The following is a 55,532-nucleotide window of genomic DNA, read 5'->3' on the forward strand; positions in this document are numbered from 1 at the left end:
TTTTGGGCTCTTCCAAAAAGTGAGCCGCTGTAAAAGCGGAACCCTAGGTGGCCGTTACCTAAACAACGGATATGTACTCAGACCCATCGCCATCGGGGGCAAGTCGAATCGTCGCACCGCCCCTCCCACACTCAAACCGCGTGAAGCAGACTTATTGAGCCGCAGATTTCGCCCAGCTTGCTGCGCGACAGCGCTACGTCGAAGAGGTCGTGGGGCCTCCCACATTGGATCTCAGTCGGTCTTCAGTTCACGCCACATGTGGATCTTGTCGAAATACTCGACGCCCACCCGCACCGCCAGCGGCTCAAGGCCGTACTGGATGAACCCGCAGCGTTGGTACAACGCAAACGCGGCATCATTGCCGGCGGTGACGGTCAGTTGGATCACTTTGAGGCGCGGGTGCTGGCGCGCTTCATCGAGTGCCGCTTCTACCAGGCGTCGGCCCAAGCCCTTGCGCTGATAAGCCTCGGTCACGTACATGCCAAACAAGGTCACTTTGTGTCGCGCCTTTTCCCGAGGTTCGAACGCCAGGCCGACAATCCCCGCCAGCTCATCTCCTTCGAAACCTCCCAGCAGCCGATCCAACGGGTTGTCGAGGCGCTTCTCCCACCAGCTCAGCGGCATCAGCGCACGCTCGGCCACGCTGGAGGTAAAGGCCTGTGGATAAACGCCATAGGCCTGCAGCATCAAGGCCCGGTACACCTGGGCATCAGCCGCCCCGAGTGCACGAATGTTCATGCGCTGCGCCGCTGCTCAACCATCAGCCGGACGGCCAGGGCGGCGAGGACAAAGCCCATGAAATAGCGCTGCACCGACAGCCATGTGGGGTTGTGCATAAACCACGCGGCGATGGAGGCGGCAAACAGCGAGATCAGCATGTTCACCAGGAAACTCACGCTGATCTGGGTGAAGCCCAGCATCAGGCTCTGGGTAAACACCGAACCGTGTTCCGGGGTGATGAACTGCGGGAACACCGAGAGATAGAACACCGCGATCTTTGGGTTCAGCGCGCTGGTGAGAAAGCCCATGGTCACCAGTCTGCGCGTGGAGTCCGGCGGCAATTGCTGGGCCTCGAACGGCGAGCGTGCGCCCGGCTTGACCGCTTGCCAGGCCAGCCACAGCAGGTAGAGCGCGCCAGCCCATTTCAGCACTTCATAGGCCATCGGCACCGCGAGGAACACCGCCGTCAAACCGACCGCCGCCGCGAACAGGTGCACAAAGAACCCCGCCACCACACCGAGCAACGACACCATGCCCGCCTTGCGGCCCTGGCAGATCGAACGGGAGATCAGGTAGATCATGTTCGGCCCGGGGCTGAGCACCATCAGCAGGCACGCGGCGGCGAAAATCAGCAAGTCGTTGAGTGGGATCACGGGTCAGTCCTTGAGCCTGTGCATCAGGCAATAGTGGTCAGCGATGAGCGATAGAACGGCAGGATCAGGTCACGGGTCAACGGCGCCAGGACCAGGCCGCCATCACCGGCAGGGTCGATCCAGCGGACTTCTTCGATTTCGGCGGCAGGGGCGACGGGCACGTCAATCTGCACTTGGAACAACTCGGCTTGCACGGTGAACCCAGGCTCGTTGGCCGCAGGGGCGGAGAAGTTGCCAAGATAGACGGCCGCGTCGGGATCAATACGCAGGTTCAGCTCCTCAAACAGTTCCCGGGCCAGGGCCTCGGCAGGTTGCTCGCCGGCATCGATCTTGCCACCGGGCTGCATGAAGGCCTGGGTGCCGCGCTTGCGTACCAGTAGGGTCTGGCCGTCACTGCCGATAAGCAGAGCGGCGGCGATGCGGATGGTGGTGGACATGACGGGAAAGCCTTGAAGTCAAAAGAATGATGGGGAATGGAACACGGCTCACGCCTCCTCCGGTTCCTTGATAAATACGCTGTACTTGGCCCCTTCCATCGCCTCGAACGCAATCAGCTTGTCCACCAGCGGCAGGTTCAGCACCTTGCCGGCGTTGAGCAGCAGCATGCCGTTATCGGCATTGAGATTGCGCGCCAGGATCATGCCGGCGGCCAGCTCACGAGTGCTCAAGACCTTGACGGTCGGATCGCCCAAGGTCACGTCGCTGAGAAACGCCGCGCAGGCCTGGACGAAGTCCTCGATCAGCTCCGGGTCATAGAGGCGCCCGGCATATTTGCGGATATATAACAGTGCTTCATCACTGTTCAGGTGCCGTTCGAGGATCAGGCCTTTCTGCAACTCGATGAAGTCCACCGCCAGTTTCAGGAGGCGAGCGCCGAACGGAATCGCCTCGCCCTTGAGGTGGTCGGGAAAACCGCTGCCATCCCAGCGCTCCTGATGATGACGAATCAGCCGCGCCGCATCCTTCATCGGTTCGAGCGTCATCAACAGCGATTCGCTCTGGGCGGGGTAGCCACGGTAACGCTCGCGATCGGTGCTGTGCAGCTTGTCGGCCGGCTCAACCAGCATGCTGTCGCTCCAGCTCAGCTTGCCGATGTTGTACAGCGCCGCCGCCATGGCCAAGTCGCGGGTGCTGGCTTCGTCCATGGACTGGGCGGCGCAGTAGACCCGGATCAGATCGATCAACGGGCGGTTGGTCTGTTTGTCCTTGGGTAAACGCAGGTTGGCAAGCAGCGAAAACACTTCAGTGCCCGTCACGTAGCTGCGCTTGAGTTCGTCGTAGGCCAGGTCGAGCATGTCGGCGGTCTGTTGCAGCTCACTGGTGCGCGCCACCACGCGTTTTTCCAGGGTGGAGTTCAATAGCTTGAGCTGCTCGTTCTGCTGATGCGTCAGGCGCTCCAGGCGCTGATGCTCCAGGGCCTGTTGCAGGATCAGCTTGAGTTCCTCGTCATTCCAGGGCTTGCCAATATAGCGGTGGATCTGCCCTTGGTTGATCGCCTTGATGATCGTCGGCAGGTCGGCGTAACCGGTGAGCAGGATGCGGCTGGTGGCGGGGTACAGGCGATGGACCTCGGCGAGCAATTGCGCGCCGTCCATGCCGGGCATGCGTGCATCGCTCATCACCAGGTCGATGGCTTGGGCGGCCATGATCTCCAGAGCCTCGGCACCGCTGCCGGCGAGCACCACATCGAACGGCTGGCCGCGCAACAGGCGGCGCAGGCTGTTGAGGATGACTCTTCATCGTCGACAAGCAAGATTGTGGGTTTCGTAGCCAGTTGTTCATCCATGCGTGCTGCGCCTTCCAATTGAACTGAGTTGAGCTAAATTGAACCCTTGTGCCAAGCCGTCTTCCCTCGCTTAACGCGCGGGGTTGATTTGACGCCAACTGGCCGCCGATTTCAAGGGAGCTCGACTATGCTGTCACAAGAGGTCAGTGCCCCGCTCTGCCGTGCAACCAGGGAAGGAATCGTTATGCCGTCGAACTTTTTTTCAGGTGAGGAGCGCGCCATGAACCCAAGCTCAGGACGGGCCAATCGTCGCATCCTGATCGTCGATGATACGGCCTCGATCCATGAAGACTTTCGCAAGATTCTCTGCCCGGCCGTACACGACGAAAAGTCCCTGGACAGCCTCGAAGAAACCCTGTTCGGCGCCACAGCCGCCCCGCCGCGCCAGTTATTTGTGCTCGACTCTGCCTACCAGGGGCAGGACGCCCTGGAGCTGGTGAACCAGGCCCTGGCCGCCAACGCGCCTTACGCCATGGCGTTCATTGACATGCGCATGCCGCCCGGCTGGGATGGCCTGCACACCATCGAACAGCTGTGGAACGTCGATCCCAACTTGCAGATTGCCCTGTGTACGGCCTACTCCGACTATTCTTTCGAAGCCATCGAGGCACGGCTGAAATACAACGACCAGTTGCTGATCCTGAAAAAACCCTTCGACCACTTGGAGATCCGCCAGATGGCCAGCGCGCTGACCTGGAAATGGCAGCTCGCCCAGGACGTCGCGCTCAAGATGCTTGGCTTGGAGCGCACCATCGAAGAACGGGTGCAGGAATTGCTCAAGGTCTCGCACCTGCTTCAGTACGACGCACTCACGCAGTTGCCCAACAGCACGCTGCTGGGCGACCGCCTGACCCAGGCCATCGCTCTGGGCCGTCGGCATGACACGCAATTGGCGGTGATGTTTATCGGACTGGACCGATTCAAACGTATCAACAACGCCCTGGGCTATCCGGTAGGCGACGAAGTGCTCCAGCAGGTCAGCCAAAGCCTGGTGGCGGCAGTGCGCGAGTCCGACTCGGTGTTTCGCTATGGCACCGACGAGTTTGTGATCCTGCTCAACGATGTCCAGCATCCTCAGCAAACCCAGCACATTGCCCAGAAACTACTTAAAACTATCAGCGCCACCCGCCATGTGGCGGGGCATGACCTGAGCGTCACCGCCTGCCTGGGCATCAGTATTTATCCGAATGACAGCGGCAATGCCGTAGAGCTGATCAAGCACGCCGAAACCGCCATGCACACCAGCAAGGAACGCGACCCGGATAATTTCAGTTTCTATACCGAAGACATGAACCTGCGCGCCCAGCACCAGCAAAACCTGGAAAGCGCGATCCGACACGCGCTGGAACGCGATGAGTTTGTGTTGCATTACCAGCCAAAACTGGACCTGGCTTCCGGGAAAATTGTCGGTGCGGAGGCGTTGATACGCTGGTTTCAGCCGCGCTCGGGGTGGGTCAGCCCGGTTGATTTCATTGCAGTGGCTGAAGACAGCGGCTTGATCATTCCGCTGACCCAATGGGTACTGCGCCAGGCGTGCGAGCAAACGCAGATTTGGCGGATGATGGGCCTCCCCCCCTTGCGCGTTTCCGTGAATATCTCGGCCATCGACTTTCGCCAGCGCGATTTCGTTGACAACCTGGCGGCGGTTCTCAAGGAAACAGGCCTGCCATCGGCGCAACTGGAGCTGGAAATCACCGAGAGCGTCCTGATGCAGAACGTCGACGAAACCGTGGATATCCTGCAGCGAATCAAGGCCATGGGCGTGCGCCTGGCACTGGATGATTTCGGCACGGGTTATTCCAGCCTGAGCTACCTGCGCCGCTTTCCCATTGATGTGCTGAAAATCGACCAATCCTTTGTCAGCGGTTTGAACGCCAACAGCCATGACGCGCAGTTGATCACTGCGATCATCGGCATGGGCAAGAGCCTGGAACTCAATATCATCGCCGAAGGGGTGGAAACCGCCGAACAACTGGACTTCCTGAAAACGCTGGAGTGCGAGGAAGGCCAGGGTTTTCTGTTCAGCAAAGCCGTGCCGGCGAAAGATTTCGCCCAGTTGCTGCAGGTCGGCTGTGCGATGCCGATAACCCGACAATAGTCCAACGCTTGCAAGGAGTGCTCGCTTGAATGAAGTCTCAACCTATGGTTTGGGCCTGGCCGTCATGGTGGGGCTCAGCATGCCTCTGCCGGCCGCCCCCCTGGACGAAGCGCTCAAGCCTTTGCCGCCAGTGCCTGCGCTGGACGCGGCCAAAGTCGAACTGGGCCGCCAGTTGTTCAATGAGCCACGCCTGTCGGTGAATAACACACTCTCCTGCGCCAGTTGCCATCACTTGGAAACCGGGGGGGCTGACAACAGGCCTTTCTCCGTGGGCTTCGACGGCAAACCGGTAGAGATCAACACCCCCTCGGTATTCAACGCCGGCCTGAACTTCAAGCAGTTCTGGAATGGCCGCGTGGACACGCTGGAGGCGCAGGTCGAGCAAGTGGTCATCAGCCCGGTGGAAATGGGCAGCGACTGGAAAACCGTGGTGCAGAACCTGGCCGCCCTGCCCGTCTACCAGAACGCCTTCAAACAGACCTACCCCGACGGCGTCACCGCCGCCAACGTGCAAAACGCCCTGGCCACCTATGAACGCACGCTGCTCACCGCCAACTCGCGCTTCGACCAATACCTGCTGGGCAATACCGAGATCCTTACGATCCAGGAAAAATACGGCTACCAGCGTTTCAAGGATTACGGCTGCATCGCCTGCCACCAGGGCGTGAATATCGGCGGCAATATGTTCCAGAAATTCGGGGTGATGGGTGACTACTTCAAGGCGCGTGGCAACCCGGTCGAATCAGACCTGGGGCGCTACCTGCTGACCAAGGACGAAGAAGACCGCCATGTGTTCAAGGTGCCCAGCCTGCGCAATGTGGCCGTCACCGCGCCGTACTTTCACGACGCCTCGGCCAAGACCCTGGCCGAGGCGGTGGATGTGATGTTCAAGTACCAGTTGGGGCGCAACCCGTCCCAGGACGACAAAGACCTGATCATCCAGTTTCTCAAGACCTTGACCGGCGAATGGGCGGGCAAGCCTCTATGACCCTTACCCGCCGCCGCACCAGCCAACTCTTGCTCGGCCTGATCGCCCTGCTGCTGGCCTCGACACTGGTGTTTCTGTACCTCAAGTCCTCCCGCGACCAAACGGCCACCTATACCCAATCCAGGGACTTGATCCGCCAGCTCAAGCAGCTCAATGCCCAATGGGACAGCGAAGTGCTAAAGGCGCGGATCGCGCTCACCCACAACTACGATCCGCTGGTCACACCGCTCGCGGACATGACCCGACTGTGGGCCACACTGGACAGCAGTGAGACTTACCACAGCCCCGAAGACCTGCACCGCTGGCAGGCCAGCACAGAAGCCTATCAGGCAGCCATCCAGGAAAAAGCCCGGTTGGTCGACCAGTTCAAATCCCACAATGCCGTGCTGCGCAACTCACTGGCGTTTTTGCCGACCGCCGAAGATGACATCCAGGCGCAGTTCAATCGCATTGACGACGCAGGCCGCCTGCAACTGCAAGATGTCGCCACCGACACCTACGATCTTCTGCTCAGCAGCCTTGAATTCGCCCAGGTCACCAGCGACGAGCGCGCCGCCGACATCCTGGTGGGCCTGGGCAAGCTGGCGATCAACAAAGATCGCCTGCCGATTGAGTTCCAGGCCCCGGTAGAGATCCTCAGCAACCACATCTCACTGATCCTGCGCGAACAGCCGGTGGTCAACAGCCTGCTCGAACGCATTGCTGCAGTCCCCGTGTCCGACCGCCTGGACGAGCTGACCAACCATCTCAATCAGGACCAGCAAGCCGCTGACCGAATCGACCATCAATACCACCTCTACCTGCTGATCTTCTCGACGTTGTTGGTGGTATTGCTGCTCTATCTGACGGTGCGCCTGCTGCGCAGCTTCGCCGAGATCAGCCGGGTCAACCGCGCCTTGCAGGCAGCCAATGAAACGCTGGAGCAACGGGTGGAACGGCGCACCCAGCAGCTCAAGGATGCCCAAAGCGAGCTGCTGGACAGCGCCCGCCAGGCCGGCATGGCGGAGATCGCCACCAACGTGCTGCACAACGTCGGCAATGTGCTCAACAGCGTGAATATCTCCGCCGACCTGGTCACCCGCAAACTGCGCAGCAGCAAGGCATTGGGACTGGGCAAGGCCATGCAGTTGATCAACGAGCACCCGGATGACCTGGGTACCTTCCTGACACAGGATGAAAAGGGCAAGCTGCTGCCGGGCTACCTCAACCAACTGGTGGAGGCCATTGCCATCGAACAGCAAGGCATGACCGATGAACTGGCGCAACTGAGCAAAAGCGTTGACCACATCAAGGACATCGTCTCTACCCAACAATCCTATGCCGGTGTGTCCACCTTGCTGGAGCCGGTGCACATCAGCATCCTGATGGAAGACGCCCTGCGCATGAACGCCGGCGCGCTGAGCCGCCACCACGTCACAGTGGTCAAGGAATATGAGCAGGTGCCGGAAATCATGGCCGACAAACATCGGTTGCTGCTGATCATGGTCAACCTGATCAGCAACGCCAAGTACGCCATGTCCAACCTCACCGACCGGCCACGGCAGATGACCCTGGCGGTGCAACAATTGGACGACGCCACCTTGCAGATCAGCGTGAAGGACGAAGGCGAAGGCATCCCCGCCGAGAACATGACCCGGATCTTCACCCACGGTTTCACCACCCGCAAGGAAGGCCACGGCTTCGGCCTGCACAGCTGCGCCCTGGCCGCTGTGGAAATGCACGGCCAGCTCAGCGCCCGCAGCGACGGGCCGGGGCTGGGCGCAGTGTTCACCCTGACGATTCCTCTCACCCTTGCCGGAAGTCCTCCATGAACCAACCCCCTAACCGGCGCATTTTGCTGATCGACGATACCCCGTCGATCCACGACGATTTCCGCAAGATCCTGATGCCCACCGGTGAATCAAACCAGGCGCTGGATGATATGGAGTCGGCACTGTTCGGCGACACCAGCAAACCCACGGTACAACCCTTTGAGCTGCACTCGGCCTATGGCGGAGAGGAAGGCCTGCGGTTGCTCACCACCGCCATGGCAGAAACGCGGCCCTATGCCCTGGCGTTCGTGGACATGCGCATGCCCCAAGGGTGGGACGGGGCCAAGACCATCGAAGAGTTGTGGAAAGTCGACCCTGGCCTGCAAGTGGTGGTGTGCACCGCGTATTCGGATTATTCCTGGGATGACCTGCTGTATCGCCTGCACGGCTATGATCGTTTGCTGATCCTGAAAAAACCGTTCGACAACATCGAAGTCCAACAGATGGCCAATACCCTGGCCAACAAATGGGACATGGCCCGCCGCGCCTCACTGCAAACCGCCCACTTGGAGCAATTGGTGGAACAGCGCACCCAGGCGCTGCAAGTGGAAATCGACGAGCGCAAGCAACTGGAAAGCCAATTGGTACAGTCGGAAAAGCTCGCATCCCTGGGGCAGTTGGCCGCGGGCGTGGCCCATGAGATCAATAACCCGGTGGGTTTCATTTCGTCCAACCTCAGCACCCTCGACGGCTACTTCAACCAGTTGCAACAGATGCTGGAGGCTTACCGACAGGCCGAAGACAACCTCGCGCAGGGTGAACAGCTCCGAGCACTGCGCAACGAGCTGGAGCTGGATTTCCTCAAGGAAGATATTCCCTTGTTGATCAGGGAGTCCAAGGAAGGCATCGGGCGCGTGGTGCAAATCGTCAAGGACCTGAAGAATTTCTCGCGGGTCGACAATGACCAGACCTGGCAATTTGCAAACCTGCAGCAGGGCATCGACTCCACGCTGAACATCGTCGCCAGCGAGCTCAAGTACAAAGCGGATGTGATAAAGCACTATGCGCCATTGCCGGAAATCGAATGCCTGGCATCACAACTCAACCAGGTGGTGATGAACCTGGTAATCAACGCCGCGCAAGCCATGGGGCCGGAGCGCGGCACCATTACCATCAGCAATGGGGTGGAAGGCGAGAATGTGTGGCTGGAGGTGGCGGACGACGGCTGCGGGATTGCCCCGGAGGCCATGCAGAAAATCTTCGATCCGTTTTTCACCACCAAACCGGTCGGCGAAGGCACAGGGCTGGGGCTGTCACTCTCCTACGGCATCGTCAAGAAACACCATGGCGATATCTCGGTGAGCAGCGAGCTGGGCCAAGGCACGCGATTTCGCGTGGTGCTGCCGATTCGGCAGACGGCGGCGTAGGGTACGCCGCCGCATCATGCTCATTCCTCGGATTTTTTCGGACTCGACCCAAACGCCGCAAAGCGCTTGTTGAACCCGGCAATCCGGCCTTCCACCTGGGTCTTGCGCTGCTGGCCGGTGTAGATCGGGTGGGATGCGCTGGACACGTCCAACGGGATGTACGGGTAGGTGTTGCCGTCGCTGTGTTGATGGGTGCGATCGCTGTCGGCGGTGGAGCCGATCAGGAAGAACACGTCGGCAGCGGTGTCGTGGAACAGCACAGTGCGGTAGTCGGGATGGATACCAGCTTTCATGGGGCCTCCGGGGGCGTTTGGGTGTACCTGATGCGTTATACAGTAACATAACAAAACACCCAAACGAGAACCTTTTTCAACAAGGGCTGAAAGCGCGCTACCGCACGCCTGTCCAACTCATCGACCCCGTGAACCTGTTATTTCTGACAGTAGACAGACACCTTCCCCTCCCTCGAAACTCCTGGCAAGCAACACGGTTGCAGGCCGTTGGCGTGCTGATCGTGAAGATAAATCCTCTTTGTCCAAGGAACGGTCATCATGTCCACACGTCGCGAGTTCCTTACCTATGCCTCGCTGACCGCCCTGCTCACGTCCCTGGGCAAGGGTGCCCTGGCGGCCGATAGCGGCGACCAGGCCCGCGCTTTTTCCTTCGACGAGTTGATCGAACAGGCACAAGCCGATGCCTTGAAACCCTACCGCTATCCCAACACGAACGCGGACGCGCTGTTGGCGAAACTCGACTACGCCGCCCACGGGCAGATCCGCTTCAAACCCGAGTTAGCTCTATTTGCCAAGGGGCCGGGGCAATTTCCCGTGACCTTCTTTCATCTGGGCTCATTCTTTCGTACCCCGGTAAGGGTGTATGCCGTGGACAAGGGCGTCGCCCGCGAGATCGTTTACGACCCCGCGAACTTCGACATGCCTGGCGACAGCCCGGCCCATGCCTTGCCCACTAACAGTGGATTCGCCGGTTTTCGCATCCAGGAAAGCCGTTTGGGCAACCAGGCCAAACTCCCGTGGCAACAGAACGACTGGGTGGCCTTTCTTGGCGCGTCGTACTTCCGCGCTATCGGCGAGTTGTACCAATACGGTCTATCGGCACGTGCGATTGCCCTGGACGTGGCTCAGGCCGGCAAGGCCGAGGAATTTCCCGCTTTCACCCACATCTGGTTCGAAGCGCCGAAAAACCTGCATGCCACGTCCATGACCCTCTATGCACGGCTCGACGGCCCCAGTATCTGCGGGGCCTACCGTTTCGTGATCAACCGCGCGCAGGGTGTGGTCATGGACGTCGACTGCACGTTCTTCCTGCGCAAAAACGTCGGTCGGCTGGGCATTGCACCGCTGACCTCGATGTTCTGGTTCAGTGAAACCGCCAAGCGAACCGCTGCCGACTGGCGCCCCGAAGTCCACGACAGCGACGGTCTGGCACTCTGGACCGGCAACGGCGAACGCATCTGGCGCCCCCTGAACAACCCGCCGCGCACTGTAGTTTCGGCGTTCAGCGACCATCAACCGAAGGGTTTCGGCCTGCTACAGCGTGACCGCAATTTTGACCACTACCTGGACGGCGTAAATTATCAGCGCCGCCCCAGCCTATGGGTCGAACCGCTGGGCGACTGGGGCGAAGGCAGCGTACAACTGATGGAAAATGGCACCGATGACGAGATCCACGACAATATCGTCGCCATGTGGGTACCTTCGGCCCCCGCCGAAGCGGGCAATCGCTATACGTTGCGCTATCGCCTGCACTGGCTGGCCCAGGAGCCTTACGCTGCGCCATTGGCAAAGTGCGTGGCCACGCGCCTGGGCAAAGGCGGCCAGCCAGGCCAGCCGCGTCCCGTGGGAGTGCGTAAATTTGTCGTCGAATTTCAAGGCACACCCTTGGAAAAACTTGCACCGGGCGTCAAGCCCGAGGCGGTGATCAGTTGTTCCAGAGGCGAGCTGGGTCTGGTCTTCACGGAAGCCGTGCCAGATGGCGTCGCCGGTCATTGGCGAGCACAGTTCGACTTGACCGTCGACGGCAAGGACCCGGTGGAGTTGCGCCTGTTCCTGCGCCTGGACGGTCAACCGCTGTCGGAAACCTGGCTGTATCAATACCACCCCTTCCACTCGGACTCGACGGCAATCGGTGTCGCTTCAACCGCTGACAACAGCGATCGGCCATGAAGTTTTTTCAGCGATTGACGCTGCTTTGCATGATGCTCTGTGTCAGCACGGCGGCCCCGCAGGCCAATGCCCAGGAGCGGGTAGAAACCTTGCTGCAACAGATGACGCTCGAAGAAAAAGTCGGCCAACTCAACATGCTCGGTATCCAGGACACACCGACCGGCCCTGTCATCGACCAAGGCACACTGTCGCATCTGCCCGAGGCACGGTCGGCTCGATCCTTGGCGCCTACGGTTTCGAGCAGACCGCGCGCTGCAGCAGCACCTCGTCACCCAATCGCGCCTGCAGATACCGCTGTTATTTGCATTCGATGTGATTCATGGCTTTCGAACCGTGTTTCCCGTGCCGCTGGCGGAAGCCTCGGCCTGGGACCCCGACCTGGCGCAGCGCACCGCTCGCGCAGCGGCCATTGAAGCGACGGCCAACGGCGTGCACTGGACCTTCGCGCCCATGGTCGACATCGCCCGCGACCCGCGCTGGGGCCGTGTGGTGGAAAGTAGCGGCGAAGATCCGTTTCTGGGCGCGGCGCTGGCCAGCGCCAAGGTACAGGGGTTCCACGGTGCAGGGCCGCACGACACCTCGTTCATGCTGACGACCGCGAAACACTTCGTCACCTACGGCGCGGCCGAAGGTGGGCGGGACTATAACGTCGCCGACGTGTCGGAACGCACCTTGCAGGAAGTGCACTTACCGCCTTTCCGAGCGGCAGTCGCTGCGGGCGTCGATGCAGTCATGCCCTCGTTCAACGAAATAGCCGGGACGCCCCTGCACAGCAACACGGCATTGTTGACCGGCGTGCTGCGCAATCAATGGCGATTTGCCGGCCTGATTGTCAGTGACTTCAACGCAATCTGGGAGTTGAGTCAGCACGGTATCGCGGACGCCCCCAACGACACGGCGCGGCTGGCCTTCAACGCCGGCGTGGACGTCGACATGGCAAGCCAGATGTACCGTCGATACCTGCCGACGCTGGTGCGCAATGGCCAGATTCCCATGGCAGCCCTGGACGCAGCGGTGCGCCGCGTGCTCCAGACCAAAGAGCGCCTGGGCCTGTTCGATGACCCTTTGCGCTACAGCAATGAGGCACGGCAGCAAGCCAATACCCTGACGCCGCAGCACCGTGCCCTGGCCCGGGAAGCTGCGCAGAAATCCATTGTGCTGCTGAAAAACAACGACGCGCTGCTGCCCCTGCCCAAGCACCTGCGCAACGTGCTGGTGGTCGGTAGCCTGGCCACGGATGCCGAAGCCACTATCGGCCCCTGGGCCACGGCGGCTCATCCTGAAGATTCGGTCACCGTCTTGCAGGGCATCCGCCAGGCCGTCTCCCCCGACACGAAGGTGGTTTACCTGGCCGGCGCATCGCCCATCAGCAACGCGCTTGATGACCTCGCAGAAGTCCAGCAGGCCGCCCAACAAGCCGAGGTGGTGATCGCGGTGCTTGGCGAGCGCGCAGATCAGAGCGGCGAAGCCCGCAGTCGCACGGACCTGGGCCTGCCGGGTGCCCAGGACATGTTGCTGCGTGCCCTGCTGGACACCGGCAAGCCCGTGGTCATCGTGCTGATGAATGGTCGCCCGCTCGTGTTCTCACGGACCGTGCGCCAGGCGCCGGTGCTTCTGGAAACCTGGTTCCTGGGCAGTGAAATGGGCAACGCCGTGGCCGATGTCCTGTTCGGTGACATCAACCCCAGCGGCAAACTGCCGGTCACCTTCCCCCGTAACGTTGGGCAGATCCCGCTCTACTACGCACACAAAAACACCGGCCGCCCGTCCACTGGTGCGGGCGGTTATGAGTCCGGCTATATCGATGAGCTATGGACGCCGCTGTATCCCTTCGGTTTCGGCCTGAGCTATACCTCGTTCAGCTATAGCACGCCTCGGATCACGGCCGAGCGGCTGGCATCCACCGAGTCCGTGACCGTGCAAGTGAGCGTCACCAATACCGGCCAGCGCGCCGGCGATGAAATCGTCCAGCTGTACCTGCGTGACGATGTCGCCAGCGTGACCCGTCCGGTCCGCCAACTGCGCGGCTTTCGCAAAATTCACTTGGCGCCCGGAGAGACGCGCAGCGTGAATTTCAACCTTGGCCCACAGGACTTCGCGCTGTTCAATCAACAGTTTTCTTCGGTAATAGAGGCCGGCACCTTCACCGTCTTCGTCGGCGGCGACTCAACCACCACGCTTCAGACTCGATTCGAGGTCACGGACAGCCGCGAACTCTCTGCCTCGGGCCAATCCGAGCGCCCTACACGCGATCGCTGAATACAACTATGGGTTGTCCGGGCTTTCTTTAGCGGCGCAGAATGCCCCATCGACCTCAGAGTCCGAACCAAGGAAACCGTATGAGCCTGTCCTTGCTAAGCCGCTACGCCTTTTTTGCTGTGTGCGTCATTTTTACCCTCGCCAGCCTCCCCTTTATCGAACATGAATGGCTATGGCCCGTCACCCTGGTCACCGGCGTGCTGAGCCTGATCGGCATTTTCGACCTGCTGCAAAGCCCCCACGCGGTGCGCCGCAACTACCCGATCCTGGGCAATATCCGTTATTTGGTGGAAGCCATTCGCCCGGAAATCCGCCAGTACCTGCTCGAATCCGACAGCGACGCCCTGCCCTTCTCGCGCTCGCAACGCTCGCTGGTGTACTCCCGCGCCAAGAACGAAACCGCCGACAAACCCTTCGGCACCTTGATCGACGTATACCAGTCGGGCTTCGAATTCATCGGCCACTCCATGCGCCCGGCGCCGCTGAGTGATCCCAGCGCGTTTCGTGTGATGGTCGGCGGCCCGCAATGCACACAGCCGTACTCGGCGTCGGTGTTCAATATCTCGGCGATGAGTTTTGGCTCGCTGAGCGCCAACGCCATTCGGGCGCTCAACCACGGCGCCAAGCTGGGCAACTTTGCCCACGACACCGGCGAAGGCAGCATCAGCCCCTATCACCGTGAAAACGGCGGCGACCTGACCTGGGAACTGGGCAGTGGCTACTTTGGCTGTCGCACCAGCGATGGCCGTTTCGACCCGGAACGCTTCGCCGTGCAGGCGCAGAACCCGCAAGTGCGCATGATCGAAATCAAGATGAGCCAGGGCGCCAAACCCGGCCATGGCGGGATCCTGCCCAAGCACAAAGTGACCAAGGAAATCGCCGAAACCCGTGGCATCCTGATGGGCGAAGACTGCGTCTCACCGTCGCGCCACAGCGCGTTTTCCACTCCGATCGAACTGATGCAGTTCATCGCCCAGCTGCGCGAACTGTCCGGCGGCAAACCGGTGGGTTTCAAGTTCTGCCTGGGCCATCCGTGGGAATTCATGGGCATCGCCAAGGCCATGTTGGAGACCGGCATCCTGCCCGACTTTATCGTGGTCGACGGCAAGGAAGGCGCACCGGCGCCGCCCCGGTGGAGTTCACCGACCATATTGGCGTGCCGCTGCGTGAGGGCCTGCTGTTTGTGCACAACACCCTGGTGGGCCTGAACCTGCGCGACAAGATCAAGCTCGGCGCCAGCGGCAAGATCGTCAGCGCCTTCGACATCGCCAGCGTCCTGGCCATCGGTGCCGACTGGGCCAACTCGGCGCGGGGCTTTATGTTCGCCATCGGCTGCATCCAGTCGCAGAGCTGCCACACCAACAAATGCCCGACCGGCGTCGCCACCCAGGACCCATTGCGCCAACGCGCCCTGGTGGTGCCGGACAAAGCCCAGCGCGTGTTCAACTTCCACCGCAACACCCTCAAGGCGTTGGCAGAAATGCTCGCGGCGGCGGGCCTGGATCATCCATCGCAACTGTCGGCCAAGCATTTGGTGCGACGCATGTCGGCGACCGAGATCAAGCTGTTCTCGCAGTTGCATGTGTTCCTCAAGCCAGGGGAATTGCTGACGGGCGAGGTGAACGGCGAGTTCTATTCGCGTATGTGGCAGATGGCGCGGGCGGACAGTTTTGAGCCCCACGAGATCATCGCGGCTTAATTTGGAAATCCCTGTCGGGATTTTCGCCGGGCTGTTTTTTCATGACGATGTATCCGTCCCCACCCTCCACGTAAATGGCGTAGAACAGACTATCGACGACGGGGCGGGCATCGCGCCCCAGTCGTACGCCGGCCGAATGTTCATGGCTGGCTTGCACCACGTTCGTGATCCCGACCCTGGCCAATGCTTCCGGTAAAATCAGAAAGTTGGCCGCCAACAGATAAGGCATGCTCGGCATGATCGAAACGGTGCCGGCAGAGGCGGGCAACCAGTAATCCTGGGCACTGGCGTTGAAGTAAAAAACCCCTACCGACGCCAACGCCGGGGAAGAACTGATGGAGTAGGCCAACTGCGTCATCACACTGGTTTCCAACGTTTTCTTTAAACTTAGAACCCGTCCGTAACTATAGGAAATAGACACCAGCACAACGATGGGCAACACCAACAGTATTGTCAGATGTCGATGCAGCAACTTAAGCGACTGATGTATCACCAGCAACATAAAAACCAAAAGAGGTCCGGCTCCCAACATGGCCCTTGAATCACTGTTTTCATGGAAAAAAACCAGCATGATGCCCGGAACGCAAATGACCAGCAGCGGAATGATCGACACATAAGCCAGGCTCATCATGACCTTGCTGGAAGCCTTCGACCTGTCACGCAATGCCAGCCAACCCGCCCATATAAACCCCAACACAAACAATATCGCCATCCCCGCGAACAGCCATGCACTGCCACCTGTGTAGAGCGGGCGAATTCGCTCTTCAGCATTCTCCAGACGCTGAAAGACGATAAATAACCAACCGTCACTCCACCCCAGAAGCCCCTGGCGTTCCTTGCCCATGAACGGAATCACAGCCCATAGATAAAACAGCGCCGCCGCGGCGGCTTGAGTCAACTGTCCACCTGCCAATGCCGCCAAGTCGCGGGTTGTTTTTTTATGGATAATCGCTCTATACAACTCGATACAGCACAACCCGACAAACACATTGAGCAGAGGCTGATAAATACACAGCGCGCAGCAGAGCAGTAGCATGCCACCGCCCCACTCGATGGCTTTTCTTTCGCACTTGAGCGTGATCGCAAATATCACCAGCGCCACCCCGACAGTGATCACCGGCCCGTCGTACTTATAAGCAAGGTCGCTCAGAAACAAGGGGCTGAAGAACATCGGCAACACCACCGATGAGGAACATAGATTCACGTTGTAAAAATAATGAAAGGCCAGTTTTCTCAAGGCAAATGCCATGACCACGCACGCCATCAGCAATCCCAGCGGGAACATATCTGGCGCGCCATTTGACATAGACAGGGCATGATAAAAACCATCAATTAAAAAACGCCCTTCAGCACGCCACGACGCATACCCGTACGCTGCTCGAAAACTGTCCTCCACGTAAAAATAGTCGGCCAGGATCAGCGGAAACACATAGACCAGCACGGCCACTAAAAAAAATACCAGGCTCTCTTTACTCGACCATTCAGCCGTCATCACTCTGCTCCCCTGCGTCGCTGCGCGTCCGACGATCCGCTGCTTCGGGCGCATGCCCCTGGCGACTGACCATGTCTTTAACCACATACCGGGGCCGATGCTTGGCCTCCATATAAATCCGCCCCACATACTCCCCCAATATCCCAATCCCAATCAGTTGCACCCCGCCCAGAAACAAAATCGCCGTCATCAATGACGGATACCCCGGCACGTCATTGCCGAACAGCACCTTGTCCAGCACCAGGTACCCGGCATACACCAGCGCCAGCAATGAGATGCACCCGCCGACATAGCTCCATAACCGCAGCGGCAAAGTGCTGAAGGAGGTGATGCCGTCCAGGGCCAGGTTCCACAATTTCCACGCGTTGAACTTGCTCTGGCCGACGCTGCGCGGGGCGCGGTCGTACTCGACGATGGCCACGCTGAAACCGGCCCAGGACAGCACGCCTTTCATGAACAGTTGCTGTTCGGGCAGGGCCTTGATCACGTCCACCACCTTGCGGTCCATCAGTCGGAAGTCGCCGACGTTTTCTTCGATATGGGTGTAGGAAATGCGACTGAGCAGGTGATAGAACAGCGACGCACTGTGGCGTTTGAGATAGCCATCGCTGGCACGGTCTCGGCGTTTGGCCAGCACCACATCGGCGCCTTTTTGCCATTCGGCCAGCAACTGCGGGATGACGTCTATCGGGTCCTGCAAGTCCACGTCGATCGGCACCACGGCGTCTCCCGTGGCGTATTCGAGCCCGGCGAATAACGCGGCCTCCTTGCCAAAGTTGCGCGAGAAGTTGATCAGCATCACGTCGCGGTCAGCCACGGCAATGGCCCTGGCATGTTCGGCAGTGCGGTCGGTGCTGCCGTCGTTGATGAACACGATCTCGACGCTGTGGGCGCACAAACCCGGTTCGTGGCGAATGGCGCGGTAAAACCGGTCGACGCTCTGCTCCTCATTAAACAGGGGCACCACCAGCGAAAACCTCATTGTTCACGCTCGCGAAACACCACCCAGCGCGACAGCAGGAAGCCGCACACCAGGCTGACCAGCGAAAACACCCCCACGGTGACGATGCCCGATACCCGCCAGCGGTCCCCCAACCCGCCCACGCCCAGGCTCAGGCCGCCCATGCACAGCATAAACAGCCCATAGCGCGGCAACGACGCCGGCATGGCAAAGGTGTAGATCGCGTTCACATAAAAAGAGAAAGACGCCGCAATGCAAAACGCCAGGAAGTTGCTGAGGGCCTGGCTGAAGTCGAACGCCGTGCGCAATACAAAAAACAGCTGCCAGTGGATCACCGTGTTGGCGATACCTATGGCTGTGTAACTGGAGAACCCCTTCCACAGTCTGTTCATTACGTCGTCCCGTTGCGGCTGTTGCCAGCAAGCCACGACGCCAATCGAACGTCTACTGTCAGAATTAACAGGTAGGGCGTGCGCGCAATTGAGACATTCAGTAATACCCAACCTTTGCAATTGCCTACAAATAACGCCAACCTGCGCCCGCCCGACGCACGGCGTACGACATAACCGCCGCTTGCCTGTCCTTAATAAACCTACTTGTTCAAGAGCCCGCTGCCATGCTGAACGGACGCGACCCACGCATCGATTTTTTTCGGGGCTTGGCGTTGATCTTCATTTTCTGGGATCACGTCCCCCACAACCCCCTCGGTCAAATCACCTTGCGCAACATCGGCTTCAGCGATGCCGCCGAAGTGTTCGTGTTCCTGGCCGGCTATGCCTCGGTGCTGGCCTACGGCAAGGTCCTGCAGCGCGAGGGTTATTGGATGGCTGGCCTGAAGATCCTGCGGCGCACCTGGGTGTTGTACGTGGTGCATATCTTTTTGCTGGCGATGCTGATGGGCATCGTGTTCTTCGCCAACAGCCATGTGGAAACCCGCGACCTCGTCGAAGAGATGGGCCTGACGCACTTCGTCACCCACCCGCAGCAGGCGCTGACCGACGAGTTGCTGCTGCGCTTCAAGCCCAACCTGATGGACCCGTTGCCGTTGTACATCGTGCTGCTGGCCGGCCTGTCGCTGGTATTGCCGTTGTGCTGCGCAAGACCTGGCTGGTGGTGGGCGCGTCGATGACGGTGTACCTGCTCGCGCCGTGGATGGGCTGGAACCTGCGGGCGATTGCCGACGGCGTGTGGTACTTCAACCCGGTCACCTGGCAGTTGCTGTTCGTGCTCGGCGGCGCAGCGGCGATTCATGCCAGCCAGCCACGTCCGCTGCAACACCGGGCCCTATCCCGACAGCCGTTGTTCATTGCCGCAGCCGCCTACGTGCTGGCCGCCGGGGTGATCACCCTGTCGTGGCGCTGGCCCGAGATCCATGACGCGTGGATGCCATCGGCCGTCAGTGACCTGCTGTACCCCATCAGCAAGACCGACCTGTCGCCGGTGCGATTGCTGCACTTCCTGGCCCTGGCCTACGTCACCGCCAAACTGTTGCCGGGCCGCGGTTGGACGCAAAACTGGCTGGCACAACAAACCTGCCGCATGGGCCGCTACTCCCTGGAGGTGTTCTGCCTCGGCGTGCTGCTGGCGCCGTTGGCGGACATGGTCAACGCCCTGGCCGGCGACGCGTTCGCCATGCAGATTTTGACCGCTCTGGCAGGCACTGCGTTGATGGCCCTGCTGGGGGCCTGGCTGGAGTTCAACAAACGCCTGAACCAATCCACAAAAATGGCCCAGGCCTGAAAAACAAAAAGCCCCGATCAAGGGGCTTTTTGTTGTCCGTCCAGCTATCAGGCCGCTGAACGCGCCGCCGCGTTCGTCGGCTGCAACTTGAACACGTAGAACAACACCGTCAGCAGCACCAGGAACACCGGCCCCACATACAGTGCAATACGCGTGTCCGGGAAGTACGCCATCAAGCCCACCACCAACACCAGGAAGGCCAGTGCCAGGTACGAACTGACCGGGTACAGCCACATGCGGTACTTGAGGCCGGCACGTTCAGCCGGGCTCAGGCCCTGGCGGAATTTGAGCTGGGCCAGCAGGATCATCACCCAGGTCCAGATCGCGCCGAAGGTGGCAATCGAGGTCACCCAGACGAAGACTTTTTCCGGCACCAGGTAGTTGAGCAACACGCCCAACAGCAACGCGCCGATGGACAACAGCAGCGCCTTGCGCGGAACGCCGTTGCTGGAGGTGGTGCCGAAGGTCGCCGGGGCCTGGCCGTTCTGCGCCAGGCTGTAGAGCATGCGCCCGGTGCTGAAGATGCCGCCGTTGCACGACGACAGCGCCGCCGTGATCACCACGAAGTTGATGATGCCGGCAGCGGTCTTGATGCCCAGGCGCTCAAAGGTCATCACAAACGGGCTGCCCTGGGTGCCGATTTCGTTCCATGGGTAGATCGACAGAATCACGAACAGCGCGCCGACGTAGAACAGCAGGATCCGCCAGAACACCGAGCCGATGGCATTGGGGATGGTCTTCTGCGGGTTCTTCGCTTCACCGGCGGTGAGGCCGATCATTTCCACACCCAGGTAGGCGAACATCACCATTTGCAGGGACATCAGCACGCCCTGCACGCCATTGGGCATGAAGCCGCCATGGGCCCACAGGTTGGAAATCCCCAAGGCCACGCCGTCGTTGCCAAAACCGAACGCGATGATGCCCACGCCGCCGATCACCATCGCGATGATGGTGACGATCTTGATCAACGCGAACCAGAACTCGAACTCGCCGAAGGCCTTGACCGCGATCAGGTTGATGGTGCCCATGCTGATCAGCGCCGCCAGGGCCCAGATCCAGCGCGGCGTATCGGGGAACCACACGCCCATGTACACCGCCACGGCGGTGATCTCCGCCACGCAGGTCACCAGCCACAGGAACCAGTAATTCCAGCCGGTCAGAAAGCCTGCCAACGGGCCGAGGTAATCCTGTGCATAGCGACTGAAGGAGCCGGCCACCGGATTGTGCACGGCCATCTCACCGAGGGCGCGCATGATCACCAGGATGGCCAGGCCACCGATGATGTAGGAGAGCATGATGGCCGGACCGGCCATTTCGATGGCCTTGGCCGAACCGAGGAACAGGCCGACACCGATACAGGCGCCGAGGGCCATGAGGCGAATATGCCGCTCGCCCAGTTCGCGTTTGAGCGGGCCGCCCGAAGCGGTCTCGCCCTGGGGCAGGTGATTGCCGACTGGCATAGGGATACAACCTCGTCTTGTTATTGGATATGAGCCTCCGAGTCCGGGCCCTCGCGACGGGTCTGTCGCGGGGGACCGTTCCCGGTTCACTTTTTGGGCAAACCGGTCTGGCCGGGCCAGATCAGGGGGATGCAGTATAAAAAGCTCAACCCAGTGATTTTCACTCTATAAATGGCAATATTCAGCGGGAATTCCCGGATAACGTCCATTGCACGGTGGGAGTATCGCACAGCGATGGTGCGTCCTTGCAGGCAAATGCCGTATGCGCTTACCACTCACGCGTCCACATCGGCGCCTGAAAGAACAGCCGGCGCGCCATTCGCAGGTTGATCTCGCCACGGTGAATCTCCAATGTCTGCTGGGCCCGACCGCCTTGCCCGGCCTGGATACGGGCAAATGCCTGGGCCTGGGCCTGCGCCTGGGACTGTTTGCCCATGCGGTGCTGCACCGGTGTCTTGAGGTGAGCGGCAGTGAAGTGGTCGTCCGGCCCGGTTTCGCGTGCATAGTGAAAATGCCCGTAGCACAGCGGCCGGCGCGTGTGCACGTCCATCACTACGTAGGCCTGCAGCCAATCTGTGGGGCTGCCGGCCAGCGCGACCCGCCCGCCTTGGCGCAAGATGCTCGCCTCATGATGGCTGACCAGTACGTCCAGGCCGGACTGCGTCGGCGGGCGGGACTTGATCGTATTCAGCCGCGCCTGCAAACCCTGCTCGGTCAGGCGGTCGGCATCGGCTCGCAACTCGGCGGCCACGGTCCTGGCCCGCGCCTGCTGGGTCGCGCTCAGGCGGGCCGGCTCACCCTGTTGCAAGCGTCGGTGAAGGGCATCGGCACACTGGCGTAATTTGCCCGCCCGCTGTTCCAGAATGTCCTGCAGCGACTGGGGTTCGTTGGCGGTACGTGCCATCTTCAACACTTCGCCAATCGCCTGCTCCACCGGCGCCCGCAACGCCTCGCCCCGTTGAATCAAGCGATTGAGATTGGGTAACGGCGCCGCCTGTGCCTGAGCCGCCGGGGTGACCGGCTCCCAGACCCCATCGGCAGCGTGAGTGAAGGAGGCGATCACGGCATCCTGGTTATCGAGCACTTCGGCCACCTCGACCGGCTGCTCGCCGGTTGTCTGCGTGATCCGGGCAACGTACAAGTCCTGGTTGCGTGTGCGGATGACTCTTTTTCGCGCCGCACGAGGGACCGGTGCAGGAGCAGGCGCAGCGGGCACCAGCGTCGCGGCCAACTCACGCTCGACCTCGGCGTGCAATTGAGTGAACAACCGCTGCAATTTTTCCAGGTAGACGAGGTGGAATTTGTCCGGCTCCATCGCCCGCCAGAATTCGATGCGGTCATCCGTCAGTGCGTAGGCACGGTTGAAACTCTCCAACAACTCGATACGCAATTGGGTGCTGTGGGGGGCCAATTCGTCCAGTTGCGCCTGGGAACTGCTGGCCCAGCGGGCGCGGTGAATGGTGTCGTCCAGGCTTTGGAAGAAGTCATCGTCCAACCTCGCACCTTCCGTATTGAGCGCCACCGCCCACAGGGTCGTCACCTGCAACGACTGCAACTCCAGTACCGTCGGGCCTGCCGGTTTGTTTGCCAGCAAGGCGCGGGCTTTGTCCGGCCCGTACTTGGGCACGCGCTCCAACGCCTGCAAGAAATTGAGTTCCTGAGTACGCCACTCGATGGCATCGCCATTGCTGTCCGCCAACTCGCGCATGCCCTTGTTCAACGCGAGGTGGGCCTGTTGATTGCTGTCCGACAAGGCCTCCTCTACGCTCTCGGACTCCACCTGCTTGAGCGCGGGCACCAAACGATGATTGATCGCGACCGTGGTTTCACGGGCCTGTTGCAGCAGTTGCCGCAGGTTGAGAACCAGCCCCTCAAGCGTGGTCGACAGTTCCCCTTCATAATTCGGTCGGGCCTTGAGGGCCTGTAAGTCCTTAAGGCACTGCAACTCCTGCCGTGAGGCATCCAGCTTATTGCGCAGCTCTTGGGCATAGCGGCTAGCCGCCGTGGCGCGCTGCTGCTCGGTGATGGCCGCTGTGCTGTGTTTGAGCTGGTAAGCCACCATCATGGCGCGGTTCGCAGCCTCCCGACGCTGGATGTACTGAAGGTAATCCCGCTCCAATTGCTGGTGACGCGACTCGGTATCCGGCAGCTTTGTCGGGGTATCAGCTTGCCCACCCAGCAGACGCAGGCGCAAATCCACATCCCAGACACCCGTGTCCAACAACCGCAGCCATGGGCCCAGTTCGCGGCCATCGGCACTGATGACCCGCACACTGTTGTCCCCGACCTGCACCCGATACACGTGGCCGCGCACGGGGACCTGCCACTGCGGCGGCTGCGCGGCGGCGTTGAACAACAGCCCATTGAGCCGCCCACCCACCTGCGCCCCGGGCAATCCTTCAGACACAGGCAATGCCCTGAGGCTCAGCCGTTCGAGACGGGCTCGCAGCGGCGGCGTGAGGGTGTCGCGTGCATTGCTCCAGCCTCCGGGCGAGCGCAAGGGCACATCGAGCGGGCCGCGTACCAGTGTGGTCGGAGCCTGCCTTGGCGGGGTCGGCTTGAACGCCGGGTGTTGCAGTTGCAGCGTAGGTGGCGATTCATGGGGCGAAACCCGATGCGCCAGAATCAGTACCAGGTTACTCAGCAGGTCCATGAGCCCCTGGGCCTGCGCGGCCGGCTCAGTGCTACTGATGGCCGGCACGTCTTGCTGGACACCGTCCATCACTTGAAGCATCCACCCCGCCAGCGCCACCGGCCCTCTGATAAACGGCAACAGGCTGTTGAACAGCAGCCAGCCGCCCTCTTTCAAGGTCGTCCAGCGCTGCTCGGCATTGGACACCGACTGCGCCTGCGCCAGGCTGACCAGCGCCTGGACCGTGGAGGCGAACACCTGAACCAAAGGGTCTGCGGCCAGCGGGTGTCTGCTGAGTGTGGCCGGCGCCGGACGCTCGGGGACACTGAACTCGTCGCCGGCGAGAAAGTGCCGTACATGGGGCTCCTGAAAACCACCATTGGCATACACCGCCTGGCGCGTCGGCGGCAGCCAGGCGAGCACAAGGTCCTGCAAGGGGCCCGACGTCTTTATCGCCTCGAACAGCGCCGCGCTGGATGAAAACTCGCGCAGGCTGGGGCTGAACAACGGCTGATAGAGCAACTGCGGCCCCTGCTCGGAACCCCGGGCGCCAATCATATACATATTCACCACGGTGTCCGCCGATGAGGAGGGCGTGGCCTTGAATGCCAACGGCCAGAACGCCGCCTCCGGTTGCTGCATCACCGCCGCTTGCACCAGGCGATACCCGGCCTCGGTCAAGCCATTCTCGCCCTTGATCTTCATCTGCACCGCCAGCAGCGGCAACTGCGCACGCACCTGCTGGATAAACAACGCTTCGCGGCGCGGCCGTTCGACAGGGTCGTCGCTCAGCGTTTGCTTGAGCAGCGCAGGGTACGCCTGACCGATATCCACTTCAGTCACGCAGCCCTTCAGCAAGGCCGCCGTAAGCCAGGCGGGCGCGCTGGCATCCTTGACGCTGATCGCCGACGGCACGTGGGGAAAACCACCCAGATTGGCCAAGGCCAGGTCCGTCAGGCTCAGGGTTTCCCGGTGCACCTCGCCGCTGGCAAAGCCGCCCGGCGTCATGGCCGCCGTCACGATCTGGTAGCTCAGCTCGATATCATCCGGCGCGATGCCGGTGGCCTTGGGCTCCTTGCGCAGGCAGCGCGTCAGGGCCTGAGCGGCGAAGGTCCGGATCGGGGCAATGCCGTCCAAAAAGGTCCGCCCGCCCGCCGAGGCCTGCGCCACGACCAGGGCCTGGAGCGCACGGGCGTAGGCCAGGCTGTCTGCCGCCGAGGCGTGGATCAGCCACAACGGCAGATGATCCTGTACCCGTTGTTGAAAGGGGGTCAGCGTTGACGCGAACCAGCGCCAAGGGTCCGTCACATGGTCGAGCAGCTGCTGGAACTGATCGGGTGAGCGCGGCACCGTACGGTCAATGGCCAGCACCTCCGTGCGCTGGCGTTCGGCATAACTGGCGGCCAGCGCATCGAACGGATCGCCCCAGGGTTCCTGGACAAACCATTCCAGCGCCTGACCGGCCTGATGCTGGCTCAGATAGTCGGGAATCAAGGCTTCGATGTCCGCCAGCCGCGTGAGCGGATGAAGGCCGGTCGCCGGACTGAACAGCAGCAACGTGCGCAACTCGGCGCCGAATAACCGGTGATCGAGGATCAACAGCGGCAGCATCTGCGGCGTCTGCACAGTGCCTTTGGGCCGCACGTGCAAGGTCTGGACCTGCAACGAAGCGCCGTGCAGGCTCCATTGCCGATCAGGACGACTGGCCCGCAGCGCCGCAGGTGGAAATACCCTGGCGAATTGCTGCGCATCCATGCCCGGCGGCTGCTGGCTGTCGTACAACAGCGCCAGCAGGTCATCGGACAGATAGGCCCAGCGAGTCGTGTCCACCGGCAGCGTTTCACGCCACCAGTCCTGCAGGTGTGCCAGCCAGTCCTCCAGCAGCGACGCCCCGAGTTGGTTGACGAGCTTTTCGATATCCGCCAATGGCGGGCCACCAGGCACATGGCTTTCACGTTGATGCACAAACACCTGATGGTAACCCTCGATATAACGCACCGGCCGTGTGCCGGTCAGACGCACCATGACCTCGTTGGCAAGGGGGCTGTAGTCGTACTGGTCAGCGTGCATCGGGGTGCCGATGGCGACGCGCCCGGCCAGCAGGTTGAGACTGGGGAAGCGTCGATTCAGAGTGGCTTGCACCTGCTTGATCGCGACTTCGCGCAGCGTCGCAGCGCCGGAAAACAGACGGACGATTTGCTCGATGTGGGCACGGCGCAATGAAGGTGTTTCGGGCATGGGGTGGTCTTCCTTATGACGACCTTGAAATAGGTCCGATAAACCCCGCACGTTAAGGAACACCGTCGCCCCGGCTGTGGTAGCCGGGTAGCGCCAGCCCCCCGACAAATTTCTCGGCCGCGCCAATCAGCGTCTAAGCTTCAAGCAAGTCCGATCAATCTGCCGGGATGGATCAATCGACTATGGGCGCTTTATGGCAAACCGATTCGACCAAGACTGCGGCTCCCACCGACAGCCTGGATGAACAGCCATTGCCACGACGCCCCCGCAAGCAGTTGTATCGGTGGCGAATGGTGTGGCTGCTGCTGGTGATCGCGCTGATCGCTGCGGGTTACGCCGCCCAGCGTGAAATGCGCACGTCGCACTGGCAGGCGCAGAAACTGAGTCACCTGGCCGCGACGCTGGGCTACACGCTGGAGCCCGGCCCCAGCGATGCCATGGTCTATCCCGGTGACGGCCCCTTCGACAAACGCCTGGGTTACAGCGACCTGGATGAGTTTCTGCCGCGCCTGCTCAAGCGCAATTACCTGATTCAAAGCCAGGTACGGTTTTCTGCGCCGTTGATGGCGTACACCGAGCGCGGCCTGTTCGTGCCCTATGCCGAAAAGATCCAGGCAGGCCTTTCGATCAACGACTGCCGGGCCGAGCCGCTGTACCACTTCACGTATCCACAACAGTCATATCAGGACTTCGCCGCGATTCCGCCGGTGGTGGTCAACAGCCTGTTGTTTATCGAAAACCGCGAGCTGCTCGACCCCGCGCAACCTGAGGCCAACCCGGCGGTGGACTGGCCGCGTTTCGCCAAGGCAGCCTGGTCACAAATAGCCAAGCTGCTGCATGTGCCGGGGCAGACGGCCGGCGGCAGCACCCTGGCCACCCAGTTGGAAAAATACCGCCACTCGCCCGACGGCCTGACGTGTCCGGCGGCGAGAAATTGCGCCAGATGTTTTCCGCCAGCGTGCGCGCATACCAAGACGGCCCGCAGACCTTGCCGGCACGCCAGAACATCGTGCGCGACTACCTCAACAGCGTGCCGTTGTCCGCCGTGCCCGGCCACGGCGAAGTGCACGGCATGGCCGAAGGACTGCGGGTGTGGTACGGCGCCGATTTCAACCGCACCAACGCGCTGCTCGCCGACAACTCCGCGCAACACCTCACGCAAAAAGGCCTGGCGCTGCGCGAGGTGTTGTCCTTGATGATCGCCCAGCGCCGGCCGTCGCATTACCTGTCCAGGGGCCAGGCCGAGCTGGAAACCCTGACCGACAGTCATATACGCCTGCTGATGCAGAACAATGTCCTCGAACCGGCCTTGGCCGATGCGGCCCTGGCCAGCCGTGTGAGTTATCGCGACTGGCAGCAGCAACCGACGATTCAACCGATAGAAACCAACAAAGGCATCAGCGTCGCCCGCAGTCGCCTGGCCGCCCTGCTCAACCGCCCGCTGTACGACCTGGACCGCCTTGACCTGTCAGCCACCACGACCTTGCAGGACGATCTGCAAAACCAGGCCACGGCCTACCTCAAGCAATTGGCGCAGCCTGCCTTTGCCGGGCAGATCGGCCTGCTCGGCCCGCGCCTGCTGACGCCCGCCAGCACGGCCCAAGTGCGCTACAGCTTCACCCTCTATGAGATGACCGCCGACGGCGCACGGGTGCGGGTACAAACTGACAACACCGACCAACCCTTCGACATCAACGAAGGCAGCAAGCTGGAACTGGGCTCCACCGCCAAGCTGCGGGTACTCACCACCTACCTGCAAATCATCAGCGAGCTGCACGACCGTTATGCCGACCAGAGCCCCGCCGCGCTGAAAACCGTCAGCGTCGACGAGCAGGATCGCCTGTCGCGCTGGGCCGTGGATTACCTGGCGCAAAACAGCGACCGCAGCCTGCCGAAGATGCTCGATGCGGCGCTCAACCGGCAGTATTCGGCCAGTCCCGGCGAGCGTTTTTTTACCGGCGGCGGCCTGCATCACTTCAATAACTTTCGCAACGAAGACAACGGCCGCAACCCCACCTTGCGGGAGGCCCTGCGTGAGTCGATCAACCTGCCGTTCATTCGCCTGATGCGTGACCTGGTGCGCTACAGCACCTATCAAGGCCCCAACAACAGCGCCGAACTGCTCAAGGATGACAACGACCCGCGTCGCCAGGAATACCTGGCCCAGTTCGCCGACCGCGAGGGCACCACCTTCCTGCTGCGGTTCTGGAAGCGCTACCGCAACAAAGACACCCAGGCCCGCCTCGACACCTTCCTCGACAGCATGCACCCCACCGCCATGCGCCTGGCGGCAGTGCACCGTTACCTGCTGCCACAGGCCAACCAGGACAGCTTCAACCGTTTCGTGCGGGCGCACTTGCCCACCAAAGCCCCGGAAAAACTCACCGACGAACGCCTGGCCAAGCTCTACAACGACTATGGCCCCGGCGCCTACGACCTGCCGGACCAAGGCTATATCGCCAAGGTCCATCCGCTGGAATTGTGGCTGCTGGGGTACCTGCTCAACCACCCCGACGCCACCTTCACCCAGGCCGTCGCCGCCAGCGAGCACGAACGCCAGGAAGTCTATGGCTGGTTGTTCAAGAGCCGCCACAAGAGCGCCCGCGACAGCCGCATCCGCACCATGCTGGAGATTGAAGCCTTCCTCGATATTCATCAACGCTGGCAGGCTGTTGGCTACCCGTTCGATCACCTGGTGCCGTCCCTGGCCACGGCCATCGGCAGCTCGGGCGACCGCCCGGCGGCCCTGGCGGAACTGGTCGGGATCATTCTCAATGACGGCGTGCGCGAGCCGACCGTGCGTATCGACAGCCTGCATTTTGCTGCGCAAACCCCGTATGAAACGCGCCTGGTCAACAACCCGGACCGGGGCAAGCGGGTCATGCCCAGTGAAGTCGCCAGCGCCCTGCGCGAGGCCTTGTCCCAAGTGGTGGACGCCGGTACCGCCAAGCGTGTGGCCGGCAGCTTCAAACTGGCTGACGGCACGCCCCTGGCCATGGGCGGCAAGACCGGCACCGGCGACAACCGCATCGAAGCCATCGGCGCCGGCGGGCGCATCCTCAGCTCCAAGGCGATCAACCGCACTGCCACCTTTGTGTTCTATATCGGTGACCGCCATTTCGGCACGCTGACCGCGTTCGTCCCCGGCGCCTCGGCCCAAGGCTTCACCTTCACTTCGGCGTTGCCGGTGCAAGTACTCAAGGGCATGGCGCCGCTGCTCACCCCCTATTTGCAGCCCGGTAGCCGGACGCTGTGCCTGCCAGGGGGCGCTCCCGCTACGTTGAGTGCACAGCGCCAATGAACCGCCCGGTCTTATTGCGCAAGGGTGTCAGTTATATAGATTTTGCATTCGAACACCCAATAGCCAGCACACTTCAACCCCCACTCAGCGGCACTATGGTGAACGTTTGGTGTGAACGTCGGCGGATAGGCTAAGCACTCGAGCCACTTAACGAGTTGACCTTAATGCCGATACGCTCACTGCCTTCGAGCACGCCTGCGCGCGCCTATAAAGGCCCGCACTATGACTTGATCAAACGAACCCTCCCGGACTGGCTCTCCACGGCCTCACTGGCCCGAGCCCATCAGATGAGTGCCGCCGACCTTTCTCGGCTGCCCGATTACACCCGCGCCACACCGGCACAGCACCAGGCCCTGCAGACGGCCAATGCCGACGGCTGGCGTGCGCAGAACGCGGTGGACCGACAACTGCGCGACGTACAGGACGTGTACGCCTTTGCCGAACCCCTGCTGAAAAAAGCCCTCCTGGACACGTACCGCCTCGACCTGGACGTCAACGCAACGTTTCTGAACCTGTATATCGCCAAGCAACTGCCCTGGTACGCCCACAGTTTTTCCAAGGGTGTGACCAGCCGCAAGGTGTCATTGCTTGACGCAGCCTTGCATAACTTTGCCGCCGGCGAATCCTTCGAAAGCGACTCCAGCTACATCACCCGCCCCGACCACCGTGGCCACTTCCAACCCCTGGCGTTGAGCAACACGATGTCCATTCCACAGTTCAAGGCCTTGTGCCGTGAACTGGACCTCGGCGCACGCTACCAGCAACACCTGAACGACTACTTGCTGCCGGCGGATCTTGGCGCCCGCAGCACCTTGAAAAACCAGGTCATCGCCAGCCAGAAAGCCGCGCTCAGGGCCGCAGCGGAACTGGCGTGTCTGCACACCGCCGGGCAACCGATGCCGCCACTGAGCAAAGCGGCCTACCACGTGTTGATGCGCACGCTGCGCGGCGAACGGGGCGTGATGCAGTTTTATCAACTGCATATCCTGGATGCTTCATTGAGCGGCATCCTGCTGATCGCCGCTGATCTGGATCGGGTTTCCAGCGTATCGAAACTGATCGCCTACATCCCCCATGACCCCGAGAGCCCTCTCAAGGAGTACAGCTCCAGCGTGGCGTTCATGCTCGACCTGACGCGCAAACTGCAAACCAATGCACCGATAGCGTCCCGCCAGGGGCAAACCTACCAACAGTTCTTCAGCCAGTTTGTCGACCATGGTCAACGTGGGCACTTCTTTGCCGGGCTCAACCAGCGCCTGTCCAACGTGCAGTGGCACCTGGCGCAGCCACTGGACCCGCGCCCTCAGTGGCGGGAAGCGCCGCTGGACAATCCCAACCTGCGCTTCTCCTCCCCCGCCATCGAGGGTGATCTATGGGAGTACCGCTACCAGCAATCCTTCAACAAGATATTCAACGACGCACGCAGCATCGCGGTGCCTACGGCTGACGCCGACAAAGCAGAGCGCTGGGCCTGGTGGGATAACTTCACAAAAATCCTTTCGGACATGTTCAATGTCGCGCTGCTGGTCGTCACACCGTTCGTGCCCTTCCTCGGCGAGTTGATGCTGGCGTACACCGCCTACCAGCTGACCAGCGATGTGATCGAAGGCCTGGTGGACCTGGCCGAAGGGCAGGTGATAGAAGCCGCCGAACACCTCGTCACGGTGACCACCGATGCGATCCAGCTGGCACTTTTCGCCGTCGGTGGAGAAGTCGCGAGCACCTTCAGACGCTCGCTGTTCGTCGATAATTTGCGTGCGGTTGAAGTCGGCGGGCGCCAGCGCCTGTGGAACCCGGACCTGGCGCCTTATGCCCACGACAACCTGCAACTGGCGAGCGACTCACAGCCCGATGAACTTGGCCTGCATACGCACCAGAACCAGAAAGTCCTGTCGCTGGATAACCGCCATTACATCGTCGAACATGACGCCAACCCCCCTACCCACCGCATCAAGCACCCTACCCGTCCCGATGCCTATTCACCCAGCATCGACCATCACACCAGCGGCGCCTGGACCCATGAAGGCGAGGCCCCTGACACCTGGGACAGCGAGACGCTACGCCGGCGCCTCGGGCCTGCGGTGGAGGGGCTCAGCGCCGCCCAACTCGAACAGGCCTGCCAGACCAGCGGCACCCACGACGGCGCCTTGCGCATGATGTACGCCCAGCGCGACAGTCTCCCGCCGCTGTTGGCCGACAGCCTCAAGCGGATAAAGCTGCACCAGCAACTCGAGGGCGCCCCGCAGCAGGTTCGCACCGGGTCCAGGACGGACCTGCCGACCAACTGGGCGGTGCAAACCACCACTGAGCTTCAGGGTTGGCCATCAAACAAAGCCATCCAGGTGTTCCTCAACAGCGACTTGACCGGCCACGCCATGGTCTACGGCGCCACGGATACCACCGAGGCCAACACCCTGCGCCTCAGCCATCAGGCGGTGGAAGCCGGCCAGTGGCCCGAACAGCTCATCGCTTTCCTCAGCGAACCCGAGCGGACGGCCCTGCTTGCAACGCCGCAAGGGCAAAGCCTGCCCGAACACGTCCAGGCACTGCGCAAGCACCTGGCCAACGCGTTGGTGCAGCAGAACACGGCGGTGTTCAACCATCTCTACAGCACCCGCGAAGCGCTCAACACCCCCCAGGGCCAACTGATTCAACAGCAGTTCCCGCAACTGCCCAAAGACCTGGTGACCACCCTGCTGCTGCGCACCTCGCCCCGAGAGCTGAGCGTGATGAACCGTGAACAGCGCATCCCCCTGCGCCTGAAAAACCTGGCCCGGGAACTGGCCAACGAAGTCCGCGCCAGCCATGCCAGTGAAGGCTTCTACCACGACGCCCTGCTGACCCCGGACACCGAGCGCATGGCCCTCAATATCGTGCGCCTGCACACCGATGCCTTGGGCGACTTGAACATTACCATTCACGAACAGACGCCCAGCGGCAGCGTACGTTGCCAGGTGGGGCCGGACGACGCGGGCACAAAAAAGATCCTTTTGTATAAGGGTCAGGGGCGTTACCAACTCGAGGGGGCGGCGCTTTCATCGCCCCAGCTGTCGTATGACTTTTATGAGGCGTTATTGCGCATTGTCCCGCCGGACACGCTCGACTACCGGCCCGGTCAAGGCGAGCGTTTCAAGGCATGGCTCAAGGCGCAACTCGCACCACCGGCCGAACGCCGCAGCGTGATCGCGGACGCCCCCCTGCCACCAGCGGACCCGCACACCACACAGCGCCTGTTGCAAAAACCGATGTTCGGCGCCTTCCGCCGCTGGATCCTCAGGCAACCGCCCCGGCCGCCCCGCCCCAGGGAAACCCTGAGCACGCTGTGCCCGCGGTTGAGCGAGGCGCAGATACAAGAGGTCTTGCCTTACCTCGAAACCCCGGAAGGTGAACAAGTGCTGAACCAGCTGAAAGCCGACAAGGCGCTGTTGCACGAGGACCTGCAGACCTTTCGGAAAAAACCCCTGACCAGCGCCGGGGCAGGCAGCCCGGCCGCGCTGAATGAGGTGCACATGCGCAGCAATTTGATCACGGCATTGGCCACCTGCTGGGAAGACGGAGCCTACCTGCGCCTGCTCCCCTCCAGGTCCAGCCCTCGCGGCACCCTGCTGGACTTGCGCGGCTTGACCCTGGGCCGCTACATCCTGCGCCTTGAGCCGCTGCGGGCAGACTTCAAGCATGTGACCCGACTGGACATCAACGGTACGCGGCTGGGGGATCCGGACCTGCCGTTTCTCGATAACTTCCCCCACCTGCGCACCCTGGACCTGGCAGACAACAACCTGCTCGCCATCCCTGCCGCGTTGGCGAACATGAAAAGCCTGACCGCACTGAACCTGAGCCACAACCCGATCAAGTGGGTGGCCCACGACTATCAAATGCTTGAACGCATGCCGCAGCTTCGCTCCCTGAACCTGGCGGGCCATAGCCACCTGGAGGTCGCGCCGGATCTCAGCCGGTTGCCCGAGTTGCGTCGGTTGTCGCTGTACGCCACGCGCATTACCCAGTGGCCGCCGGGCCTGGAGAGCCCAAGGCGCGCCCTGCTGGAGCTGGACTTGAGAAACACCCGGATCAACAGCATTCCCAAGTTCCCGCCCGACGCACAGGCCGCCGAAACCGTGGCCAACAGTTGGCTGAATATGGCCAAGCTGACCTTCGAGGATGAACAGCGGTTTGTCGCTTATCGCCGCGCCTTGGGGTTCGACCCTTATCGCACCGCACCACGAGGCGGCAGCACCGACAGCGAGTACTGGATGGCTTACCTGTCGCCGCAACAGCGCAGGCTGGCACAGAAAGTGTGGGATGAAATCGAAGCGGAGCACGGCTCCCAGGGCCTGTTCGAGATGTTCCGGCTGTTGCAACCGCCCGAAGGATTCCAGACCGATGTCGACGAGCAGCTGTTTCGACAAGGCCGCCAGGACCTCTGCGAACGCGTCTGGCAGGTGTTGTTCAACGCCTATGAGAACCCGGCGTTTCTGGACCGCATATTCAGCCTGGCGGGTGCTCCGGCGCTGTGCGCGGACGCCGGCGCCCATACGTTCAACCGCATCGGTGTGGAGACCTTGCTGGAAGTCATCCGGACTGACAACAGCCCGTTGCTCGAACGGCACTTGGTAACCCTGGCCAAACAGGCGTGGCACCTGGACCAGGTCAACCAGTTGGCCCGCAAAGAGATCCGGCATCGCGTCGCGCCAAAGAGCGAGGGCGGGTTGGACCAGGCATTCGGCAGCGGCGAAAACCAGGTCGACGATGTGCAGGTGTACCTCGCCTACCAGACCGGGCTCAAGCGGCGTCTCGACCTGCCGTGGCTGTCCGAACACATGGTGTACCGCAACACCGCCAGGGTGACCCAGGCCCACCTCGACAGCGCGCTGCGCAGCATCATGGAGCTGTCCCAAGGCGACGGCCTGGTGGATGGCCTGCTGGAGCAACCATTCTGGTACAGCTACCTGCAGGACACTCACTTGGACGCCTTCACCGCGCAAGCCGAGCAGCGCGCCCACGCCGGCAGCCAGCTGGATGACTTGCAGGACGCCCACCGAGAGTGGATCAGTGACCAGGTGACGCCTGAACGCAAGGCGCACTTGCGCGAACAGCTCATCGCATTGGCCGATGAGCTGGTGATCCCCCATAGCGTGGTGCTGGACGATGCGCCCTTGTCGGATGCGACGGTGATGAGGCTCTACCGGAACATCGAGGATGAGTACAAGGAACTGGCCCGCCGCTTGACGCGCCAAGCCCTGCTCGACGCACACGAATAGCCCCCGCGCCTTCACCTCCACTGCCGGCTAAATACCGGCAGTGCTGCTGCGGTCACGGTGCGAGAAAGTCAAACACCAGGTGCACCGTGCCGTAGTACTCGCCGCCCCGATAACCGCCGTCGGGCTTGATGGCCGCAATATCCAGTTCCGCCCGCCGGCCCGCGCTGGCCTCCATGGCGTTGACCACTTCGACGGCGTCCAGGGTCAGCGGGACCCGGTTGAACAGCACCTGCAAGTCGATCCGGTTACGACCGTTGAACAGGTAGGGCTCTGCGCCCAGCCGGGCCGCGATGCCGCCATTGAGGTTCTTGACGTCGAAGTTCTTGCGCAGGCGGCTCAACTCGGAGGTCACCAGGTTCCAGGCCAGCAGTTGATCCTGGCCCATCCAGTCCGGCTCCGACGGCAGTACATAGGCCTCATGTACGGGAATGGTCACCGAGACTTCAAAGGAGTGCCGTTCCTGGATCGCCAAGGCGCTGGTACTCGCCAGTGCCAGGGCGATCAGCCCGTTGAGAATTACCCATTGCTTGACCATCATGCTCACCCGTTGCTGTTGACTGTCATCGGTTTTTTGACCATCCCTTCAACCAGTTGAAAGCTATAGCGACGGCCCGGTTTTTTCTCGAACGTCAACTGCCGCCCTGGCAGGATATGGTGCTTGGTGGTGGGTACACAGTCGGTGGCTTTCTGCGTCGCGCAATCGTTGAACTCGTCGAGCACTACCACGCTGTTACCGGCGTTGCGCAGTTGGTATTGCTGGTCCGTCTCGTTGACCCGGGTTTCGAAACGCGTGTCTTTGGGGCGCACGAAGAAAATCGTGCCGTAGCCGGCCATTACGTTGATCCCGGCAGCCAGGTGGTCCTTGTATTCGGCCCGTTCTTCGTCGGTGATGGCGAAGTTATCGTCCTTTTCCGGTACCACGGGGATAAAGCGCAGGCGGAAGTAACGTTCCTTGTCCCGTGGGCCCATGTACAGCAAGCGGGTGCCCTGGCGTCCGTTCACCGGCACGATCAGGCGCGCCGGGCTGGCCATCAGGCCGTCACGGCTGGAGGTGCCGCCCTTGTCATCGGTGAGCGACGCGACGGGCACCTCGCGGGTGCTGCCATCTTCGTTGTAGAGGATTTCCAGCACATTGACCTTGATGAACGCGGTGCTGGTGCCGCCGTTGAATACACGCTTTAGGTAAGAGCTGCGATCACCTTCCAGGTAGTCGTACACCACTCCAACGTTGATCAACGGCCCGGCGTGGGCCGTCAACGACATCAGGCACAACCCGATCCATAACACTGCATGCTTCATGTTCACTACCGCCTCATTAAGATTGAATACGGCGGGGCTGGCCCGCCGGTGTTGCAGGGCCGGCCTAAATCTCGGAATCCCAGACCACCGTCGCTACGCCTGAATAGGTGCTGCCCGGCTGCGCGAGCATGTCGCGCATGTCGTCCCTGAGTACCTCGAAGTGCAGGGTGCCGGGCCGGTTATTGACGTAGAACAGTGGCTGGAACAACTCGGTGCCGGCGCCATCCAGCCGCAAGGGGCGCCTGATCACCGCCTGGTCGCCGCGACCGTCTATGCCGCTGGGCAGGGTCACGGCGATCTGCACCGGCACCTCATCACCCGCAGCGTTGCGCAGGCCACAGGTGTTATTCATGGCAATCGAGCACTCCAACTGCATCTTGAAACGCGAACTGGCGGCGATCTGGAACGTCTGGTCGCGGTACAGCCGCGCCGGGGTGCGTCCGCGGTTCAGCCAGGCTTGCCAGCCACCTTCGGGGAGCAACTCGATACGGTTGCCGCCCGGCGGGATGTCCACCTTGAGTTCGTGCTCCACGCTCAGGATGAAGTTGAAGGTGATGGCGTTTTTATTGGGGATGATGACGTCGCCAAAGTCATAATCACCACCCGGGCCCATGCTGTAGGTGATGCTGCCGGTGTATTGGCCACTGGACATTCCCAATGGGTTGGGGGTTCTGAGCTCATAGGCGTATTCCATGGTGGCGATCCGCATATAGCTCAGGTCATGGGAAGGTTGACGAGCACAAGCGCCCACCCCTTCAGGTGTCAGCCAGAACCAGGACGCGGCAGCAACCCCGGCAGCAAGATGACCAGTCCGTCGACAGCCGCCTGGTGGATTAAGCCATTGGCTCTGCCAACTGAATCCAGGCTTGGCCCAGGTCGATACGCCTGGCGGTCGGGGAATGAACCACGTCGAACCGATGCCCGCGATGCGTAGTTGCACGGTCTCGACTTCCCCGGTGGCAGTGTGGGTCACTTGCAGGTCACGCCAGTCCGAAGGCACCTTGACCATGAAGCCTTTACGCTCATCCTCGTGGTTGGCAAGGATGGGCTGGTTGGAATCCGCCCTGAGGTCGTTATCCCTGAGGCTGAAAATCCCCAACGCCCGGCACTGGGTAGGAATATGCGCCGCACAAATCGAGCTGATCGGCGTGGTGTTTTCGAAGTTGTTCTTCATCGGGTTGGCCGGGTCGGGCCGAAACCGCGCAGTGATCTGCTCGTCCGCCAGTGAAGCGCTGGCGCTGAACAACAGCGCTGCGCCCACGGCCAAGACCAAGGTGTTTAAGGACTTCATCGTGAGGATTCTCGTCATGGCACTCAACCGGCGGTCTGAGTGCTGGAAGTGTTTTCGGCCAATGTGTCCGGCGTGCAGCGCAGGTCACCGATCATCAACACGTCGTTTTCATTGGCCGCAGTGGCGGGATCCAGGCGGAACTGGCACAGCAACTGGTTCTGGTAGCGCACCTCCAGGGTGGGCGCGCTGGCGCTCATTTCCATCGAGAAGAACCCATCCACTTCGCTGACCCCACGGCTGGCGTGGTTGATCACGTGGTGCCCCCTGAGCGGTTGGCCCTGGGCATCCAGCAAGCGCCCGAGCACGCTGACGGTTTTCATCACGGTGATCTTGCGGTAGTCCACTCCCCCCTTGTTCAGGTGATAGGTGGTGCGCGCCGGCTGAATGTTCGCGGCCGGTGGATGGTTACCGTCAAAGTCGAAATTGACGGTGCTGCTCTTGTAGGCCGACACCGGTACGAAGTTGCGCCCCGGCCGCAGGATCGCGCCGCCGCCACTGAAGTCATCGGCACGCAGGGCAATGCTGTCCAGGTCGCTCTCGACATCGATGATCATGCCCGCGCCGTTACCGTGGTATTGGCTGGTCAGCAACACCTTGTCGGCACCGGCCACAAACGTGCTGTGCAGGTTCATGCCGCCGGTGAAGTTGCCGTTGTACGAGCTGCGCTGGACGAAGCCGTCACCGCTGACAACATCGGTGTCGAAGCTGGCCATGCTCGACAGGCCCACGCCATAGGTGTCGGTGATTGCCGTGGCCGAGACGCTTTGCAGCAGGTGGTCGGTGAGGTCCTGGCGATAGGTGATCGAGGCATTGTTGTCGCGGCCACCGTCACGGGCGGTGCGCGTGCCGATGCTGCCGGAAATCTGCCGGCCATCGTTGCCCAGGGCCAGGCTCAGGCTGAGGTCGACACCGCGGTTGCGCTCGTTACCGGTGCCCGAGCTTGCGGGGCGGTCGAACACCGAGAATCGCCAGTTGGCGTCGCTGCCCATGAGCGTGTCGCGGCGGCTCCAGCCCAGGTCAACCCCGGCACCTTGCGCGTTACCTTCACTGTGGGAGACACGCACGTTCCAGGAATTATTGGCATCGACGCGGTGGTTCACCGACAGCGCCGAATTGCTGGTTTCCCCCACGAATGTATTGCGCCGCAGGCGGGTGCCGTCCGGCAGGGTTTCGTAGGTGTCGCGGGTGTCGAGCCAGCTGCGGTTGTGGCTGAACACCAGGTTGGTGGCGCCGAACGTATAGAGCCCTTGCAGGTCCATGCCGGTGCCGTGCTCGCGGGTTTGATAGAGGTTGGCGTAAAGGCTGGTGTTGTTGGCCACCGTCCAGTCCACCGACCCGCCGTACTGCAGTTGCTCGCGCACCTCGCGGGCGGTGAGGCCAAGAATCACCCGTGGGTGCAGCAGGTAGTTGACGGAGGCACCGGCAGTCATCGCCCCGGACGCCTGTTCGTCCCAGTTGCTGAACAACTTGGTTTCACGCCCGGCAAACACGTTGTAGCGCCAGCGGTCATCGGCGTTGCGCCAGTTGCTGGGTTTGTAGACTAATTCCTGGGTGGTGCTGACGGTCAGGCCATCTTCCACCAGGCGTACTTCCACTTCATAAATCCCGCCGGGCAGCGGGCGCGTGTCCAGGGTCTGCAAACCGGCAGCCACCGCCTGGGTGTTGATCAGCAGGCCATTGCGGTAAATCTCCACGGCGGCCTGGCGATTGGCGGTGACGTAGATCGGGTAAACGCTGGCCTTGGCATTATTGATGGCCAGGCTGTCGGAGCTGCCGTACATGACGCCCAGCGCCGTATCGGGGCTGGCGCCAAAGCTGCGCAACTGACGTGTCAGGCCATCGGAATTGGGGGTGAAATGCCCCAGGCGCAGAAACTGGCCTTCCAGTTCACGCTGGGTATACAGCTCATGGATCGCGTGGCGCAGTTGCTCTTCGTCACCGCTCTGGCGGGCCAACTGCAGGTTGAATACCTGGGTCCAATTACCCAGGCTGGCACTGGCCTGCAAACCATAACGCCCGCCCAGGTCTTCGTCCTGGCCGCCGCTGAGGTTGAGCTGGTTGTTGATGATCAAACCACGGCTACCGCCTTCGGGCTGCTGGTAGTAACGCGGCGCATCATCGGCGTGCTCGACGTTCTGGGTGATGATCGACAACTGCGAGCTTTCCAGGTTGTAGTGCATCGACACCAACTGCTGCGGGCATGACTGGGTACACGCGCCCAGGGGCAGGCCCTTTTCCAGCAAACCTTGCCAGGTGTCACGGATCGCGGCGGGCACCTTGCTGTCGCCCGACTCGGTGAACTCAAGCAGCGTCACCAGCTCATCCCGGGACAGGACAATCAGCGCCTCTCCCAGAAATTTCTGATCAAGATCGACCCGCACGGCCAGTGGCACATCAAAGAAATGGTCGACAAACCCTGCCGGCAACCCCTGGGACTGGGTCAGCAAGTTGGCGGGCGTCACGGCGATGGGTGTCGGCGCAGCCAAGGCACTCGTACAAATCACTAGCGCAAGCGCAACCGCGATGGGCGTCATCGGGAACATGAAAGCAATACTCTGAGAGCCAAGAGACAAAGTGAAAAACAGGCCGGACTCCCGGGGACAGAAGTCCGGCCTGAGCGCCAATGCCCGAGAGCGCGAGGCTCAGCGGGCACTCACGCCATTAGAGAGCAGGCGTTGGCAGTACGGCGTCGAACACCAGCGCCACGGCGGAGGTGTAGGCACCGCGCTGGGTCGCCGTAGGCTTGGCGGCCGCGATACGCAGTTGAGCGCCGACGCCTGGGGTCGAATCAGCCTCGTTCACTACTTCCTTTGGCGTGCCGTTCAGCTCCACACCATGCAGGGTGGTGGTCAGCGGGATGTTTTGCGCAGGGACACCGTTGAACAACACGGCCGGGCCACCTTCGATGTAAGCGTGGACCGAGCCGTTGGTGTTCTTCAGGTCGTAGATGGCGGTCAACGGTGCCAGCTCGCCACTCACCAGGTTGTAGCTCATGGTTTCGTCCCGACCGAAGTTGGGATCACGTGGCTGAGCATGGAACACCGTAGTCGGGATGTTGGCCGTGATGTTGACGGTGTGGTTGGCTTCACCGGCTGCGAATGCAACCGACGAACTCAGTGCCAAAACGGCCAGGGGGGCAGCAATCACAAACTTCTTGAACATGGTGGATACCTGTTTCTTGGGTATTTGATTAACCACCACAAGTTGAACTTGGCGTTGACACACAAGACCAACTTGCAATGAGAGTCATGACTGCCCGCAAGGGGTCAGCACAACACCCAGGCATGATCCAGCGCTTTCAATTTCAAATATGCCAGCAACTTCCCATAACTACGTAGCCCTTACACTACGCGGCTCGCGTGAATTTTATGGCAATTTGCCAAAACTTTAAAAGCATCCGTAAGATTTGTACTACACAACTACCCAACACTAAAAACAACTTGAACAATCTGTAAGAACGGTACCACAAAAATAATAAAACCCAGCCAACCCCTGCATAAAATTCGAGTAACAACTCTAATTGATAGTTATAGCGCAAAAGGTAAAAGTTGCACCGCTCTCGCCCCATGCACGTCGGCGAATGACCGTTGGTCGCCCAGGCATACCCAAACCATAAGATATATCTTACGTTATGTCTAAACCTGCAAAGAGAGCACACAGAAATGAGAGACCCTCATCACCACCGAGACCACGGTGACAGCCACGATGGCTTCGAAAAACGCCCCGGCCGCGAACGCGGCGGGCGAGGCCCACGCGTCTTTGCGCCGGGCGACCTGAAACTGCTGCTGCCGGCGCTCATCGCCGAACAGCCTTGCCATGGCTACGACCTGATCCGCCAGATCGAAACCCTGTTCGACGGTGCCTACAGCCCCAGCCCTGGGGTGATCTATCCCACCCTGACCTTTCTTGAAGAAAGCGAATTGATCACTGGCGACGCCGAGGGCGGAAAAAAACGCTACACAATCACCGACGCCGGTCGTCTCTTCATAAGCGAACAGGCGATTGCCCTTGAAGGTATCCGCATGCGCATGGATGTGAGCAAACGCTCGCTGCGCGGCCATGACCGCCCACCGGAAATCCACGAGGCGGTGCATAACCTGCGCCACGCCCTGCATTCGCACCACGGGCGCTGGAGCCCGGAAGAAATCACGCGGGTCGCAGCGCTGCTCAACGGCACCGCCCAAGCCATTGCTGACGGGAAAACTCAATGAATACTCAAGCCATCCATCGCGTTACCCACGAAATCAAACGCCGCCGCCTGGACGTCCTGCGCGTGGTCGACATCACCCCGCGCATGCGCCGTATCACCTTGGGCGGGCCGGAACTGGCGGGCTTTATCAGCCTGGGCAGCGACGATCACATCAAGCTGCTGTTCCCGCAGAACGCCGCCGAACAAGCGGCGCTGCAAAGCCCGACCTTCAGCATCAAGGGCGACGGCCCGCAACCGGCGATGCGCGACTACACGCCTCGCCGCTATGACCTGGCCAGCGGCGAACTGGACATCGACTTCGTGCTGCACGGCGACGGTCCTGCCTCCACCTGGGCCGACCAGGCCAAGGTCGGCCAGCACCTGTACATCGGCGGGCCACGCGGCTCGATGATCGTGCCGGACATCTTCGACAGCTACCTGCTGATCGGCGACGAGACCGCCCTGCCCGCCATCGGCCGCCGCCTGGAAGAACTGCCGGCGGGGCGCAAGGTCTTGGCGGTGATCGAGATCGAAAATGCGGCAGAGCAGCAAACGCTGCGCAGTGCTGCCGATGTGGATGTGATATGGGTGGTGCGCGGTCAGGACAATCTGCTGCAAACGGTACAGAACCTGACGCTGCCGGGCGGCACGCTGTACAGCTTTGTCGCGACCGAAACCAAGTTGTCGCGCCAGCTGCGGCGCGTGTTGCTGGACACTCACAAAGTCAACGAGGAGTTCCTCAAGGCCGTTGGTTACTGGCGTGCCGAGGGCAGCGAAGACGAGTGAAACCTGAGGGAGGGGCTCGCCCCTCCCTCATTGGAAGGACGGCGACTTCAAGTATTTATCCAGCCCCACCACCGCCAACGCAATCAGCACAAACCCCGCCAGAATCCCCCCGGCATTCACGAATACCTGTGGATAACCCAGGGTGCCGACATCAATGAACGGGTACTGATACTGCCCGAGCAAATCCCCGCGCAACAGCGCATAGGCGAAGTACACCAACGGGTAGATCACCCACGCGCCGATGTGCTTGAGGCGCAGGGAGCCCTTGGGCACGCACCGCCACCAATAGATCAAAAACAGCACCGGCATTACGTCGTGCAGCAATTCGTCGGCGAGCAATTGAAAACCTTCGGGTTGCCACAAATGCCGCAGCAACAGGCTGTACGCCAGGCCCACCACCAGGATGCTCACGGCGATCCCACTGCTGATCGCCGGCCTGAGAAAAAACCGCTTCGCCGCTGAATCCCGTTGAATCACCGCATAACTCAACACCACCACCGCCAAGGTGTTGGTGAGCACCGTGAAGAAACTGAAAAAGTTGATCAGCCCGCCCAGCAGGCTGGCGCCGGTCGACCAGCGCGAATAAAAAATCAGGTACTGCTGAATCGCCAACCCCGCCCAACCGGCCAGTGCCGCTGCCGCTATAAACCGCTTCATGGGTTCAATCCAGCGGGCGTTTGGTGCGCATCAGCTTGACGTACAACCCTTCGACTTTCTCCCGCGCCCACGGCGTTTTGCGCAGGAAGGTCAGGCTCGACTTGATGCTCGGGTCGCTCTTGAAACACCGCACATCAATGCGCTCGGCCAGGCCTTCCCATTCGTAGTGCTCCACCAGCGTGGTGAGAACGTGCTGCAGGGTGACGCCGTGAAGGGGATCGTTGCTTGTCGCGGTCATGCCGGGCCTATGAAAAAAGTAATCACGAAGGCGCACACCTTATCACCCCGCCCACCCACTGATAAAAAGTTCCCGTGGATCACGAAAAAGAGATGTTATATTGTAACTATAACTTTCAAATCTTTTCGTCGTTTTGCCAAGGAATGTCCGATGTCCCTCTCTTCCCTGTGGCGCTTGACCCCGCTTGCCGCCGCCCTGCTGATCTGCTCCGAAGCCCACGCCCTGGAACTGCAACCCCAAGTCATCACCGGCAACCCGCTGGGCAGCGAACAACTCGCATCGCCGACCACCGTGCTCGAAGGCGATGACCTGACCCTGCAACAAAAAGGCAGCCTCGGCGAAACCCTGAACCAGCAACCGGGCGTGTCGTCTTCGTACTTTGGCCCAGGCGCCAGCCGGCCGATCATTCGTGGCCAGGACGGCGACCGTATTCGCATCCTGCGCAATGGCGTGGGCGCGCTGGATGCCTCGTCGCTGTCTTATGACCATGCGGTACCGCTGGACCCGGTCAACGTCGAACGCATCGAAATCGTGCGCGGCCCGGCCGCGTTGCTGTACGGCGGCAGCGCCATCGGCGGCGTGGTCAACACGTTCGACAACCGCATCCCCACCGAAGCCATCGAAGGCATTCACGGCGCCGGTGAATTGCGCTACGGCGGCGCCGATACAACACGCAGCAGCGCGGGCAAATTGGAAGCCGGCAATGGCACGTTTGCCTTGCACCTGGACGCTAATGCGCGGGAATTCAACGACCTGAAAATCCCAGGCCAGGCGCGCAGCCGCCACGCAGCGGACAGCGAAGACGGCCCCGGCAAAAACGGGCGCCTGGGCAACAGCGACGGGCGCCAGGACGGCGGCGCCGTGGGCGGTTCCTACACCTGGGATGACGGTTACGCCGGGCTGTCCTACAGCAGCTACGACAGTAACTACGGCTCGCCTGCCGAACAGGCAGTGCGCATCCGCATGAAGCAGGATCACTACGCCTTTGCGTCCGAGATCCGCAACCTGCAAGGCCCGTTCACCTCGGTGAAACTCGACGCGGGCTACACCGACTACGAACACCGCGAAATCGAAGACGGCGAAACCGGCACGATCTTCAAGAACAAAGGCTATGAAGCCCGCGTGGAAGCGCGTCACCAGCCCATCGGCCCGCTCGATGGCGTGGTCGGCGCCCAGGTAACCCGCAACGAGTTCTCAGCCCTCGGCGAAGAGGCCTTCGTGCCGCAGACCGACACCAACGCCGGGGCGCTGTTTATCCTCGAAGAAATGCAAGCCACCGAGCGCCTCAAGCTCAGCCTCGGCGGGCGCCTGGAACACACCAGCGTCGACCCGGATGCCAAGGGCAACGCACGTTTTGCCGGTGCCGACAAATCCAACGACTTCACCGCCGGCAGCCTGTCGTCCGGCGCGGTGTATACGCTGACGCCGGTCTGGTCCTTGGCCGCGACCCTGGGCTATACCGAGCGCGCACCGACCTTCTACGAGCTGTATGCCAACGGCGCCCACGTTGCCACCGGCACCTATGAACTGGGCGACGCCAACCTGAAGAAAGAAAAAGCCGTGTCCAGCGACCTGGCCCTGCGCTTTGACAACGGCACCCATAAAGGCAGCTTCGGCGTGTTTTACAGCCGCTTCTCCAACTACATCGGCCTGTTGGGCACGGGTCGTACGCTGAACGACGACGGTGAAGAAGACGCGGGTGGCATTCCCGAGTACGAATATTCCGGCGTGCGTGCACGTTTCGCCGGCTTTGAAGCCCAGGATCACATCAAGCTCGGCGAAGGCGCCTACGGCAAATTCGCGCTGGAGCTGTCGGGCGACTACACCCGTGCCACCAACCTGGATACCGGCGAAGCCTTGCCGCGCATTGCGCCGCTGCGCTTGAACAGCGGCCTGCTGTGGGAACTCGACCGCTGGCAGGCGCGCATCGACGTAGAACATGCGGCGGGCCAAGGCCGTGTGCCGGATAACGAAAGCGGCACCGATGGCTACACCACGCTGGGGGCGAGCGCGGGTTACCATTTCAATATGGGCGGCAGCCAGTGGCTGGCGTTTGTGAACGGTGAAAACCTGACCAACCAGACTGTGCGCTATGCCAGCTCGATCCTGCGCGACGTGGCGCCCGCACCGGGGCGCAGTGTGCAGTTCGGTATCCGCACCACCTTCTAACTCCTGCCCTGTTGGCACGGGCGTTTAGGGTGAGCCGGGTCTTTTGGGGTGAGCAGGCTTGTTTCTGGTGAGCAGGCTTTTTTATGGTGAGGGGCTTGTTTGTGGTGAGCGGGCTTGCCCCGCGCTGGGCTGCGAAGCGGCCCCACTCAAAACACCGAGGTGTATCAGGCACACCGCAGTGTCAGGTTTTGGGGCGGCTTCGCCACCCAGCGCGGGGCAAGCCCGCTCACCACAAACAAGCCTCTCACCACAAAAAGCTGCTAGCCACAAAAAGCTGCTAACCAAAAAGTAGCTAACCAAAAAGCAGGTTCCTACCCGCTTTTTTGCAGCGACACTTCGTCACTGTTACCAAATCTGAAATGATGCATCTTGAGATTTAGGCTTTCTCTAAACGCCTCCGCGCTTTATCCTTCGCAACAACCTGAAACGTTTCACTCCCCGGTCGACCCCATCTTGCTGATTATTCCCACATACCAAGACAGCGCTGTCTTACACCGGCCCGCGCCTGGGGATAAATCGCCCGCCTGTGGATAACCCTCGCTATCCCCAGAAAAACCGAATTAACGCTGAACCAAGCCCGCGCCGAATCGTCATCTACAGTGAGTGAAGCACGGGGTTACACAATTATTCCAACGTCACGGAGAAACACACTATGAGCACTGATGGTGCTTCAAGCCCAAGCCGCCTGCTGCCCAGGCTGCTAGGCGTCTTGCTGCTGATCATGGGCCTGGCCCTGCTGGCCGGCGGTATCAAGCTGACGATGCTCGGCGGGTCGCTGTACTACCTGCTGGCCGGTATCGGCATCGCCCTCACCGGCGTCCTGCTGCTGGCGACCCGCCGCGCCGCGCTGGGTCTGTACGCGCTGGTGCTGTTCGCCAGTACCGTGTGGGCCTTGTGGGAAGTCGGCCTGGACTGGTGGCAGTTGGTGCCACGCCTGGCGCTGCTGTTCGCCCTGGGCATCGTCATGTTGCTGCCGTGGTTTCGCCGTCCGTTGCTGCGTGGCCAACCTGCCCCGCTGGGCACTGGCGCGCTGAGCGTGGCCGTGGTGTTGGCCGGCGCTGCCGCCCTCGCCAGCCAATTCACCAACCCTGGTGAGATCAAAGGCCAACTGGACCGCGACGCGGTGCCGGGCATGGCCAATGCTGCGCCGTCCCAGGCTGATGGCGACTGGAACTCCTACGGTCGTTCGTCCTTCGGTGACCGTTACTCGCCGCTGGCCCAGATCACCCCGGAAAACGCCCACAAGCTGGTGCCTGCGTGGACCTACCGCACCGGCGACATCCCCGGCCCGAACGATCCAGGCGAGACCACCGCGGAAAACACCCCGCTGAAAGTCAACGGCATGCTCTACGTGTGCACCCCGCACAGCCAAGTGATTGCCCTGGACCCGGACACCGGCAAGGAAATCTGGCGTTTCGATCCGAAGATCAGCAGCCAGGGCGCTGAGAACTTCAAGGGTTGGGCGCACATGACCTGCCGTGGCGTGTCGTATCACGATGACGCGGCCTACGCGTCCGAGCAGAGCCCGACCGGCAGCGCCAGCCCGGCCGCCGCGCCGAATGCCTGCCCGAAACGCATCTTCGTGCCGACCGCCGACACCCGCCTGATCGCCCTCAACGCCGACACCGGCAAGATGTGCGAAGACTTCGGCGACAAAGGCCAGGTCGACCTGCGTGCCAACATCGGCAGCTTTGCCCCAGGCGGTTACTACTCCACCTCGCCACCGGCCGTGACCAAAAACCTGGTTGTGATCGGCGGTCACGTGACCGATAACGTCTCCACCGACGAGCCTAGCGGCGTGATCCGTGCGTTCGACGTACACACCGGCAAGCTGGTGTGGAACTGGGACAGCGGCAACCCGGACGACACCACCCCGTTGGCCGAAGGCAAGACCTACACCCGCAACTCGCCGAACATGTGGTCCATGTTCGCCGTGGATGAAAAACTCGGCATGCTCTACCTGCCGATGGGCAACCAGATGCCCGACCAATACGGCGGCGACCGTACCGACGATTCCGAGAAATATTCCGCCGGCCTGACCGCCCTGGACATCGACAGCGGCCACGTGAAGTGGACCTTCCAGTTCACCCACCATGACCTCTGGGACATGGACGTGGGCGGCCAGCCGTCGCTGATCGACATCAAGACCGACGCCGGCGTGAAGCAGGCCGTCATGGCGTCGACCAAGCAAGGCAGCATCTACGTGCTGGACCGTGCAACCGGCCAACCGGTCGTGCCGGTCCATGAAGTGGCCGTGCCGCAGGGCGCAGTCGCGGGCGACCGTACCTCCCCTACCCAGCCGAAGTCCGAGCTGAACTTCATGCCGCCGCCGCTCAAAGAGCGCGACATGTGGGGCGTGACGCCGTTCGACCAACTGCTGTGCCGCATCGATTTCAAATCCCTGCGCTACGACGGCGCGTTCACCCCGCCATCGCTGCAAGGCTCGATCGTTTACCCAGGTAACTTCGGCGTGTTTGACTGGGGTGGCATTTCCGTCGACCCGGTACGCCAGATCGCCTTCGTAAACCCGAGCTACATGGCGTTCAAGTCCAAGCTGATCCCAGCCGCCGACATCGCCAAGCAAGGCCCTCGCGTCAGCGAAACCGAAGGCGTGCAGCCGAACAAAGGCGCGCCATACGGCGTGATCCTCGAAGCCATGCTGTCGCCAATGGGCCTGCCGTGCCAGGCACCGGCGTGGGGCTATGTGGCGGCGGTCGACCTGACAACCCACAAAACCATCTGGATGCACAAGAACGGCACCGTGCGTGACAGCTCGCCGGTTCCGATCCCACTGAGCATGGGCGTACCTAGCCTGGGTGGCACCTTCACCACTGCCGGTGGCGTGTCCTTCCTCAGCGGCACCCTCGACCAGTACCTGCGTGCCTACGACGTGAAAAACGGCAAGCAACTGTGGGAAGGCCGCCTGCCAGCTGGCGCGCAAACCACACCGATGACCTACACCGGCAAGGACGGCAAGCAGTACGTGCTGGTCGTGGCGGGTGGTCATGGTTCCCTGGGGACCAAGCAGGGTGACTATGTAATGGCGTTCAAACTGCCGGATTAAGCTTTATCGGCGGTAAAAAAAGGCGCTACCCTAAACAGGTAGCCGCCTTTTTCATAAACAACACAGATCAATATGTGGGAGGGGGCTTGCCCCCTCCCACATTTGAACCGTGGCGTTCAGGAGACTAGTGCTCGATCACTTCTCCACGCATCACCGCCAGCCGGGCAATCAACCGATTCTGCACCGGCACCGGGATTCCTTCGCTGTCCATCGCCTTGATCAAATCCTCCACCAGTGCATTGAAGTCACTGCGGCTCACGTTCTGGCCCTTGTGACTCTCGGCCATGCTGTCGCCGGTGTAGGTGCACGGGCCGCCCGCTTCGACGCAGAACTGTTCGATCAATTTGTTGCGCAGGCGCTGGATATCGACGCGCCGGAAACGTTCGACGATGCGCTCATCCCGAGCGATGTTGAGCAGCATGCCTTCGACAATCCGCGTAATGCCGGGCATGGCGCCAAGGTCGCGGTACAGGCTGTCGTCCTTGGGCGGTTGCTGGGCGCAGGCGCTGAGCAGCAGCACCAGGGCGATGGGTAGAAAACGCATCAGAAACTCCCTTGCACCGACAGGTAGGTGCCGTTCTGGTTATCCAAGGTGGCGATCTCCCCAAGCCGGGCGTAGGCCAGCACAAACGACACATGCTTGTTGGGAAAGTAGCCGACAAACACATCGGCCCAGTCGCTTTCGCCCGCGAACGACAGGTTGTCGGGTTTCTCACGGTACTCCACGCCCACCGCCCAGCGCGGGTTGAACAGCAGCGCCACCGAGCCTTCCTTGAGCAGGCTGCGACTGTCACGGCGGTCGCCGCCAAAGCCTAGCAGACCGGTTTCGTTGGCGCGGCTGTAGCGCAGGCTGCCGTTGACGAGCACGTTGTAGCCGAACACGGCGCCCATGAACAAACGGCTCGCGGCCAGGTAGCCTTCCACGTCGCTGTCGCGCCTGGCACCGACCAGGCTGGGGATGTCGAAGTTGGTCTGGTGCTTGTATTCCAGGCCGAGGGACACCTGCGGCAGGCGGTCGTAAATCACGTCGCCGAACAGGCGCACCTTCACCCCAAGCACATCCTGGCCGAGGTTGTCTTCCGGCAGATTCAGCTTGTGCACCAGGCTGCCAAGGTCGAAACGCTGGCGGGCGAAAGACACTTCGACGCGGTTGTCATAGGCCAGCGCCAGCCCCGCCACGTCCAGCCGATAGTCCGGCAGGTTGACCGTGGTGGCGAACGCCGTGGCGCCCCATTCGTGCTGTTCGCCGTAGCCGGCCAGCACCGCCCACGGCGTGATGCCGCCGCCCGCCGTGCCCTCGATGCTGCTGGCACCGCCGGTGGCGATCAGGCGGCCGTTTTCGGCCAGGGCGGTGTGCACAGTCAGGGCGGCCAGGCAGCCAATCAATAGAGAGAGACGCACGTCAGCCACTCAGTGAACAAGGGAAGTTTGCGCACTGAGGGGCAACGCCACCCAGGCTTCGAAAGCGTCGGCGCTCAAGGGCCGGCTGATCAGGTAACCCTGGGCCGTGTCGCACTGCCAGCGCTCCAGAAGACGCAGGCTGTGGGCGTACTCAACGCCTTCGGCGACCACTTTGAGGCCCAGGTTGTGGCTCATCTCGATGGTGGAACGCACGATCACCGCGTCTTCACTGGTTTCATCGAGGTTGCGTACAAAGGATTGGTCGATCTTCAACTCTTGCACCGGCAGGCGCTTGAGGTGAGCCAGCGACGAATAGCCGGTGCCGAAGTCATCCACCGACAGGCTGATGCCGCAATCACGCAGCAAGTGCAGGACTTTCAGCGCTTTTTCCGGCTCGCGCATCACCGCGCTTTCGGTGATTTCGAACACCAGTTGCTCCGCCGGCAAACCATAGCGACGCAGCAACGCCGAGACGCGGTGGGCCAGCTCATCGCCGAGTAAATCGTCCGCCGAGATGTTCAGCGACAACTGCAGGTACAGGCCACGGCGGTTCCATTCACACAGTTGGCGAATGCCCTCTTCGATCACCCAGTGGGTCAGCAGTTGAATGCTGCCGGAACGTTCGGCCAGGGGAATGAATTCCGCCGGCGAGACCATGCCGAACTGCGGATGCTGCCAGCGCAGCAAGGCTTCGGCCTGGCGCACGGTGCCCTGGCGAATGTCCAGCTTGGGCTGGTAATGCAGCAGCAGTTGGCCTTGGTTGGCCGCGTGGCGCAGGTCGCGGATCAGGGTGATCTGACGGCGGTGCGCGAGGTCACGGCCGTGCTCGTAGATTTGCAGGCGACCGGGCATTTGCGCGGCGTCTTTCATGGCGATGGCGGCGCGCTCAAGCAGGGTGTGGGGGCTTTCGCCGTCGGCCGGGAATGCAGCGATACCCAGGCGACAGTCGAGCGCCAAGTCATGGCCGTTGATGCGCTGGGGACGCAGCAACAGTTGTTGGAGTTTATCGGCCATGCCCACTGCCTCGTCGCTGCCGGCGCCTTCGAGCAAAAGCAGAAACTCGTCGGCGATCAGGTGCGCCAGGGTATCGCCAGGGCGCAGCACAGCTTCCAGGCGGCGACTGACCGCCAGCAGCAATTGGTCGACTGCATCCGGCCCGGCGGTTTCGCTGGCGACACGCAGGTTGTCGATGCCCAGGTAGATCAAGGCGAGCGGTCGATTCAACGCTATGGCACTGCCCAGGCGTTCCATGGCCAGTGCGCGGTTCGGCAGGCCGGTGAGGCGATCATGCAAGGCATTGTGGGCAAGCTGTTGTTCGCGCTCGGCGATGCCGCTTTGCATGGAGTTGAGCGCACTGGCGAGCAAGCCCAGCTCGTCGCTGCGGGCCAGGGCCACGGGCGTATGGTAATCGCCCTGACCAATACGCTCGGCCGCCAGCGCCAGTGCCTGCACCGGACGCGACACAGTACGCGCCAGCAGCAAGGCACCGATCAGCGACGCCAGTAACGCGACCAACGCAATGACCAGGATCTTTTCATCCAACGGCACAAAGGCTTGCATCGCCGCGTCCAGCGGGCTTTGCAGCAAGGCCAGGACTTTGCCGTTTTCATCGCTGGCCAAGACCAGCGACTGGTTGAGGAAGCGCTGCTCCAGGTGATCGGTGGTGGACAGGCCACGGCGCGTGGCGTCGCCCTGCATCAGTGCCTGGATGCTCCCGCGCAGCGCTTGGGGCTGAGTGGTAACCAAGTCGCCGGGCTGGTCTTTCTCGATTGCCAGGAAGGACACTTCGAGGTTGCTCAACGAGCGCAACTCACCGGCGAACGCACCGTCCATGCTGAAGCCCATCACCACCCGCGCAATCGGCAACGGCGCCAGCACCGACGCTTCTACCAGCAGGTGCGGCTTGCCTTGCAGCGGCACGATCAGCATGGCCTGGCGATTGCGCCGGGCTTCGCGCAGCGACTGGTCATATTTGAAGGTCGAGCCTTCGGGCACTTCGCTCAGAGTACTGGCCAGGACCTTGCCGTCCATGCCCAGCAGGATCATGTCACTGGCGTTGATGCGCTTGCCGTGATTGAGCAGCACCGAGCGCATCGTCGCCGAGTCGCCGCTGGCCACGGCATCGCGAAAACCGAAGTCGGCAGCAAGCAGTTGCACACCGTCGGCGAGGCGGCGGCCGCGCACGTCCAGCAAGCGCTCGAAGACCCGCGCCCCCACATCCAGCTGGGCCAGGGCCTGACTACGTACCGCTGAGCTGGTGGCAGCCTTGACGCTGAAATACAGCGCACCGATCACCACCAGCAACAGCAGGATCAGGACGCTGGCGACCCGCGCCTGGAAACTACTGCGCAGTTTCACGGGCAGCTCGCTTGAAAGCATCGCCAAAGGCACTTGGCGTGGGCGGAAGATCTTCGGACGCGGGCTCCAGGGCCAACACTACGTTGTGGCTCAGGCCGCCGGCAGGAATGTGCAGGGTGCCGCCGTCGAGCGGCTGCATGCCCGCGAGCTGCGGGTGCCACAGGGTGGCGTGGTAATCGCCGGGTGCCAGTTGCTCCAGGCGCACCTGGCCCTGGGCGTTGCTGACGCCGAAGTGCGGGTCGTCGGTGACGTAGATGTAGCCGAGCATCCAGTCATGGATATTGCAGCCCAATACCACCACACCGGGTTTGTCGAACAGCAACGGCTCGGCGGGCGTGCCTTCGTACAGGCGCAATTCGAAACGTTTGGCCGTGGAAAAGGAATACACCTGGTGCCGGATGTTATCGCTATTGGGGAAACGCACCTGGGTGCCGGTATGGACCGCCAGCACATGGGGGGCGAAGCGCTGGTCGCGCTGGTCCATATTGGCCTTGAGCACGCCGGCCGATGCAGCGGGCGGGCCTTGCAGTGTGACTATCGCATCCGCCACCGGGCTGCCATCGGCCTGCTTGAACGACAGGTCCAGCGTGGCCGCCGAGGCAGAGCCCGCCAGCATCAGCATCAGGGAGATCGAAGGAAGAGTTCGGGCCATGGTCGATCCGCAAAAATGGAAAATGAGCGGCCAGCCTTGGCACAGCGATGTGCGGTCATGATGCCGCAAACAAGGCACAATGCCATCACTCAATAGCGCTGGATACTTGACCGTTGGTCGGTAAATAACTGTGCAAACGGTCAAGCCTTGTAAAGCCTATCGGCCTGGACCGTAGAAACTGTAGCAGCGGGTCCTCAGACCTGCGCGTGCTCGCGGCGCATCCACATCTCGAACGCCATGGCATTCAGTGGCCGGCTGATGAGGTAACCCTGGGCCGTGTCGCAATTCCATTGTTTGAGCAGCTTGAGGCTCGGCTCGAACTCCACGCCTTCGGCCACCACCCTAAGCCCCAGGTTGTGGCTCATTTCGATGGTGGAGCGCACGATCACACCATCGCCCGTGGCGCTGTCGAGGTTGCGCACGAACGACTGGTCGATCTTCAACTCCTGCACCGGCAGGCGCTGCAACTGGGCCAGTGACGAGTAGCCGGTGCCAAAGTCATCCACCGACAGGCTGATGCCGCAGCCACGCAGTTGCTCCAACACACTGAGGGCCTGTTGCGGGTTGTGCATGATCGCGCTTTCGGTGATCTCGAAAATCAGTTGCCGGGCGGGCACCTGGTACTGCGTCAGCAACGTTGTGACACGAATCGCCAGGTCATCATCGGCCAGGTCGTCCACCGAAATATTCACCGACAACTGAATATGCAGTCCGCGCTGCGCCCATTCGCCGATCTGGCGGATCGCTTCTTCGATCACCCACTGGGTCAGGCCGCCCATGCTGCCGGTGCGTTCGGCCAGGGGGATGAACTCGGCGGGCGAGACCAGCCCCAGCGTCGGGTGCTGCCAGCGCAGCAAGGCTTCGGCCTCGCGTACCTGGCCGTGCAGCAGGTCGAGCTTGGGCTGGTAACACAGGTACAACTCGCCTTCGACGACTGCGCGGCGCAGATCGCGGATCAGGCTGATCTGGCGTTGGTGGGCCAGGTCGCGGTCCTGCTGGTAAACCTGCAGATAGCCGGGCAGCGTCGTTGCATCGTGGCGCGCAATCGCGGCGCGGCTGATCAACTCTTCCACGTGCTGGCCGTCGGCAGGGTACGCGGCGATGCCGATACTGACTTCGTGGCGCACTTCATGATTGCCGATGCGCTGGGGTTCGGTGAGCAGCGCGTAGAGGCGGTCGGCGCGGGCCACGGCGCGGTCGATCTCGGTGTTTTCCAGCAACAGCAGGAATTCGCTGCCGGTAATGCGTGCAGCCGTGTCGCTGGCCAACAGGCTCATGGACAGACACCGACTGGCTTCGCGCATCATCTCTTCCACACCCTCCGGACCGAAGCCTTCGTTGATGACGCGGTAGTTCTCGATGCCCAGGTACAGCAACACCACCGGCCGCCGCGCACTGATCGCACTGCCCAGGCGCTCCATTGCCAGGGCGCGATTGGGCAGGCCGGTAAGCGGGTCATGCAGGGCGTTATGGGCCAGTTGCCGTTCACGCACGGCGATGCCGCTTTGCATGGCATTGAAGGCACGGGCCAACAGGCCGAATTCATCATGGCTGCGCACCCGGACCGGCGTGCGGTAGTCACCCTCGCCGATGCGCCCGGCCGCCTCCACCAGCGCGTTGAGCGGGCGCGACACCCGCCGTGCCAGGAACAACGCGCCGGCCAACGACACCAGCAGCACCGCCAGGGCAATCCCGAGGAACTGCCGGTCCAGTGGCGCAAAGGATTCCAGTGCGTGGTCCAGCGGGCTTTGCAGCAATACGCGCACGTCGTCGCCGTCACCGGAGTTGGCCAGGGGCAACACTCGGCTGAGCACGCGCTGCCCGTAAAACAGCTGGATCCGAGCCTCCGGGTTCAGCGGCGCATCGTGCAGCAGGCTGAGGGTGGCGGCCTGATAAGCGTCAGGGTGGGTGCTGAACAAGGGACCAGGCTGGCCGCCCTGCACGCTGAGGAACGAGACCTCCAGGTTGCTCATGGAGCGCAGTTCATTGGCAAACAGTTGGTCCATGGGAAAGCCCATGACGACGCGGGCGATGGGCAGTGGATCGAGTACTTGATCCTGCACCAGCAAGTAAGGTCGCCCGTCCAGGGCCACAATCAGCATTTGCAGGCCGTTGCGCCGTGCTTGGCGCAAGGCGTTGTCATAGGGAAAAAGCTGCCCACGCGTGAGGATGGGCAAGGTGCTGACCATGACCTTGCCCTCCAGGCCCAGCACAAACACTTCGCTGGAGCGGATGCCGGTGCCATGCCGACGCAGTGCGGCCAGAATCGGCACTGTCTCGCCTTCGGCCACGGCTTGCTTGAACGGGCCGTCGGCGGTGAGCCAACCGAGGCCGTATTGCAGGCGATGCCCGCGCAGGTCCAGCAGGCGTTCGAACACCTGGGTTCCGGTTTTCAATTGGACCTGTGCCTGGTTCTCCACGGCGCGGGTGGTGGCGGCCTTGACGGCGAAATAGGTGGCGGCGACTACCACCAGCAGCAGCAACGCCAACACCCCGGCGATACGGGTTTGGAACGTATGGCGCCACGTCATGGCAGTGCCCTCCGGCAGTGTTCGCCGCTTTCTGCCACTACGTCGTTGTGTCATGTGCATTCCTTGCGACAGCTGACCCGGCGTCAAAAAAACATCTATTTGGAGTGGGTATTTGGTTTGAGGAGATTAGCTGGGAGTTGGGGGGAGTGCATCCAATAAAATCGGGGGATTTTGTGGCGGTTTATTGGCGACCCTGGGGTTGATTGTGGGCATATCCGTTATTTGGGTGATGGCGGGTATTGGTTCCGCCC

The 55,532-nt window shown here is 61.6% G+C and carries 32 protein-coding genes and 4 pseudogenes; 14 read left to right on the forward strand and 22 right to left on the reverse strand.

From position 1 onward, the window contains the following. Nucleotides 1–231: 231 nt before the first annotated feature. The 4 genes and pseudogenes from IQK56_RS10760 to nosR form a co-directional block, all read right to left on the reverse strand. Nucleotides 232–738 (reverse strand): GNAT family N-acetyltransferase, encoded by a 507-nt coding sequence (locus IQK56_RS10760; RefSeq protein ID WP_150674849.1) that lies wholly within the window; start codon nt 736–738, stop codon nt 232–234. Beyond that, a complete protein-coding gene (locus IQK56_RS10765) occupies nt 735–1,373 on the reverse strand; it encodes a LysE family transporter (protein WP_193862621.1) in 639 nt (212 codons plus the stop codon). The genes IQK56_RS10760 and IQK56_RS10765 overlap by 4 nt, the downstream gene beginning before the upstream one ends. A 23-nt stretch (nt 1,374–1,396) precedes the next feature. Continuing rightward, nucleotides 1,397–1,810 (reverse strand): NUDIX hydrolase, encoded by a 414-nt coding sequence (locus IQK56_RS10770; protein ID WP_122307820.1) that lies wholly within the window; start codon nt 1,808–1,810, stop codon nt 1,397–1,399. 48 nt (nt 1,811–1,858) lie between these two features. Continuing rightward, a pseudogene (nosR, locus tag IQK56_RS10775) lies at nt 1,859–3,159 on the reverse strand (response regulator c-di-GMP phosphodiesterase, NosR family). A 220-nt stretch (nt 3,160–3,379) separates the two neighbouring features. Here nosR and IQK56_RS10780 point away from each other — a divergent pair. From IQK56_RS10780 to IQK56_RS10795, 4 genes are all read left to right on the forward strand, one after another. After that, nucleotides 3,380–5,257: a putative bifunctional diguanylate cyclase/phosphodiesterase gene (locus tag IQK56_RS10780; RefSeq protein WP_122307822.1), complete on the forward strand. Its 1,878-nt coding sequence runs from the start codon at nt 3,380–3,382 to the stop codon at nt 5,255–5,257. A 64-nt stretch (nt 5,258–5,321) separates the two neighbouring features. Further along, nucleotides 5,322–6,245, forward strand: coding sequence for a cytochrome-c peroxidase (locus tag IQK56_RS10785; protein ID WP_193862640.1), 924 nt, complete (start codon nt 5,322–5,324; stop codon nt 6,243–6,245). Beyond that, a complete protein-coding gene (locus IQK56_RS10790; RefSeq protein ID WP_150760521.1) occupies nt 6,242–8,056 on the forward strand; it encodes a DAHL domain-containing protein in 1,815 nt (604 codons plus the stop codon). Before IQK56_RS10785 ends, IQK56_RS10790 begins: the two co-directional genes overlap by 4 nt. Continuing rightward, nucleotides 8,053–9,423: an ATP-binding protein gene (locus IQK56_RS10795; protein ID WP_193862623.1), complete on the forward strand. Its 1,371-nt coding sequence runs from the start codon at nt 8,053–8,055 to the stop codon at nt 9,421–9,423. The genes IQK56_RS10790 and IQK56_RS10795 overlap by 4 nt, the downstream gene beginning before the upstream one ends. Before the next feature lie 20 nt (nt 9,424–9,443). Here the strand turns inward: IQK56_RS10795 and IQK56_RS10800 are convergent, their stop codons facing one another. Then, a complete protein-coding gene (locus IQK56_RS10800) occupies nt 9,444–9,716 on the reverse strand; it encodes a type B 50S ribosomal protein L31 (RefSeq protein ID WP_122307825.1) in 273 nt (90 codons plus the stop codon). A 258-nt stretch (nt 9,717–9,974) separates the two neighbouring features. On the opposite strand from IQK56_RS10800, the gene IQK56_RS10805 reads away from it, so the two are divergent. The 3 genes and pseudogenes from IQK56_RS10805 (at nt 9,975) to IQK56_RS10815 (ending at nt 15,564) form a co-directional block, all read left to right on the forward strand. After that, entirely contained in the window at nt 9,975–11,606 is a 1,632-nt protein-coding gene (locus tag IQK56_RS10805) for an OpgD/OpgG family glucan biosynthesis protein (protein ID WP_150760519.1), read from the forward strand. Between the two features lie 294 nt (nt 11,607–11,900). Further along, the gene (locus IQK56_RS10810; protein ID WP_246500198.1) at nt 11,901–13,865 is read left to right on the forward strand and encodes a glycoside hydrolase family 3 N-terminal domain-containing protein; all 1,965 of its coding nucleotides are present in this window, start codon (nt 11,901–11,903) and stop codon (nt 13,863–13,865) included. Between the two features lie 80 nt (nt 13,866–13,945). Further along, nucleotides 13,946–15,564: pseudogene (locus tag IQK56_RS10815) on the forward strand (FMN-binding glutamate synthase family protein). Here IQK56_RS10815 and IQK56_RS10820 read toward each other — a convergent pair. From IQK56_RS10820 to IQK56_RS10830, 3 genes are read right to left on the reverse strand one after another with little or no spacing between them, the layout of a single operon-like run. After that, the gene (locus tag IQK56_RS10820) at nt 15,551–17,056 is read right to left on the reverse strand and encodes a glucosyltransferase domain-containing protein (protein ID WP_193901685.1); all 1,506 of its coding nucleotides are present in this window, start codon (nt 17,054–17,056) and stop codon (nt 15,551–15,553) included. The pseudogene IQK56_RS10815 and the gene IQK56_RS10820 sit on opposite strands and share 14 nt — an antisense overlap. Next, a complete protein-coding gene (locus IQK56_RS10825; RefSeq protein ID WP_193862631.1) occupies nt 17,046–18,038 on the reverse strand; it encodes a glycosyltransferase family 2 protein in 993 nt (330 codons plus the stop codon). Before IQK56_RS10825 ends, IQK56_RS10820 begins: the two co-directional genes overlap by 11 nt. Further along, nucleotides 18,035–18,409 carry a GtrA family protein gene (locus IQK56_RS10830; RefSeq protein WP_122307829.1) on the reverse strand — a complete coding sequence of 125 codons (375 nt, stop codon included), beginning with the start codon at nt 18,407–18,409 and terminating at the stop codon, nt 18,035–18,037. The genes IQK56_RS10825 and IQK56_RS10830 overlap by 4 nt, the downstream gene beginning before the upstream one ends. A 224-nt stretch (nt 18,410–18,633) precedes the next feature. On the opposite strand from IQK56_RS10830, the pseudogene IQK56_RS10835 reads away from it, so the two are divergent. Next, nucleotides 18,634–19,757, forward strand: a pseudogene (locus IQK56_RS10835) (OpgC family protein). A 47-nt stretch (nt 19,758–19,804) separates the two neighbouring features. Here the strand turns inward: IQK56_RS10835 and IQK56_RS10840 are convergent. Continuing rightward, nucleotides 19,805–21,217: an amino acid permease gene (locus tag IQK56_RS10840; RefSeq protein ID WP_122307831.1), complete on the reverse strand. Its 1,413-nt coding sequence runs from the start codon at nt 21,215–21,217 to the stop codon at nt 19,805–19,807. Between the two features lie 268 nt (nt 21,218–21,485). Beyond that, complete coding sequence (locus tag IQK56_RS10845; protein WP_193862633.1) at nt 21,486–26,087, reverse strand: hypothetical protein; 4,602 nt, start codon at nt 26,085–26,087, stop codon at nt 21,486–21,488. 182 nt (nt 26,088–26,269) lie between these two features. Here IQK56_RS10845 and IQK56_RS10850 point away from each other — a divergent pair. Continuing rightward, nucleotides 26,270–29,388 (forward strand): annotated as a pseudogene (locus IQK56_RS10850) (transglycosylase domain-containing protein). A gap of 164 nt (nt 29,389–29,552) precedes the next feature. Beyond that, nucleotides 29,553–34,646 carry an NEL-type E3 ubiquitin ligase domain-containing protein gene (locus IQK56_RS10855; RefSeq protein ID WP_193862636.1) on the forward strand — a complete coding sequence of 1,698 codons (5,094 nt, stop codon included), beginning with the start codon at nt 29,553–29,555 and terminating at the stop codon, nt 34,644–34,646. 52 nt (nt 34,647–34,698) lie between these two features. Here the strand turns inward: IQK56_RS10855 and IQK56_RS10860 are convergent, their stop codons facing one another. The 5 genes from IQK56_RS10860 to IQK56_RS10880 all read right to left on the reverse strand — a co-directional run bounded on the left by IQK56_RS10860 (nt 34,699) and on the right by IQK56_RS10880 (nt 40,398). Continuing rightward, nucleotides 34,699–35,181, reverse strand: coding sequence for a CS1 type fimbrial major subunit (locus IQK56_RS10860; RefSeq protein WP_150674886.1), 483 nt, complete (start codon nt 35,179–35,181; stop codon nt 34,699–34,701). A gap of 5 nt (nt 35,182–35,186) precedes the next feature. Further along, nucleotides 35,187–35,945, reverse strand: a complete 759-nt coding sequence (locus IQK56_RS10865) for a molecular chaperone (protein ID WP_150674862.1) — start codon at nt 35,943–35,945, stop codon at nt 35,187–35,189. A 64-nt stretch (nt 35,946–36,009) separates the two neighbouring features. After that, nucleotides 36,010–37,236: a hypothetical protein gene (locus IQK56_RS10870; RefSeq protein WP_150760511.1), complete on the reverse strand. Its 1,227-nt coding sequence runs from the start codon at nt 37,234–37,236 to the stop codon at nt 36,010–36,012. A 23-nt stretch (nt 37,237–37,259) separates the two neighbouring features. Continuing rightward, nucleotides 37,260–39,779, reverse strand: coding sequence for a TcfC E-set like domain-containing protein (locus IQK56_RS10875; RefSeq protein WP_150760510.1), 2,520 nt, complete (start codon nt 39,777–39,779; stop codon nt 37,260–37,262). A gap of 118 nt (nt 39,780–39,897) precedes the next feature. Further along, nucleotides 39,898–40,398, reverse strand: coding sequence for a CS1 type fimbrial major subunit (locus IQK56_RS10880; protein WP_150674865.1), 501 nt, complete (start codon nt 40,396–40,398; stop codon nt 39,898–39,900). A 500-nt stretch (nt 40,399–40,898) separates the two neighbouring features. Here IQK56_RS10880 and IQK56_RS10885 point away from each other — a divergent pair, with 500 nt between their 5' ends. Both IQK56_RS10885 and IQK56_RS10890 read left to right on the forward strand, forming a co-directional pair. Further along, nucleotides 40,899–41,447, forward strand: a complete 549-nt coding sequence (locus tag IQK56_RS10885; protein WP_122307839.1) for a PadR family transcriptional regulator — start codon at nt 40,899–40,901, stop codon at nt 41,445–41,447. Next, the gene (locus tag IQK56_RS10890) at nt 41,444–42,211 is read left to right on the forward strand and encodes a siderophore-interacting protein (protein WP_150674866.1); all 768 of its coding nucleotides are present in this window, start codon (nt 41,444–41,446) and stop codon (nt 42,209–42,211) included. Before IQK56_RS10885 ends, IQK56_RS10890 begins: the two co-directional genes overlap by 4 nt. A 27-nt stretch (nt 42,212–42,238) precedes the next feature. Here IQK56_RS10890 and IQK56_RS10895 read toward each other — a convergent pair whose 3' ends face one another. Both IQK56_RS10895 and IQK56_RS10900 read right to left on the reverse strand, forming a co-directional pair. Next, nucleotides 42,239–42,868 carry a Pr6Pr family membrane protein gene (locus IQK56_RS10895; protein ID WP_122307841.1) on the reverse strand — a complete coding sequence of 210 codons (630 nt, stop codon included), beginning with the start codon at nt 42,866–42,868 and terminating at the stop codon, nt 42,239–42,241. A 4-nt stretch (nt 42,869–42,872) separates the two neighbouring features. Next, on the reverse strand, nt 42,873–43,106 hold the full coding sequence (locus IQK56_RS10900; protein WP_016977534.1) for a VF530 family protein: 234 nt from the start codon (nt 43,104–43,106) through the stop codon (nt 42,873–42,875). Nucleotides 43,107–43,256: 150 nt separating this feature from the next. On the opposite strand from IQK56_RS10900, the gene IQK56_RS10905 reads away from it, so the two are divergent. Both IQK56_RS10905 and IQK56_RS10910 read left to right on the forward strand, forming a co-directional pair. Further along, nucleotides 43,257–45,275: a TonB-dependent receptor gene (locus tag IQK56_RS10905; protein ID WP_193862638.1), complete on the forward strand. Its 2,019-nt coding sequence runs from the start codon at nt 43,257–43,259 to the stop codon at nt 45,273–45,275. 652 nt (nt 45,276–45,927) lie between these two features. Continuing rightward, a complete protein-coding gene (locus IQK56_RS10910; RefSeq protein WP_099583532.1) occupies nt 45,928–48,339 on the forward strand; it encodes a glucose/quinate/shikimate family membrane-bound PQQ-dependent dehydrogenase in 2,412 nt (803 codons plus the stop codon). A 124-nt stretch (nt 48,340–48,463) separates the two neighbouring features. Here the strand turns inward: IQK56_RS10910 and IQK56_RS10915 are convergent, their stop codons facing one another. The 5 genes from IQK56_RS10915 to IQK56_RS10935 all read right to left on the reverse strand — a co-directional run bounded on the left by IQK56_RS10915 (nt 48,464) and on the right by IQK56_RS10935 (nt 55,281). Beyond that, nucleotides 48,464–48,883, reverse strand: a complete 420-nt coding sequence (locus tag IQK56_RS10915; protein WP_150674871.1) for a group I truncated hemoglobin — start codon at nt 48,881–48,883, stop codon at nt 48,464–48,466. Further along, nucleotides 48,883–49,740, reverse strand: coding sequence for a DUF3034 family protein (locus tag IQK56_RS10920; protein ID WP_193901687.1), 858 nt, complete (start codon nt 49,738–49,740; stop codon nt 48,883–48,885). Before IQK56_RS10920 ends, IQK56_RS10915 begins: the two co-directional genes overlap by 1 nt. Before the next feature lie 9 nt (nt 49,741–49,749). Further along, nucleotides 49,750–52,098, reverse strand: coding sequence for an EAL domain-containing protein (locus tag IQK56_RS10925; RefSeq protein ID WP_193901689.1), 2,349 nt, complete (start codon nt 52,096–52,098; stop codon nt 49,750–49,752). Continuing rightward, a complete protein-coding gene (locus IQK56_RS10930; protein ID WP_122307848.1) occupies nt 52,082–52,750 on the reverse strand; it encodes a methylamine utilization protein in 669 nt (222 codons plus the stop codon). Before IQK56_RS10930 ends, IQK56_RS10925 begins: the two co-directional genes overlap by 17 nt. A gap of 194 nt (nt 52,751–52,944) precedes the next feature. Next, complete coding sequence (locus IQK56_RS10935) at nt 52,945–55,281, reverse strand: putative bifunctional diguanylate cyclase/phosphodiesterase (RefSeq protein ID WP_193901691.1); 2,337 nt, start codon at nt 55,279–55,281, stop codon at nt 52,945–52,947. Between the last annotated feature and the right edge of the window lie 251 nt (nt 55,282–55,532).

It is taken from the genome of Pseudomonas cyclaminis (assembly GCF_015163715.1).
GTDB lineage: Bacteria > Pseudomonadota > Gammaproteobacteria > Pseudomonadales > Pseudomonadaceae > Aquipseudomonas > Aquipseudomonas cyclaminis.

Bases quoted from the DNA above. Each gene is read 5' to 3' on its own strand.
- IQK56_RS10760 (WP_150674849.1), bottom strand. From the start codon at position 738: ATGAACATTCGTGCACTCGGGGCGGCTGATGCCCAGGTGTACCGGGCC.
- IQK56_RS10770 (WP_122307820.1), bottom strand. From the start codon at position 1,810: ATGTCCACCACCATCCGCATCGCCGCCGCTCTGCTTATCGGCAGTGAC.
- IQK56_RS10780 (WP_122307822.1), top strand. From the start codon at position 3,380: ATGAACCCAAGCTCAGGACGGGCCAATCGTCGCATCCTGATCGTCGAT.
- IQK56_RS10785 (WP_193862640.1), top strand. From the start codon at position 5,322: ATGGTGGGGCTCAGCATGCCTCTGCCGGCCGCCCCCCTGGACGAAGCG.
- IQK56_RS10790 (WP_150760521.1), top strand. From the start codon at position 6,242: ATGACCCTTACCCGCCGCCGCACCAGCCAACTCTTGCTCGGCCTGATC.
- IQK56_RS10795 (WP_193862623.1), top strand. From the start codon at position 8,053: ATGAACCAACCCCCTAACCGGCGCATTTTGCTGATCGACGATACCCCG.
- IQK56_RS10800 (WP_122307825.1), bottom strand. From the start codon at position 9,716: ATGAAAGCTGGTATCCATCCCGACTACCGCACTGTGCTGTTCCACGAC.
- IQK56_RS10805 (WP_150760519.1), top strand. From the start codon at position 9,975: ATGTCCACACGTCGCGAGTTCCTTACCTATGCCTCGCTGACCGCCCTG.
- IQK56_RS10820 (WP_193901685.1), bottom strand. From the start codon at position 17,056: ATGACGGCTGAATGGTCGAGTAAAGAGAGCCTGGTATTTTTTTTAGTG.
- IQK56_RS10825 (WP_193862631.1), bottom strand. From the start codon at position 18,038: ATGAGGTTTTCGCTGGTGGTGCCCCTGTTTAATGAGGAGCAGAGCGTC.
- IQK56_RS10830 (WP_122307829.1), bottom strand. From the start codon at position 18,409: ATGAACAGACTGTGGAAGGGGTTCTCCAGTTACACAGCCATAGGTATC.
- IQK56_RS10840 (WP_122307831.1), bottom strand. From the start codon at position 21,217: ATGCCAGTCGGCAATCACCTGCCCCAGGGCGAGACCGCTTCGGGCGGC.
- IQK56_RS10845 (WP_193862633.1), bottom strand. From the start codon at position 26,087: ATGCCCGAAACACCTTCATTGCGCCGTGCCCACATCGAGCAAATCGTC.
- IQK56_RS10855 (WP_193862636.1), top strand. From the start codon at position 29,553: ATGCCGATACGCTCACTGCCTTCGAGCACGCCTGCGCGCGCCTATAAA.
- IQK56_RS10860 (WP_150674886.1), bottom strand. From the start codon at position 35,181: ATGGTCAAGCAATGGGTAATTCTCAACGGGCTGATCGCCCTGGCACTG.
- IQK56_RS10865 (WP_150674862.1), bottom strand. From the start codon at position 35,945: ATGAAGCATGCAGTGTTATGGATCGGGTTGTGCCTGATGTCGTTGACG.
- IQK56_RS10870 (WP_150760511.1), bottom strand. From the start codon at position 37,236: ATGAAGTCCTTAAACACCTTGGTCTTGGCCGTGGGCGCAGCGCTGTTG.
- IQK56_RS10875 (WP_150760510.1), bottom strand. From the start codon at position 39,779: ATGTTCCCGATGACGCCCATCGCGGTTGCGCTTGCGCTAGTGATTTGT.
- IQK56_RS10880 (WP_150674865.1), bottom strand. From the start codon at position 40,398: ATGTTCAAGAAGTTTGTGATTGCTGCCCCCCTGGCCGTTTTGGCACTG.
- IQK56_RS10885 (WP_122307839.1), top strand. From the start codon at position 40,899: ATGAGAGACCCTCATCACCACCGAGACCACGGTGACAGCCACGATGGC.
- IQK56_RS10890 (WP_150674866.1), top strand. From the start codon at position 41,444: ATGAATACTCAAGCCATCCATCGCGTTACCCACGAAATCAAACGCCGC.
- IQK56_RS10895 (WP_122307841.1), bottom strand. From the start codon at position 42,868: ATGAAGCGGTTTATAGCGGCAGCGGCACTGGCCGGTTGGGCGGGGTTG.
- IQK56_RS10900 (WP_016977534.1), bottom strand. From the start codon at position 43,106: ATGACCGCGACAAGCAACGATCCCCTTCACGGCGTCACCCTGCAGCAC.
- IQK56_RS10905 (WP_193862638.1), top strand. From the start codon at position 43,257: ATGTCCCTCTCTTCCCTGTGGCGCTTGACCCCGCTTGCCGCCGCCCTG.
- IQK56_RS10910 (WP_099583532.1), top strand. From the start codon at position 45,928: ATGAGCACTGATGGTGCTTCAAGCCCAAGCCGCCTGCTGCCCAGGCTG.
- IQK56_RS10915 (WP_150674871.1), bottom strand. From the start codon at position 48,883: ATGCGTTTTCTACCCATCGCCCTGGTGCTGCTGCTCAGCGCCTGCGCC.
- IQK56_RS10930 (WP_122307848.1), bottom strand. From the start codon at position 52,750: ATGGCCCGAACTCTTCCTTCGATCTCCCTGATGCTGATGCTGGCGGGC.
- IQK56_RS10935 (WP_193901691.1), bottom strand. From the start codon at position 55,281: ATGACGTGGCGCCATACGTTCCAAACCCGTATCGCCGGGGTGTTGGCG.